At 45.2% G+C, this 57,671-nt stretch carries 45 protein-coding genes (1 of these 45 only partly in view); 25 read left to right on the forward strand and 20 right to left on the reverse strand.

The features are described 5' to 3' along the window. Positions 1-166: 166 nt before the first annotated feature. From SDE_RS01490 to SDE_RS01515, 6 genes are all read right to left on the reverse strand, one after another. Positions 167-1,405 (reverse strand): hypothetical protein, encoded by a 1,239-nt coding sequence (locus SDE_RS01490; protein WP_011466768.1) that lies wholly within the window; start codon positions 1,403-1,405, stop codon positions 167-169. A 479-nt stretch (positions 1,406-1,884) separates the two neighbouring features. Beyond that, on the reverse strand, positions 1,885-2,862 hold the full coding sequence (locus tag SDE_RS01495) for a transposase (protein ID WP_011466769.1): 978 nt from the start codon (positions 2,860-2,862) through the stop codon (positions 1,885-1,887). 502 nt (positions 2,863-3,364) lie between these two features. Continuing rightward, the gene (locus SDE_RS01500) at positions 3,365-4,342 is read right to left on the reverse strand and encodes a transposase (protein WP_011466770.1); all 978 of its coding nucleotides are present in this window, start codon (positions 4,340-4,342) and stop codon (positions 3,365-3,367) included. Between the two features lie 175 nt (positions 4,343-4,517). Further along, the gene (locus SDE_RS01505) at positions 4,518-5,606 is read right to left on the reverse strand and encodes a hypothetical protein (protein WP_011466771.1); all 1,089 of its coding nucleotides are present in this window, start codon (positions 5,604-5,606) and stop codon (positions 4,518-4,520) included. A 16-nt stretch (positions 5,607-5,622) separates the two neighbouring features. Beyond that, positions 5,623-7,977, reverse strand: coding sequence for a hypothetical protein (locus SDE_RS01510; RefSeq protein ID WP_011466772.1), 2,355 nt, complete (start codon positions 7,975-7,977; stop codon positions 5,623-5,625). 267 nt (positions 7,978-8,244) lie between these two features. Continuing rightward, positions 8,245-9,339, reverse strand: a complete 1,095-nt coding sequence (locus SDE_RS01515; protein WP_011466773.1) for an OmpA family protein — start codon at positions 9,337-9,339, stop codon at positions 8,245-8,247. Positions 9,340-9,683: 344 nt separating this feature from the next. On the opposite strand from SDE_RS01515, the gene SDE_RS01520 reads away from it, so the two are divergent. From SDE_RS01520 to SDE_RS01545, 6 genes are all read left to right on the forward strand, one after another. Next, positions 9,684-11,348 carry a hypothetical protein gene (locus tag SDE_RS01520; protein ID WP_041324014.1) on the forward strand — a complete coding sequence of 555 codons (1,665 nt, stop codon included), beginning with the start codon at positions 9,684-9,686 and terminating at the stop codon, positions 11,346-11,348. 118 nt (positions 11,349-11,466) lie between these two features. Beyond that, positions 11,467-13,611 carry a TonB-dependent receptor plug domain-containing protein gene (locus tag SDE_RS01525; protein ID WP_011466775.1) on the forward strand — a complete coding sequence of 715 codons (2,145 nt, stop codon included), beginning with the start codon at positions 11,467-11,469 and terminating at the stop codon, positions 13,609-13,611. A gap of 71 nt (positions 13,612-13,682) precedes the next feature. Next, positions 13,683-14,525 carry a MipA/OmpV family protein gene (locus SDE_RS01530; RefSeq protein ID WP_158303841.1) on the forward strand — a complete coding sequence of 281 codons (843 nt, stop codon included), beginning with the start codon at positions 13,683-13,685 and terminating at the stop codon, positions 14,523-14,525. Beyond that, the gene (locus tag SDE_RS01535; RefSeq protein ID WP_011466777.1) at positions 14,515-14,925 is read left to right on the forward strand and encodes a DUF3019 domain-containing protein; all 411 of its coding nucleotides are present in this window, start codon (positions 14,515-14,517) and stop codon (positions 14,923-14,925) included. Before SDE_RS01530 ends, SDE_RS01535 begins: the two co-directional genes overlap by 11 nt. Before the next feature lie 4 nt (positions 14,926-14,929). Beyond that, positions 14,930-15,640, forward strand: a complete 711-nt coding sequence (locus tag SDE_RS01540) for a response regulator transcription factor (RefSeq protein ID WP_011466778.1) — start codon at positions 14,930-14,932, stop codon at positions 15,638-15,640. Between the two features lie 3 nt (positions 15,641-15,643). Beyond that, complete coding sequence (locus SDE_RS01545; RefSeq protein ID WP_011466779.1) at positions 15,644-16,918, forward strand: ATP-binding protein; 1,275 nt, start codon at positions 15,644-15,646, stop codon at positions 16,916-16,918. Between the two features lie 40 nt (positions 16,919-16,958). Here SDE_RS01545 and SDE_RS01550 read toward each other — a convergent pair whose 3' ends face one another. Beyond that, positions 16,959-17,690: an SDR family oxidoreductase gene (locus SDE_RS01550; RefSeq protein WP_011466780.1), complete on the reverse strand. Its 732-nt coding sequence runs from the start codon at positions 17,688-17,690 to the stop codon at positions 16,959-16,961. A 246-nt stretch (positions 17,691-17,936) separates the two neighbouring features. Here SDE_RS01550 and SDE_RS01555 point away from each other — a divergent pair, with 246 nt between their 5' ends. Continuing rightward, entirely contained in the window at positions 17,937-18,548 is a 612-nt protein-coding gene (locus tag SDE_RS01555) for a TetR/AcrR family transcriptional regulator (protein WP_011466781.1), read from the forward strand. Between the two features lie 101 nt (positions 18,549-18,649). Here the strand turns inward: SDE_RS01555 and SDE_RS01560 are convergent, their stop codons facing one another. Next, positions 18,650-19,051, reverse strand: a complete 402-nt coding sequence (locus SDE_RS01560) for a hypothetical protein (RefSeq protein ID WP_011466782.1) — start codon at positions 19,049-19,051, stop codon at positions 18,650-18,652. Between the two features lie 380 nt (positions 19,052-19,431). On the opposite strand from SDE_RS01560, the gene SDE_RS01565 reads away from it, so the two are divergent. The 5 genes from SDE_RS01565 (at position 19,432) to SDE_RS21055 (ending at position 25,735) form a co-directional block, all read left to right on the forward strand. Further along, positions 19,432-21,486 carry a hypothetical protein gene (locus tag SDE_RS01565; protein ID WP_011466783.1) on the forward strand — a complete coding sequence of 685 codons (2,055 nt, stop codon included), beginning with the start codon at positions 19,432-19,434 and terminating at the stop codon, positions 21,484-21,486. Continuing rightward, positions 21,486-22,691 (forward strand): hypothetical protein, encoded by a 1,206-nt coding sequence (locus SDE_RS01570; RefSeq protein ID WP_011466784.1) that lies wholly within the window; start codon positions 21,486-21,488, stop codon positions 22,689-22,691. Before SDE_RS01565 ends, SDE_RS01570 begins: the two co-directional genes overlap by 1 nt. Positions 22,692-22,800: 109 nt before the next feature. Further along, a complete protein-coding gene (locus SDE_RS01575; protein WP_011466785.1) occupies positions 22,801-23,367 on the forward strand; it encodes a sigma-70 family RNA polymerase sigma factor in 567 nt (188 codons plus the stop codon). Then, positions 23,364-24,005 (forward strand): hypothetical protein, encoded by a 642-nt coding sequence (locus SDE_RS01580; protein ID WP_011466786.1) that lies wholly within the window; start codon positions 23,364-23,366, stop codon positions 24,003-24,005. Before SDE_RS01575 ends, SDE_RS01580 begins: the two co-directional genes overlap by 4 nt. Continuing rightward, positions 24,002-25,735 carry a S8 family serine peptidase gene (locus SDE_RS21055; RefSeq protein WP_011466787.1) on the forward strand — a complete coding sequence of 578 codons (1,734 nt, stop codon included), beginning with the start codon at positions 24,002-24,004 and terminating at the stop codon, positions 25,733-25,735. The genes SDE_RS01580 and SDE_RS21055 overlap by 4 nt, the downstream gene beginning before the upstream one ends. A gap of 397 nt (positions 25,736-26,132) precedes the next feature. On the opposite strand, the gene SDE_RS01590 is transcribed toward SDE_RS21055, so the two are convergent. The 3 genes from SDE_RS01590 to SDE_RS01600 all read right to left on the reverse strand — a co-directional run bounded on the left by SDE_RS01590 (position 26,133) and on the right by SDE_RS01600 (position 27,855). Further along, positions 26,133-26,570 (reverse strand): hypothetical protein, encoded by a 438-nt coding sequence (locus tag SDE_RS01590; protein WP_011466788.1) that lies wholly within the window; start codon positions 26,568-26,570, stop codon positions 26,133-26,135. A 186-nt stretch (positions 26,571-26,756) separates the two neighbouring features. After that, positions 26,757-27,116 carry a hypothetical protein gene (locus SDE_RS01595; RefSeq protein WP_011466789.1) on the reverse strand — a complete coding sequence of 120 codons (360 nt, stop codon included), beginning with the start codon at positions 27,114-27,116 and terminating at the stop codon, positions 26,757-26,759. 199 nt (positions 27,117-27,315) lie between these two features. Next, on the reverse strand, positions 27,316-27,855 hold the full coding sequence (locus tag SDE_RS01600; protein WP_011466790.1) for an NADPH-dependent FMN reductase: 540 nt from the start codon (positions 27,853-27,855) through the stop codon (positions 27,316-27,318). Between the two features lie 175 nt (positions 27,856-28,030). On the opposite strand from SDE_RS01600, the gene SDE_RS01605 reads away from it, so the two are divergent. Further along, on the forward strand, positions 28,031-28,414 hold the full coding sequence (locus SDE_RS01605; protein ID WP_011466791.1) for a hypothetical protein: 384 nt from the start codon (positions 28,031-28,033) through the stop codon (positions 28,412-28,414). Between the two features lie 103 nt (positions 28,415-28,517). On the opposite strand, the gene rlmF is transcribed toward SDE_RS01605, so the two are convergent. The 7 genes from rlmF to SDE_RS01640 form a co-directional block, all read right to left on the reverse strand. Continuing rightward, positions 28,518-29,480 carry a 23S rRNA (adenine(1618)-N(6))-methyltransferase RlmF gene (gene rlmF / locus SDE_RS01610; RefSeq protein ID WP_011466792.1) on the reverse strand — a complete coding sequence of 321 codons (963 nt, stop codon included), beginning with the start codon at positions 29,478-29,480 and terminating at the stop codon, positions 28,518-28,520. A 94-nt stretch (positions 29,481-29,574) separates the two neighbouring features. Continuing rightward, complete coding sequence (locus tag SDE_RS01615) at positions 29,575-30,921, reverse strand: sensor histidine kinase (protein WP_011466793.1); 1,347 nt, start codon at positions 30,919-30,921, stop codon at positions 29,575-29,577. Between the two features lie 12 nt (positions 30,922-30,933). After that, complete coding sequence (locus SDE_RS01620) at positions 30,934-32,307, reverse strand: sigma-54-dependent transcriptional regulator (protein ID WP_011466794.1); 1,374 nt, start codon at positions 32,305-32,307, stop codon at positions 30,934-30,936. 58 nt (positions 32,308-32,365) lie between these two features. Further along, positions 32,366-34,798, reverse strand: coding sequence for an ADOP family duplicated permease (locus tag SDE_RS01625; RefSeq protein WP_011466795.1), 2,433 nt, complete (start codon positions 34,796-34,798; stop codon positions 32,366-32,368). A 10-nt stretch (positions 34,799-34,808) separates the two neighbouring features. Continuing rightward, entirely contained in the window at positions 34,809-35,522 is a 714-nt protein-coding gene (locus SDE_RS01630; protein ID WP_011466796.1) for an ABC transporter ATP-binding protein, read from the reverse strand. Positions 35,523-35,537: 15 nt separating this feature from the next. Next, positions 35,538-36,788 (reverse strand): efflux RND transporter periplasmic adaptor subunit, encoded by a 1,251-nt coding sequence (locus tag SDE_RS01635; RefSeq protein ID WP_011466797.1) that lies wholly within the window; start codon positions 36,786-36,788, stop codon positions 35,538-35,540. Between the two features lie 250 nt (positions 36,789-37,038). Then, on the reverse strand, positions 37,039-38,271 hold the full coding sequence (locus SDE_RS01640; RefSeq protein WP_011466798.1) for a DUF418 domain-containing protein: 1,233 nt from the start codon (positions 38,269-38,271) through the stop codon (positions 37,039-37,041). Between the two features lie 331 nt (positions 38,272-38,602). Here SDE_RS01640 and SDE_RS01645 point away from each other — a divergent pair, with 331 nt between their 5' ends. The 10 genes from SDE_RS01645 (at position 38,603) to SDE_RS01690 (ending at position 52,474) form a co-directional block, all read left to right on the forward strand. After that, positions 38,603-39,127 (forward strand): retropepsin-like aspartic protease family protein, encoded by a 525-nt coding sequence (locus SDE_RS01645; RefSeq protein ID WP_011466799.1) that lies wholly within the window; start codon positions 38,603-38,605, stop codon positions 39,125-39,127. Between the two features lie 23 nt (positions 39,128-39,150). After that, entirely contained in the window at positions 39,151-40,113 is a 963-nt protein-coding gene (locus tag SDE_RS01650; protein WP_011466800.1) for a DUF6635 family protein, read from the forward strand. Between the two features lie 110 nt (positions 40,114-40,223). Next, the gene (locus tag SDE_RS01655) at positions 40,224-40,490 is read left to right on the forward strand and encodes a PilZ domain-containing protein (protein WP_011466801.1); all 267 of its coding nucleotides are present in this window, start codon (positions 40,224-40,226) and stop codon (positions 40,488-40,490) included. Between the two features lie 502 nt (positions 40,491-40,992). Continuing rightward, entirely contained in the window at positions 40,993-42,927 is a 1,935-nt protein-coding gene (locus SDE_RS01660) for a carbohydrate-binding module family 20 domain-containing protein (protein WP_011466802.1), read from the forward strand. 598 nt (positions 42,928-43,525) lie between these two features. Beyond that, entirely contained in the window at positions 43,526-45,235 is a 1,710-nt protein-coding gene (locus SDE_RS01665) for a multicopper oxidase family protein (protein ID WP_011466803.1), read from the forward strand. Between the two features lie 11 nt (positions 45,236-45,246). Beyond that, entirely contained in the window at positions 45,247-47,319 is a 2,073-nt protein-coding gene (locus SDE_RS01670; protein ID WP_011466804.1) for a tyrosinase family protein, read from the forward strand. 45 nt (positions 47,320-47,364) lie between these two features. Then, positions 47,365-49,668, forward strand: coding sequence for a LodA/GoxA family CTQ-dependent oxidase (locus tag SDE_RS01675; protein ID WP_011466805.1), 2,304 nt, complete (start codon positions 47,365-47,367; stop codon positions 49,666-49,668). Between the two features lie 6 nt (positions 49,669-49,674). After that, on the forward strand, positions 49,675-51,123 hold the full coding sequence (locus SDE_RS01680) for an NAD(P)/FAD-dependent oxidoreductase (protein WP_011466806.1): 1,449 nt from the start codon (positions 49,675-49,677) through the stop codon (positions 51,121-51,123). After that, positions 51,110-51,754, forward strand: a complete 645-nt coding sequence (locus SDE_RS01685; RefSeq protein WP_041324020.1) for a hypothetical protein — start codon at positions 51,110-51,112, stop codon at positions 51,752-51,754. The genes SDE_RS01680 and SDE_RS01685 overlap by 14 nt, the downstream gene beginning before the upstream one ends. Before the next feature lie 33 nt (positions 51,755-51,787). Further along, a complete protein-coding gene (locus SDE_RS01690; protein ID WP_011466808.1) occupies positions 51,788-52,474 on the forward strand; it encodes a DJ-1/PfpI family protein in 687 nt (228 codons plus the stop codon). Between the two features lie 71 nt (positions 52,475-52,545). Here SDE_RS01690 and SDE_RS01695 read toward each other — a convergent pair whose 3' ends face one another. Together SDE_RS01695 and SDE_RS01700 are read right to left on the reverse strand one after the other, a co-directional pair. Continuing rightward, the gene (locus SDE_RS01695) at positions 52,546-52,830 is read right to left on the reverse strand and encodes a hypothetical protein (RefSeq protein ID WP_011466809.1); all 285 of its coding nucleotides are present in this window, start codon (positions 52,828-52,830) and stop codon (positions 52,546-52,548) included. Positions 52,831-53,145: 315 nt separating this feature from the next. After that, entirely contained in the window at positions 53,146-54,600 is a 1,455-nt protein-coding gene (locus tag SDE_RS01700; RefSeq protein WP_011466810.1) for a mannan-binding lectin, read from the reverse strand. A gap of 616 nt (positions 54,601-55,216) precedes the next feature. Here SDE_RS01700 and SDE_RS01705 point away from each other — a divergent pair. Continuing rightward, positions 55,217-57,214 (forward strand): endo-1,4-beta-xylanase, encoded by a 1,998-nt coding sequence (locus tag SDE_RS01705; RefSeq protein WP_041324022.1) that lies wholly within the window; start codon positions 55,217-55,219, stop codon positions 57,212-57,214. Between the two features lie 245 nt (positions 57,215-57,459). Continuing rightward, positions 57,460-57,671: the beginning of a helix-turn-helix domain-containing protein gene (locus SDE_RS01710; RefSeq protein WP_011466812.1), read on the forward strand. Its footprint extends 940 nt past the window's final position; 212 of the gene's 1,152 nt are visible here — the first part of the coding sequence; the start codon lies at positions 57,460-57,462; its stop codon lies beyond the right edge, outside the window.

Here is a 57,671-nt window from a genome sequence, read left to right on the forward strand (position 1 = left end):
ACCTGCAAAGGTCGAAACCCGTTTTTCAAATTGCGTAGTTAAAATTAACCATTCAAAAAATAATCAAGACAGGCAGTGCGCCAGTTAGGGGACAGGTTTGATTAAATGGAGCTAAAAGAAAGGGATAAATCAAGTCTTCTGAAATATCCCTTTCTTGAATTTGACGCTAAAGCATACCAACGTGACTTTGGTAGCTCCAAATTCCTGTCGGAGATTCGCAACTCGCTACAAAGCCAAACTTAGTATCCGTTGACGAACCACATAGGCGGCCAGAACAGCTCATTTCAGTTTCAAATACGAGCCCGTTAACACTTACACGATTAAACTCAACACCACCGTAGATAGGTACGGCTGGGCCTCTCAAGCTATGCTTGTAACCAGTGATTGCCCTTGAAGCTTCGTATAGCTTCAAGCTGGTCGCCCAGTCAGGGCAATCGAATGAAGCATATGAGATTTTTTTCCAAGCACTACCGCTTTTTGAGAGGTCGAAATCAGTTTTTTCTTGATAGACCTTGAAAGCGAGCAGGTGATTACCTGTAGAATAGTAATCAACACCAACGTTTATTTCGAAGGTTACACCGTCGACATAAGTGGATAAGGCATCCCATGCCTCAGTTACAACATCAAATCCTATATAATCACCTGCTTGAAGTAGTTCATCACTGAAAATATCTTTAAAACCACCTACATACATTGATTCAGAAAACACCTCTTGTAAAAACTCGTTCACGGCCTCATCTACGAAATAATCGACAGTGTAATCTAACGCAAAGTCAAATAGCTTTCCAAATAAATTGCTGCAGTCGATATCAATAGACTCTTTAAAATCCAAATAAATGATATTGGCGAAACCTGTGTTTACATCGTATTCACCAACGGCTTTAATATCGACCCCAATCGTTCCTGTCGCACTACTACCACAAAAGATATCTGCAGCTCCTTCGGTATGTGCACTGACTTTCGCCTTGAGTTCTATGCCACTAAGCTCAAATGTTACCTTTGAGCCTCGCACACCGAGAATTATATTCATGGGCTTTTGATTGATAACCGCATAATGCAGTTTTTGGATTGCCGACTCTTCTTCAATGTCTTGTCGAAATTTATCCAACAGTTCTTGTCGAGGATTAACAAACTCTTTGATGAAATATTTATTTATTTCCGTGTTATCACTAAACGTAGCTTTCCAATCATTCAGCTGAGGTTTAAAAATATAATTGGTTTGAGTTACACCTCTAATTGTGGTCGTAGTGTGCTCGTCAAAAATATCTGAACGCTCATAAATCCTGTTCTCGATTAGTGCTGGCTTTGGGGTCTCTAACACAACAGTTGTAGTGGCGGAAAATGCATGAACAGATGTGGCGAGAATAAACCCCGAAAATAATAATGTTACTATCCAATTTTTCATTTGACACTCCTTTTCTTGTAAATAAATCAAGTAACGAAACAATTTAGTGCGCGAAAACTTCCTTGCACTACAATGTATCTACTACACAGATCATGCTCATTCATGAGATGAAACGGAATAGTATATTACATTATTTTATGTCTTTAATTCCATGTAATATTCCAAAAATGAATTTCCAAGGAAATCCAAGACATAGAGGAAATCCAAGACAGGCAATAGTTAAGAAAAAAACAAGACAGGCATGAAGAAATAACCCTATTGGACCATATTTTCCAGTGAAATTATCCAAGAAATTATCCAAGACAGGCATGAGTTAAAGAGATCTTAGCTACTGCCTGTTTTTTATCCCTGTTAGTTTGATTTTTATTTTTGTTGGAAAATGAAATGTCCAGTACGCCTAAATATTGGCATTTTTTATCGTTTTAACAAATTTTAGGCGAGCAAAATTATTGAAGTGGGTGTTTTGCACTAACGTTGGGTTATACGAACAAGCTTCTAGCTAAACTAATCCCCGGTGGCTTTTTATAACCAAGATTTTCGGCTGCTAACCGTATAGCATTTTCGGAGCCTGCAAAAGTCGAAACCCGTTTTTCAAATTGCGTAGTTAAAATTAACCATTCAGCAGGCGCTATGCCTAGCCGCGTAAGAATAGGCGGCATATGTTCGCCAATACTACCGCGTTTATCCGATCGTACTGCACGCCCAGTCCAATCTACTAGTTCTAAATAATCGTCTAGTTTAAAAGGTAGGCAATCTGGCATTGGTTGGCGTGGGTTGCGCACAAAAGGGTAGAGGGCTTTGGGTTGGTTTTGGTTGGAAGCTAATTGGTTTACACGAAGCTTAATAGAAGTGTGTACGGAATTTTCTGGCGTATCTGCCATTTTGGCTCGCACTGGATTTAAGTCTACGTATGCCATGCACGCGGCAAGTGCTTTTTCATCTAACAGTGCTTGCGAGCTAAAGCGGGATTCCCAAAAGCTGCCGGTACAGTGATCTTCTGCGTTTGCCATGCGGGCAATGGGTTCGTTCAAGGCGCGCATAAACCAACTAATATCGAATAGCTGTTCGCGCCACAGCTCAATTTTGATTGCTACTGCGTCGAGTTCTACGTCTGTTAAATTTTCGTTTTTCTCGTACTTTTGGGTAAGTAGTGTGCCTTTATATATGCGGTGCCATCTGGCGCATATTTCTTTTTCGGTAAGTGCTAGCGCTTTTTGTTGGTTGATATGAAGTACAAGGTGCAAGTGATTAGACATTACCGCATAGGCACAAACATCTATGCAAAAAACTTCGGCTAGTAGGTGGATTCTATCTTCCACCCATTGGCGGCGGTGTTCGTAATCAGTGTTTGTGAGGGCATCGTAACCACACAAAAATGCACGACGCACGCAGCGTGAAGTGCAGTGATAATAAGGCGTGGCATCTAAAGAAACCTGCATTTTTCTGGGCTTGGGCATATCTAACCTCCTGTTGGATATACAGTGGTTTATACAGGTGTGTTGGTGTGGTGTCAATTGTTGGTGTGGGTAAGTGATGCTTACTATAACTCTTCATTCAAGAGCGCCCGATGGCGGCTTTGCCTTATCGGGCCTACGAGTTATCACTTTCAAAACTGGTTAAGGTAGCTTTGTCAAAAATTAGGACACCCACACTTAAATATGACTAAAGAATAGTTAATGTGGGTGTCCGACTTTCTCCTCTCTATTACTTCTTTAATTAGTGCATGTCTCGATTATCTCCGACGATCCTATAGCTTGGTTGGAAGGGGAGGGGAAAACCAAGACAGGCAATAGTTAAAGAAATATTAGCTATAGCCTGTTTTTTATCCCTGTTAGTTTGATTTAAATTTTTGTTTAAAAATGAAATGTCCAATACCCCAAAATATCGGCATTCTTGATCGTTTTCACAAATTTTAGGCGAGTGAAACTCTTGAAGTGCTGCTGTAGGGTTAAGATTGGGTTACACAAACAAGCTTCTAGCTAAACTAATCCCCGGTGGTTTTTTATAACCAAGGTTTTCGGCAGCTAACCGAATAGCATTCTCGGAACCTGCAAAAGTCGAAACCCGTTTTTCAAATTGCGTAGTTAAAATTAACCATTCAGTTGGCGCTATACCTAGCCGGGTAAGAATTGGCGGTAGGTGCTGGCTAATGCTACCGCGTTTATCCGACCGCACTGCACGCCCAGTCCAATCTACTAGCTCTAAATAATCGGCCAGTTTAAAAGGTAGGCCATCTGGCATTGGTTGGCGTGGGTTGCCCACAAAAGGGTAGAGGGTGTTGGGTTGGTTTTGGTTGGAACCTAGTTGGTCTACACGAAGCTTAATAGAAGTGTGTATGGAATTTTCTGGCGTATCTGCCATTTTGGCTCGCACTGGATTTAAGTCTACGTATGCCATGCACGCGGCAAGTGATTTTTCATCTAACAGTGCTTGCGAGCTAAAGCGAGATTCCCAAAAGCTGCCAGTGCAGTGGTCTTCTGCGTTTGCCATGCGGGCAATGGGTTCGTTCAAGGCGCGCATAAACCAACTAATATCGAATAGTTGTTCGCGCCAAAGCTCTATTTTAATAGCTACTGCGTCTAGTTCTACATCTGTTAAATTTTCATTTCTCTCGTACTTTTGGGTAAGTAGAGTGCCTTTGTATATACGGTGCCATCTGGCGCATACTTCTTTAGCGGTAAGTGCTAGCGCTTTTTGTTGGTTGATATGAAGCACAAGGTGCAAGTGATTAGACATTACCGCATAGGCACAAACATCTATGCAAAAAACTTCGGCTAGTAGGTGGATTCTATCTTCCACCCATTGGCGGCGGTGTTCGTAATCTGTGTTTGTGAGGGCATCGTAGCCACATAAAAATGCACGGCGCACGCAGCGTGAAGTGCAGTGATAATAAGGCGTGGCATCTAAAGAAACCTGCATTTTTCTGGGCTTGGGCATATCTAACCTCCTGTTGGATATACAGTGGTTTATACAGGTGTGTTGGTGTGGTGTCAATTGTTGGTGTGGGTAATAGGTTTGGGCGGGGAATGAGGCTTATTGTAAATCTTTATTCAAAAGCGCCCGATGGCGGCTTTGCCTTATCGGGCCTACGAGCTATTACTTTCAAAACTGGCTAAGGTAGTTTTGTAACCACACCATAGCCGTTATATATTTCGGCTAGTGGGTAAGCAATTTCTTTAAAGCTTGTTTCCATTTGGTATTCAAACTGTTTAATAAAAGCTGCGCTATTGTGTGGGGTGCGTAGAGCTTGGTGTATGCACCTTATTGCCAGCAGGGCGCTTTTTAGTTGTGTGGTTAGGCCTAGGCCTGCGATTGGGTCTAGGCGGTAGTAGGTTGTGCCTATTAGCAGGTTTCTTGGTGGGTGGCGATTGGTTGTTTCTACGCAGTCAGGGCGTTTGTACCATTTGGCGTTGTAGCGGTGTTTAGTATTACCTGAGTTATTCGTGCTAGTGTGCGTGTCTGTTTTTTCAGTTTTTTCACGTGTTTTTTTATCTTTTGTATTCTCAAGTATGGCATTCCATTTGGTAACGCAAGTATTGTGTTGTGCGTCTACTGCTTGCCACTGCCAGCCGGTTGCAGTTTGGTTAAACTCGGCGGTGTTTGTTGCCTGTGAGTTTGTCTGTTTTATATATCGTTCTACCCAAATATCTTCGGTAAGGCTTTTGCTGCTCTGTTGGCTAAGTGTGCTGTGCTCGCCTTGGCCATTAATAAGCCAGTGGGATTTATAGCGGTTGTTTGCGTTGGTGGTAACTGCTACAAAAGTATCGCTAGTTGCATAGGCTGTGGCTTGTTCATTAACGATTGTTATGCAGTTGTGTAATTGAATGTTTTTAATAAGTAGCGTTTTTAATGCTTGGCTATTTAAGTGTATACCTTCGCCTAATATTGAATCGAACGGTGTGTAGTTGCCATTGCGGGTTACACCTTTAAAAGTACCTAAGGTGAGCTCTGCAATTTGGTTTGGTTGAAGTATGCCCCTTAAATAACTTACTCCCTCGGGGGATAGGGAATCGAATGGAGTGGGTTGTGGTTTGGCGCTATTGTTAGTAGCTGTTGGTAGTTGCTCGCACTCTGTTAACCAAAGTGTGCGCAGGTTTTTTTGTGCTGAAAATAATACTGCGGTGCAGGCAGCCACGCCTGCGCCGCTAACAATAACGGCGTAGGGTTGTGGCTGTTTGTTGCGTTTTAAAAAGCTAAGCATGGGGTTTGCAAAGCTATTATATTTTGTAGCGCAGTGTTTGTGGTGGCTTGCCTGCACAGGTTATAACAAATACAAATTCGTCTACCGGCTGAATACGGCGTATTGGTTCGTTTGTGGCGCTTGTGCCCTTAGAGTAAGAGGCAAAGATATAAAAGTAGCCATTGGTTATTTCTTTGGGTAGCCATTCACCCACTTTAGCTTTTGCAATAAGTGTATCGGGGGCGTTAATAAATTGGCTGGCAGTGTTGCTGGTTGTTACTTTCATATGGCTTACTAGCCAATAGCCGCTTTTATCTAGCGCGGTGCCATTTAACAGTATTTTATTTACTTCCGCTAAATCTTGCAGGCGTTGTTTACCTTCTATGCGGTTTATTTCTCGCAGTTTGGCAAAGTCGAAGCGTTCGTTGTCGTAGTTACTAATATAATCAGAGCGTTCTATAGAGGCGTAATTCACTTTAAAGGTACCGTCGCACTCCACTATAAATGGGCCGTATTCACCATCCCAACCTTTATTATTTGTGTTCAGGTTTTTGGCTAATGCACATTCAGGGGCTATGCCTATTTCTATATCTGTAAGTGGGAATGCTGTGCGTGTGGAGCGTTTAAAGGTGCGTGCAGCATCGGGGGATGCGGCTGGCCACATGCCGTTGGCTGCGGCACATAGTTTTACATCTTCTAAAAATGGCGAGCCAAGGCCAGAGGTGTGGTAGTAGGGGGTAGAGAAAAGCTCATCGCGGGTGTAGGTTACATCCCAGCCGGGGGCAAAAATATCTGACGCTTCGTCGCTAAGGTAATGGGTGTTGTTATATTCTTTTTCGCCTGCGCAGCTAGTTGTTTGTTTGCGGTTAATAGCGGTAATGGCAGTTACTGTTTGGTCGTTTTCTTCGAATACATGGGTTTTGCCGTCGCTGTGGGTTAGGCGTAGGTTTACCGCAAGGCGGCCTTCACACAATGCGCGGCTGCCGCCAACTACAAAGTTGTCGTTGTATTGGTAAATATCTATATTGCCAATACGCGGCATAAAGTCGGGGGCGGTCATTAATGAGTAAGCGGCTTTAACTGGGTGAGCCAAACTTATGCCTGCAATGTTTGCGCTAATAAACCCTTCTGCTACTGGGTCTTCGTACATTATGGCTTGATAGCCGCCTTCAGATAAATTGCTTTTAAATTGGTCGATGCTGGTAAAGTTTAAATCTACCACTTGGCCGTTGTCGTCGAGTATGTGGCGTATATTGGTAAATTCGCCGGCGTGACGCGGCGACATAAACGCGCGCTTGCTGGACCCTAGTTTTTGAAACAGTGCATTTAGGCCGTAGTCTACTACTGCCCATAACGGGTTTTGCCCCACGCGCAGGCTGGTATAGCGACGGTTGTTGTAAAAGAAGGGAATGTTTAATTTAGCGAACAGCGACTTTAGCCACAGCAAGCTTTCTTTCGGCACTTCAAAGGTAACTATTTTATTGTTTTGTTCGGCTGCGCGGCACATGGCTTGCGGTTTACGCCAAACAATAATATTACCGGCACTAGCTTCTGTACCCACTATATCGTCTTTATTGCTGTTGTAGGTAAAGGGGGCGTTGTTAATATCAAAGCTAGCATCAACCTTAAGCCCACCTTTTTTAACCATACGCGCTAGCTTGTCACTTTGGTGAAACTGATTAAACGTAATGCTTAGTGTTTCATCGCCTAGCTTTAGGCCGTTATACAATTTGTACACGGGTTTGTAAAAGATGCGATATTTATCTTTTGTTTGGCTTCGGCCCTGTATAGCCACTTCATCGCCAAGGCGTACTGCTTCGCACATAAATAAACCGTAGCGTGCGGGTTGTACGCGGGCGCCGCCGCTGTTGTCGGTGGGGGCGGTATTAAAGCAACGTCTGCTAGCGTCGTATTCTGGTTCGTGGGTGCCTACGCGGCCAACGCCCGTGCGAGAGAAGATTAAATCGGCGTGTTTTTTGTGGGGCGTGCGGCTGGTAATGCGGTACTCGTAAGCCATAACAATGGGGTAAAGTTTGGCTAGGTTGCGCTTGATTGTGGTGGCATCCGCAGAGGCAAATGCTAGGCCGTATATATAGTTTTCTAGCGCATCAATATCGCTAATATCGGGCCAATAGGTAATGTCAGCATGTTGCACGCCAGGGTGCATTAAGGCGTGATAAAGCAAGCTTAAGCTTGGGTCGCCTGGGCAAATTGCTGTATTGCCAGCAAGTGCGAACTCTTCAAACCCCGGCTGTGTTCTATCTACTGTAAGGCTGCTAGTTGCGGTTTGGGCGGTTATATCCCACCCGTGCGGGGTAAAAATGGCTGCCCACCCACCATTAGAAAGTTTAGTTAAAAAGTGATTAAGCCAATCTAGTTGTGTGTTGGGCATGGCGGTATGTCTCTGGCAAAAGGAAAATAATTATCTCGTTAAATAATATTGCAGAGGTAAATGTACAGAACCTTGGCGCATATGCCCATAAAAATATAAGCGTAGAGGTTTGGGAGGGTAAGTAAGGTGTTAATTAATGAATGCAGTATTTAAGCGGGGGAAGTAATTGAAGCGAAGCAAAGGCTGAGGTGTGCTATATGGTTGGTTAAGCCCCTTGGTGAAGCATGCTGTAATTCACCAAGGGGATGGTTTGCCAAGGGATAAGTATTAGAAAAATTTCTTAAAGCGCTTGGCTACATCTTTAACTTTTTCGGCCTTATCTACTACTTCTTCTGCCGAATCCACAATGTTACCGGAATTATCTGCGGGCGCTTCTTGCTGTGCTTCTGCTGCAGCTTCTGCGGTTGTATGGTCGGTATTGTATGTGTTGGCCGTTCCGCCGTAAATTACCTCTGGGTTAATAGCGATAATTTCTACACGACGATTCTTGGCGCGGCCCATGTCTGTGCTATTTGTATCTACAGGTTGAGTTTCGCCTTGGCCTTCGGCACTAAGGTTTGCTGCGTTAACGTTAAAGTTTTTAACGAGTGCATTTAATACTGATTTTGCACGCGCAGCAGATAGCTTTAGGTTGGCTTTGCTATCGCCTACGTTATCGGTATGGCCAACAATCTTAATTTTTAAGGCTGGGTGCTCGTTAAGTATGGTGGCTAGTTCGGCTAGTTCTGAATCGGATTCTGGCTTAAGAGCCGATTTGCCTGAGTCGAAGTGAAAGCCGTACAGGTCAATTTTACCAGTGCTAGCAAGTGCTTCGGCAATAGGTGAGATTAAATCGTCGTTAAGCGTCTCTTCTTCAATAACTAGCTGAAACACGCCGCCGTCGTTAACTATTAGCGAAAGGTAAAAGTTATCGCGCTTGGCAACTATGTATTGGTCGAAACCGTAGTTAAAGTAGAAATCTTGATGGTTGTTATATAGGTGATCTAAGTGGCCTGCATTTACATTTACGCATGTGCGCTCGCAATTAAAGAGCACGGTCATGTTCTGCTTTTTAATGGCTTTTTGATAGTTTCTGAAAACCTGTAAAGGTGACTTGGTTTTGGGTAATTTGTAGTAAATATAGGTTACTTTACCCGCTACAGGCAGGATTTTATCCGCAACCCAAGCACCGTCTTTATGGTAGGGTTTGCTTAATATAAAACTCATTTCTTCGTATTCTAGGTGCTCGTATTGGTCAATGTTAGCACCAGGAAAACGGTTAATAAGTGGGTGGTCTTTAGCATTGGCGGCTTGGGCGCTGGTAAAGGCTATTGAAAGACAAAGGCTAATAGCTAAAAGGGTGGTGGTCACTATGCGTTGCATGGGGGGTATCCTTAAAGTTTAAAATCCTAGAGTAGTTGGCAAGTAGTCGTAAAACATCGCGCAAAACTCTACTAAATTTACCTTTCTATTACTATGCGTCTTCTCTCATTTTGGTGATTTAGGCGACATATTGTTCAACCAATATTTAACGGCCAGTAAAACCTAAGGCAAGCTATAATTTAAAGGGTAGAGTAGTATTTGGGTGGGTTGGTGCATGGCTATTGGCGGTGTGCAGTGCCTGTTAGGTGCGTTTAAATATGGTTGTGTGGTTTACGTCTAGCTAAGTAATAGCTTACTAACGTAGTATCTGGGGGTATTTTGATAACGCTATTAGGCCGGTTAAGTTGAAGCTAGTTTGTTTGTGTGTAGTGGTGTGTTTATGTGCTTACGCTTCGGCGTTAGCGGCAGAAACTGCAGCTAGCGGCGAAAGCTGCTATACAGCCGATGATGTTATCGAGCAAAACGGCGCGCAGCGTTATGACAAAACTGTGTTCGAAATGTTACAGGGTAAAAAAATACTCTCGCTTAGCATTACTGTTAATAATATTTTTAACGAAGATAACCCCGACGAAGATACCTTCCTATATCGTTTAGCAAATAGGCTGCAAGTTAACACGCGCGAAAAAACTATCCGCAAGCAGTTGTTGTTTAAGCAGGGCGACGCAATAGATTTAGACCTGTTAGACGAAAGCCTTAGGCGTTTGTATCAAAAAGAATACCTGCTAGCGGTGCAGCTGCGCCCAACTCAAATATGTGCCGATGGCGTACACCTTAATTTGGTGGTGCGCGATGCTTGGACAATAGAACCGCGTATTTCGGCGGGGCAAAGCGGCGGTGAAACCAGCTCGCAAATAGGCCTGCGCGACGGTAATTTTTTAGGCAGTGGCGCCGAGCTAGAGTTGGTTTATAAAAGTAACCAAGAACGCAGCCAAGTTGATTATAAATACCGTGCCGAAAACTTTTTACACACCCGTTGGCTGGCCGAGTTTTACCATGCTGATTTATCTGATGGCGAAAATAATAGGGTTATTATCGAGCGACCTTTCTTCTCCAATAACACCCGCTGGGCCTATGGTTTTAAAGTAGAAGATTTAACTCAGGTAGACAAAATTCGCCATAACAACGAAGTTATTAATGCATTTGGCCACCGCGTAAGCCGCGATGAAGTGTATATAGGTAATGCTTTTTCTACTAATAATCAGCGCACCTACCGTATTCGAATTGGCTCTACCGAGCTTATGCGCGAATTTAAAGAGGTGGAGCTAACCGAACACCTTCCCGATGCCGAACTGCATCAATACAACTGGATAGGCTTAGAGCGGCAATCTAACGTATATAAGCAATACACCAACCTTAATTTTATTGCACGCACAGAAGATATTGCCATGGGCCATGGTTTTAGGTTGCGTTATGGCTCTGGCTTGTGGGGCAATGGCGATCAATTAAAACGTTTGATTGGCAGTTACAATAAAGCAGTTGCACTAGACGATTTTCATTTTTTACAGTTCGCTACGCATATAGATATCACCTATAACAGCGATACCCAATCTACGGCTAACTCTACCTGGGGTCTAAGCAGTAGTTATCATCATTTTATTGATCGAAAAAATCGCTGGCAGGTAGATGCCCGCTGGGACAAAGGTAATGATCTAGCTCAATACCGCGAGCTTACCCTAGGTGAAGAGTCGGGAATGCGCGGTTATCCGCTTTCGTTTCAGCGCGGTGATAATCGTTATTTAATGAATATTGAACGCCGTTATTATTCCGACCTGCATTGGTTTAATTTAATTCGTGTTGGCGCAGTCGCGTTTATGGATATTGGCCGCGCTTGGGATAGCGCCACTCAAAGCGATGCCAAATTGCTGGCTAGTACAGGTATTGGCTTGCGTTTTCAAACCAGTAAAACCGGTAACCCTGCGGTAATTCAAGTTAACCTTAGCAAGCCACTGGTTGCCACAGAAGGTATAGATTCGTATTTGCTGTCAGTTGCGGTTGGCGCTAGGTTTTAGCGCCGCCTCCTCCCTTTTAGTTACACTTTGTTACAGTTCCCCATTGCTTGTTACACCTTTTGTTAACTCTCCTGTGTAGGCTATACGCATTCGTTAGTGTTCACAAAAACAACAGGAGATGTGTGTGAAAAATGCATTATTAAGCACCGCTGCGGCAACTGTAAAAGGGGCGACCGCAACAATAGGAGCCGGTGCGTGGCTTTGTGTGGCGGGTGTAGCTATTGCGCAAGAGCCAAACGAAACTGAGGCAAAAAGCGCAGATAAAGGCGAAATAGAAACCGTATTGGTAATGGGCAAGCGCCAAGGCAGCTACACCATTATTACCGAAGATACGCTCAAGCTAGTAAAAATGCCAGGCGCCTTAGGCGATCCACTAGGGGCAATAACTGCATTACCTGGGGTAATAACACCTGCGGCAGGTGGCGAGCCCGCAGTGCGCGGCTCGTCGCCCAGCGATAACCGTTACTTTGTTGATGGCATGCCCGCGGGTTATATCTTTCACGAATTCAATACGTCGATTATTGACGAAAATATTATTCAAGATTTTCAACTCTACCCAGCAGGGTTTAGCGCACAGTATGCCAACGCAACCGGTGCCGTGTTTGATATACGTTTGCGCGACCCAGTACAGCAGGATTTTACCACTACGCTTACCGCCTCTATGTTGCGCTCGGGCGTATTGTTTGAAAGTGCGCTTAGTGAAAACAGCGCGTTTTATCTTTCTGCTCGCCACGGCATGTTACCGCTATTTTTACCCGAAGAAGATACGCCCGATGACGACGGTATTCGCATAATATCTGCGCCTACCGATAGCGATTATGTGTCTAAATTTTTGTGGTCTAACAGCGAAAAAAACAGGCTATCGGTAAACTTTATGGGGGCTACCGATAAGGGCAAAGCTGAATTTTCTGAGCTGTCTGATATGGTGGCAGAAAACCCAGACTTTGCCGGCGAAGCAGAAATACAAGATAAGTTCGATAGCCAAAGCGTGGTGTGGGATTACCAGCTAGCTTCGGGCGCAGAGCTGCACATACTTGCCGCGCATTATAAAGATGAAGAAAATTTACATTGGGGCGATAACTATTTTCAAAATATAGAAACCGAAAACGCGCTGCTAAAAACCAATGTTGCATTTGCTGTTGCTGCCAACCATATAATTAATATTGGCGCCGAAGTTGATAATATGGATTACGCTTTTAAGGTACGTCAGCCGCTATTTACCTGCACTGAATTTGATGCAGACTGCCAAGCCAATCGCCGCGATGTTATCGATGTAACCCTGCCGCTTACGGTTAAGCAACAATCGCTTTTCGCTATAGATCAATGGCAAGCCACAGACGCGTTACAATTAGAGCTGGGGTTACAGTGGCACGCAAATGATCAAACGGATCAAACATTTATTCATCCTCGCGGTTCATTTGCTTTAGCGGTTAGTGAACGTGTTACATTAAAAGGCAGTGCGGGCAGCTATAATCGCTTGCCGGATGTACAATATTCCATGCCCGAACTCGGTAACCCTAAGTTACAATCGTATCAATCTAAGCACTATAGCCTTGGATTGGAAGGAAAGGGATTAGAAGGGAAGGGTTTGGAAGGAAAGGGTTTAATTGGCAGAGCACTAAGCGATTGGAACTGGAGCCTAGAGCTTTACCATAAAACATTTAGCGAGTTACCGCGCACATTAGCCGCCGACGAACCCAATGCAGAGGATATTTATGCCAATGGTACAGAGGGTGAAGCTCGTGGTATTGATATTTTTATTAACAAAAACTTCTCCAATCGCTGGTATGGTTGGGTTGCACTAAGTTATTCCGAAAGCACGCGCACCAATACAGCAACAGATCAAACGCTAGATTACACATTAGACACACCACTGGTATTGAATGTTGTAGGTAACTATCAGTTAACGCACAATTGGAATATTGGGTTTAGGTATACCGCAAAAAGTGGTGAAGCCAACACGCAAATAGTAGGGGTAAAACAAAATCCTAATTTTGCAGGCCACTACTTACCTGTTTACGGCGAGCCATTTGCAGATAGGCTGCCCATGCAGTCGCGTTTAGATTTTCGCGCAGAGCGGCCCATAACGGTATTTGGTAAAGAGGGTGTATTTTTTGTTGATGTCATTAACTTGCTCAATCGCAAGAATGTATCAGAAATTGTACTCGACCACGAAAAAGTAAAAGAAACTGGCGAACTGCATCTGGTTAAAAATGTAGATATGGAGATATTCCCATCTATAGGTATGTCGCTTTCGTTTTAATGAAATTTAAGTGTGCGCTTAAATGGTTTAAGTAAAGTGCACATTTACATCTATTAATGATTAAAAATTGTATGCAATTACGTTCAATAAAAATTATTTATAAGCTTATCGTTACCGTTATAGCTGTATGTGCCTCCGCGTATTGTGTTGCTGCAGATATTAGCCGTTCGGTACACCAGCACTCTGGCAATAACAGTGAGAACGGTGGTTATTTCGAATTGGGCATGGCGTTAGACTACCGAGAAGGCATTGAACTCATTAATGAAGAAGATGAAGAGCTAAGTTTAAGCCTGCGCTTAAATGCAGGTTACCAATGGAATAATTTATTTATTGATCTTTACCCCAGTAGCCTTACGCCGTTTGTAATAGGTTACAACCTATACGATGGCAAAGCGCTTTCGTTGGATATAGTAACCGGCCCGCAAAACGGCGGCTTTACTCAAGAAGATATAGGTGACGCGGCCCCTATTAAAGAGCGTAATTTTGATTATTTAGCCGGGCTAAGGCTAACCCATTTCTACGGCAAAAATATTCTACAAGTAGAAGCGCGTAGCGACGTAAGCAATACCCACAATGGCAATTTCTTTTTGGCGGTTGCAGGGCGCAGTTGGGCATTTGCTAATGGTACTCAATACGCTCTGGGCGGCGTAATGTACCAATCTAAAAATACAATGGATTATTATTTTGGCGTGCGACCAGAAGAAACTAGCGAGCAGGTAAATATATACCAAGCGGATGCCGGTTTTATTTATAAATTAGAGTACGGCATTACTTACCCGCTTTCGCCCAAATGGATATTGCGCACCAGCAGTACACTCTACCATTTCGACGATACTGTAAAAAATAGCCCACTTACCGTAGCGGGCAAAAGCGTACTTGTCGAAGCCGATGTGTCTATTAACTATGTTTTCTAATATAAAGCGGCTACATGTGTTGGTGCTAGTGCTTGGCTGTTGGGCTAGTTTTTGCTGTGCGCAACCCGCAAATCACGCCAATAACATTGTATTAAAAGCTAAGCCGCAGCAGTGTGTAGTATTAAATGAAGGGCAGGCCTGTCACAAAACCATTCGTATTTATTGGCAAGCCAATAAGCCGGGTGACTACTGTTTAGTTATTTCAAAAAATAAAACACAATTGCAATGTTGGCAAGCCGCTGCCCAAGGGGTGTATCAACTGGCGTTTGATTCTAGTACTTCGCTGCCCATTTATTTAATTGAAAGTAAACAACAAGCCCCATTGGCCAGCGTAAATATTACTGTGTCGTGGGTATACGAGGCGCGTCGAGAATCGCGAGCGTCGTGGAGGCTTTTTTAGCGCTATGGAAACTAATCACGGTAAAACAACAATATTACTCGTAGAAGATGATGCCTCGCTTGCGCAATGGATAGCAGATTACTTAACCAATAATAATTACCACGTAACAACAGTAATGCGCGGCGATGAAGCGGTGAAGGTAATTTTAACCACAAAGCCAGATTTAGTATTGCTAGATATTATGTTGCCAGGTAAAGATGGTTTTGAAGTGTGTAAAGAAGTGCGCGCTTCATACCCCAACCCCATATTAATGATGACCGCCCGCGATGATGAAATAGATGAGGTGTTAGGGCTAGAGATAGGCGCCAACGATTATATAACCAAGCCGGTTCGACCGCGTGCACTTGTGGCCAGAATTAAATCGCTGTTAAAAAATACTGCAGCGGCAGATAAATCCGATGTGGCGTCCACCATTAATATAGGTGGTTTATCTATAGATAATACCGCGCGCAGCGTGCACGTTAACGGCGTGCCGCTTTCGCTTTCTTCTAGTGAATACAATGTATTTTGGGTGCTGGCAAACAATGCGGGTGAACCAATAAGCCGTGAAAATTTAATAAAAGCAATACGTAAAATACAATACAATGGCTACGATCGCTCTATAGATATTGTAGTTTCTAGGTTGCGTAAAAAAATTGGCGACGACTCCAGCGCTCCAACACGTATAGTTACCGTGTGGGGCAAAGGGTATATGCTGGCAACGAGTGTGTGGTAATTAATGAGCCGCATAGTCGTTTCGTTATTACTTATTACTTTTGCCGGCATTATTGCTTCTGGCTGGATAATAGATAACGCCTTTAGCCGCTATTCTCAACAGGCGCACAGCCAATATCAAAGTGCCGATGAGCATTACGGGCAGGGGCTGGCCAAGTTAATTAATGCTAGTGCCCAGCCGCAGCAATTGGTGCAGCAGTGGAATGCCAGCAGCGAGCGATTCATTTCTTTACTAGAACTATCCGATTTGGTACTACCGCATTCTTTAGAGCAGGTACTAAATACTACAGGGCAAATTACGCTGCAATCGCAAGCGGGCGTAACCATGTATTTTGCGGTGCCCAGACACCAACTTATATTAGCTGTTAATCGGCCCGATATTCACACAGGCATAAACGCTACCCAAGTTATTTTTACTTTGGCATTTTATGGCGCAATATTTTTGGTGCTTATGTTGTGGCTTACACCATTGCTGTTAGATTTAAAACGCTTGCGCGCCGCGGCGAATGCATTCGGTTTGGGCAACTTAAAACAGCGTATTGCGTTATCCCGCTGGTCACACACGCGCGATATTCACAGCGCGTTTAATGCTATGGCAGATAAAATAGAGCAGTTACTAACCGATAATAAATTGCTCTCTAATGCACTCTCCCATGAGCTTAAAACACCATTGGCGCGGCTGCGTTTTGGGTTCGATATGCTAGCCGAAGAGCAAGACAGCGCTCGCAAGCAACAATATACCCACCGCATAAATGAAGACTTAAACGAAATGCAAAGTATTATTAACGCTTTGCTAGATTACGCCCGTTTAGATTCGGTAGAGGCCAGTGTTAAAAAACAAGTTTTTAATGCGCAAGAGCGGCTAAATAATTGCGTGCACGCTCAATGGGTAGACGCAAAGAAAATAGACATACACAATAATCATATAGCGCATGTAGAGTGCGACCCAAAACATTTTGATTTAGTGCTAAGCAATTTAATTAAAAACGCGTTGCTGTACAGCAACTCGCACATTGCAATTCGCACAGAACTAACCGCCGCACAGTTAACCCTATACGTAGAAGACGACGGCCCAGGTGTAAGCGAGCACGAAATAAAAAATCTATTTAAACCTTTTGTGCGCGGCGAGCACACTGCAGGCCAATCTGGCCACGGTATGGGTTTAGCTATTGTGAACCGCGTGGCGCAGTGGAATAAATGGCAAGTAACCATCGGTCGCTCGCCATCTTTAGGTGGAGCTCAATTTTGCATTGCGCTGCCGTTAGGGGCACAAAACTAAATATAAGCCACTTGTATTAATGTGAAATTTTTACCAACTATTACTGGCCGTTAATAATTGCCTGCGCATAACTATCATAGGCATCGCCAAATTGTTTGGCCATGGTGTCTGGAAACAAATGAAAGTCGCCAGCTTTAAGCGCGCTAACTATACCTTCTGCCACCACATTCGCAGGTTCTGCAACTTCTGTCATGCCCACTTGATCACCCATGTCGGTAGCAATGGGGCCAGGGTGTACGCTTAGTACAGCAATGCCCAGTGGAGCCATTACATCTTTAAGGCCTTGTGTAATGGAGTAAGTTGCGGCTTTAGAGGCGCTGTAGGTGGTAAAGGGCGTGAAGTTTTTAATAGAGGCAACCGAATTAAGCTGCACAAATGCGCCGCCCCCGTTTTGTTGTAATACCGGTGCAAAAGCCTGCGCAACGCGCAATAAACCGTAGGTGTTAACGTTTAGCTCGTGCTTAAGTGCCGCAAAGGCGTCTGCGCTAAGTAAGTCGGCTGGCTGCACTACGCCGGCGTTGTTTATCACAATATTTACATCTTTCGCCGCTTGAGCCAATGCGCTAATCGATGCGTCGTCGCCAACGTTTGCCTGCAGTGTTACCACTTTATCGCCGTATTGTTTTGCCAGTTCAACGGTAGACTCGGGGTTGCGCACGGCCAAATAAACCTTGCTGGCGCCATGCTCTATTAGTGAATCGACAATGGCTTTACCAATGCCTCGGTTAGCGCCGGTAACAAGTGCAATTTTGCCGTTAATATCAATACTCATATGAAATCCCTCTGGTTTGGTTGTACTTAAAGTAAGTGGCTAAGAAATAAGTGACTAAAAAATAAAGAGCGGCAAAGTAATAAATACTCAATACTGTACCGATCGGTAGGTTTGATCTATTCTGTACCGAACGGTATATTTGTGTCAAGGGGTGTTGTATGACATTCTTTTGAATATTTGGCACCTGCAATAACTTTTGCAGGCGTGCAGTGCTAGTGAACAGTGTGAAGTAAGGTTGGCAAAGGTATGGCGGGCGGTAGGCAGCGAGAGTTCGACAAACAACAAGCATTAAGTGCAGCCATGCATGTATTCTGGCAAAAAGGGTATGTGGGCGCGTCGCTTGCCGATTTAACCAGCGCAATGGGTATTAACAAACCCAGCATGTACGCTGCATTTGGCAACAAAGAGCAGCTTTTTGTGCAGGCTACCGAGCACTACATGGCGGTGCACGCCGAGCCGCTTTTCCCTTTGTTGCACACGCCTAATCAAAGCCTTAAGCAGCGTGTTGGGGCCTATATGCGCGCGGTGGTGGCCGCTCAGTGCGCAGGCGAAACACCGCTGGGGTGTTTTGTATCCCTATGTATTAACGAGGCGGCAAGCCAAAGCATGCCGCAAAGCGCGGTTACGCTTATAGAGCAGGCCAAAGGTTATGCCGAAAATTACCTAACTCAGCTGTTTAAAGATGAAATAACAGCAGGCAACCTAAGCCCACAAACCCAACCCGCCACTTTGGCAAGCTTGCTGGTAACCCTTATGCACGGCACCGCCGCCATGGCTCGCGGTGGTAAACGCTTCGAAGAACTCGAGCCACTTCTAGAAATAACCTTGCAGCAAGTTATATCAGGCTCGAATAGTTAGTATCTAATCGTTAGCAACTAGCAACTAGCAACTAGCAACTAGCAACTAGCAACTAGCAACTAGCAACTAGCAACTAGATTCTAGATGTTAGCGACTAGCCATTAACGATTGAACCCCGGCCTATTGCCGCGTATTTCGCGGCCGCCGTTTACCAGTAATCTTTCGGCCCAATCCCCCTGTTGATCGCGTTCGCAGGCTTCTTCGCTATCTAACACCACCTGCTTACCTATGGCTTTAAACTTAATACCCGCGCGCAGTAACTTGGCTTGTATCAGCTTTTCTATTTTGCTTTTGTCACCGTTTTGCTCGGCATTGTTTTTATCTTGTTCGGTTTCGAATACGCAGGTAATTAATAAGCTAGCGGGAAAGTTAGTGTAATTAGCTTGGTGGGTAAGCCATTTAAAACCGGGAATATCTTTAAGTAATTGCTCGCAAACAGCGGTAAGCGTTACGCGAATATTGTTGTCTATTTTCTTTTCGGTTTTACTTTGTGGCTTGGCCATAATGCAGGGCTCGGGTTTGAAAGTAAGTTATTAGGTTAGGCCTAATATAGGCGCGAATTATACATGTAGTAATAATGCAGCCGCGAATTATGGCGAAGCCAGCCCGCGAAAGAAAGGCGAGTTATAACGCCCAAGGTTGTTAATTCTGCAAGGCCCGCGCAGGGCCGTTATACTCTTGTTTGTGTTATGGATAACCTATAGGCAATAATCAACAGCAAGCATAAAACACAACAATAATAATTGAACCAATATCTACACCGTTACGACACACAAGTAGTAAGCCATTATTTACACTCATTTTTCGCCGTAGTGTGCGCGTATTTGGCAGCTTAGCTAACAATGCGTAACATGCTACAAAACAGGCAACATTGACGAGCGCTATGAATAAACTTCTCGCAGCAGTAATAGTAGCAAGCAGCTTGCCCTGTGCGGCCTTAGCCCAATTGGCACCGCAGGCCAGCTTGCAATCGCCACGGGTAAGCGGCTATTACACCCCAACAGATACCCTAAACATAGCGCTGCCCAAAGAGGCAAATCTTAGTGCTGCATGGTCAAGCCTAAGTTTGTCAGGCCTAAGCTTAGAGCTAGACGGCATAGATGTTACCGCGCTGGCAACACTCGAAAATGGCCAGCTGCAATACACCCCCGCCCAGCGTTTAGCCTATGGCGAGCACAGCTTGCGCTTGGTGCAGTATAAGCAAGATGGCAGTGTTAACGAGTGGGGCTATTGGCAGTTTGATGTACGCCAGTCGGCGGCTATTCGCCAAGCCAGCGCGCAATCGCAGGTAGATGTAAGCCTCAATCAAAATGTAGCTAATCACTCATCCCCAGTTAGCCCCATACCGGTAGATAACTTTAGCGCACAGGGCAGTGGCCAGTTTTACGCAAGTGTAGAAGGTGGCGATGCTACCGATGGCTGGGCGTTAGATGGCAATGCAAATTTAGCGCTCGCCGACGATGCCAACCAATCGCTTACTGGCCGCCAGGTGGATATTCCAAGCTTTACCGTAACGGCTAAGCAGGGGCGTTACAGTGTAACAGCAGGCGATCAAGCGTTACTGCAAGCGGGCTTGCTTAGCAGTGGTTACCAAGCGCGCGGTGTATCAAGCACTGTGGCGTTAGGCGCGCTGGATTCGGCAGTAACAGTATTTAGCGTAGCGGCCAATCAACGCATAGGCATAGATGGCGGCTTGGGTATTAGTGATGGCGATAACCGCTTAACCGGCGCTCGCTGGCAGTATCAGCCTTGGCAAACTCAAAATGCCGATGTGTACCTTGCGGTAAGCTACATTAGCGGTAAAAGCAGCCAAGCTGACTTCGGCAGCGTGGACTATTACGCGCAACCGAGTGTTAATGAAGGCAGCGCGTGGAACCTAGTATTCGACAGCCAGTTTATGCAGCAACAGCTGCGCGTGCGTTTAGAGGGGGCCAATACCGAATACGACTTCGACGGTATTAATAACGGCTACGAAGCAGTAGAAGACGATGCTTGGTCGGCACTGGTGTTGTTTCAACCCGCGCCACCGCAAAGCAAAGTGGATTTAACCCTAGGCGTAGAAGCACAGCGTATAGGCAGTTACTACTACAGCTTGGCCAACGGCCAGTTGCCTGCCGATAAAAAATTCCAACGGGTATTTTTAAATGGCGCAACCGATAGCACCAAGGGCCGTTGGTACTGGGAAAGTGCCTACACCACCGAAAGTAATAACCTAAGTAAAAATGCCGCCTTTGCCATTACCGATATGTCGCAATGGGCGCTAAGCGGCGGTTACAACCAATACGAGCCAGCCACCGCATTAGCCTGGTTGGGCTTGCCCAGTTACAGCATTGCAATGCGCGGCGTGCGCTTAACCGATGACTACACGCCCATCGGCTATATTGCCAATAACCTTACCACCGAAAGTATTAACGCCAATGCCGCGTTTGCGCACCCCACGTGGAACTGGTCGCTAGGGGTAAACGAAGATAAGTTACACGACTACTCTGGCTGGCAACCCAACACCCGCACCCGCGCTTTACAGGCCAATGCCGCTAAACAGTTGGGCGATAAATATTACCTGGCTATTGGTTGGCAGTTACAGCAAACCCGTTTTATTGCCGAGCAAGTGCATACCCGCACACAACTCTATTCGCTAGATGCCAATGCTGATTTTATACCGCAGGTGCTATCTGCAAATATTAGTGTTGGCGTGAATCAAACGCGCGCAATGGATGACCCCTACTATGCATTGCGCGACCAATCCACCTACGCCAGCGCCAATATTATGTGGCAGGTGAAGCAAGCAAAAAATAACAGCGCGGGGCTTAACCTAAGTTTTAGTGTTAGCCATAACGAATACAAAGATCAGCTCTACGCGTTTAACAATTCAGAGGGCTACCAAGCCTTTATCAAGCTGAGCACCAGCTTGCCCTCCGCTTTTCCTGGAGTACTGTAATGAACACTTACCCTTTAAAAACTACACGCCTAGTGAATGCGTTTATTGTATTGGCGAGCTTGGTGTTTGCCGTTAATGCGCAGGCGCAGCTAAACCTATGCACAAGCCCATGCGTTGCGGCGCAAGCGGTTACCCCAGGTGTAGAAGCCAGTATTCAATTACAGTGGCGCGGTGAAGTAGAAGTAATAGGCGATGCGGCAACCGTAACCTCGAAAGACGGTAACTTTGCGGTAGGCAATGCAACTAACCATACACAGCTAGGCAATGTTGCCGTGCCCTTGCGTGTAACACTTAGTGGCCCCCAGCGTGGTGGTGCTGCTACGGCTTTTGCCATAAATGAACAGTTGGTTGTACCCGCGCAAGTAAGTAGGCGCGCTGCGGCACTGGGGGCTGTACAGTTACATTATGTGCGCACGTTTAGCGTGAATGGCATAAGCCAAACGGCAAATTACGCAATTGCCCTTAACCAATTTGCGCCCAATGCTAGCCGCTCGCTAAACAGCGCCAGCGACCCAAGCGCAAGCAGCGTAGGCCTAAACAGAGTGGACCTGCGCTTTAACACCGGCAAACAAGTTGAAGTAATATCAGCAGGCACAAAGCTAAACGCAATTGCCACATTAAATTTTGATCGCGCCGGTATGTTGGATGCAGTATGGGAAGTGGCCACACCCGAAACCACTATCGGCCAAGCCGTGTATAGGCCACTGCAAAATGTAAGACAGGCACTCGCAGCAGGGCGCCAAGTGGCTATTCAAAGCCCCGCGCTACCCACTGGTAATGCAGGCGTGTATCGCGTGCGCTTGCGTATAACCAGCCCAGCTAGCGACCAAAACGCAGTGCCAGTAACCCTTAGCTACCAAGTGCAGCAGGCTAATACAGCGCGTGCTATAGATTCGGCAGCGTTAATCACACTGGCTTCGCCCGTACCCAATATTACCTTAGATACCGATACCGAATTCAGCTGGACGCACACCCAAGGCGCATTGGCTTATCAAATAGAATTTTTTGATAGCGCCACCCCCGATACCTTGCGCCCCATTACGGGTTTGCAATTAAAACCTAAGCAAACACAGGCCCTGTTAACGGCTTCGGTTTTTAACCGTTTATTGCTGGGCCAAACATACTATTGGCGAGTAGTGGCGTTTGATAGCGAAGGCCGAGTGATGGCCGCGAGCGAGTTGCGGCCCATACTTACTTCGCCCTAGGGCCTAAACTAAAATTAAATAGCCCAATTAAATAACAGCACTAAAAATGACAAGCGTAAAAATAGTTAACGTAAAAACAATAAGCACATAAAAACTAGAGAGAAAGCTTATGGCAGAGGATGAAGTGCCGGATGACAAACAATTACTCGCGGCCATTGCGAGCGGCGATACAGAAGCAATAACGGTGTTTTATCAGCGCCACGAAGCGCGGGTATACCGTTATGCGCTGGCAAAGGTAGGTGATAGTTTTGCCGCGGCAGACATACTGAACGATGTAATGATGCAGGTGTGGCGCGCAGCGGCAAAATTTGAAGGCCGCGCAAAAGTAACAACATGGTTGCTGGGTATAGCCCACAACAAAGTGGTGGATCACTGGCGCAAGGTAGGCGCGCGAGAATACACCGAGCTAGACGACAGTATGGAAGATGAAAGCGCGAGCGGCGCGAACCCAGCGCAGGCAACCGAAGCCGCCAGCGATGGCAAATTGTTGCACGCGTGTTTGGCAAAACTTAAACCCGAGCACCGCGAAATTTTGCATTTGGTATTTTTCGAAGAGCTGGGCTACAGCGAAATAGCCAGCATAATTGATGTACCAGAAGGCACAGTAAAATCACGCGTTTTTCACGCGCGTAACCTAATGAAAAAACAATTGGCGAACGCCACGAGGGCGGCATGAACACAGAACTGGATGACAAACTAGCACTCTTAATAAACGGCCAGCTCGACGTAAATGAGCAAGCGGAGCTAGAAAAACAAATAGCTGCCAACGAAGAGCTTGCCGCAGAAGCAGAATTTTTAGGTGCCCTGCAAAAAGGTATTCAACAGCAGCATGCAGTGCCACCCGGTGCAATGGGGTTGGCAAGGTTAAAGCGCGATATCGCATCTGAGCAACGACGCACAAATACCGAAGCTCAGGCAACCGTGTCCAGTGGTAATGCCACCGGCAAGGTAAAAGCCGCATCTAATTTTTGGAAACCGCTATCTATTGCTGCTTGCTGCCTACTGGCTGTGCAATCGTTTTTAACCATGCAGGGGCCGTCGGGCGATGACCCAAGTGGTGTAGTGCCTTTGTCTGGCTCGGCATTACCGGCGGGGCCGCAGTTGCAAGTGGTATTTAAAGATACCGCCACCGCAGGGCAAATACGCGAAGGCTTGCTAAGCATTAATGCTGAGCTAATTAGCGGCCCTGGCGCGCTGGGTATTTACACCGTGCAGCTACCCGCCAATGCCGATATAAGCCAAGCCCAAATTTTGTTAAGCGGCTTACCCTTTATAGAGGAGGTGGAGGTCGTAACAAGGGCGAATGAATCATGAACCCAACTAACAAGCCGCGCGCACTTAAAAGGTCTGCGCAACGCACATTACAAGGCACATCACAAAGCACTTTAGTAAATACAATAGCCTGCGGTTTTCTAACCGCGGGTTTAGTTTTATATGGGCCCGTGTATGCGCAAGTGCCCGAAGCAACAGATGAAGCCAAGCAACGCAATGTGCGGGATGTTAAAGCAGAGAGCCGTCAGCGGGTAGAGAGCTTTCAGCTAAAAGAAAGTTATCAGCGGACAGAAGACAGTAAACAGGCCGAAGAAATCAACTTAAAGGCCTCTAGCGCACAGCAAATAAGCGACGCAGCTAAGCAGCAAAACGCAACGCAAGCGCGCAGCACGGCAACTAGGCAGCAGGTGCGCGAGCAACAACCCACAAGTGAGTTGGGCAGCGCACAGCAAAATACTGCTAAAGAGCGCGATATAGCGACTGGCGAAGCGCAGATAAAAGGCAGCTCCGCGCAAGATAAAGAAAACGCTGCGCAAGCAGCAGAAAATAAAGCGCAGGCGGCCGAAAGTGCTGCCGATGCCACAGTGCAGCAGCAAGCTACAGCAACTCAGCCTAGCAAGCGTCCCCTTGCGCCGCCCCGTATTCCTCCAAGCCCAATTACTGCAAACTTAACCACTAGCGCAGTGCCACCGCTGCCGGTAAAGGCCGTAATACCATCGGTAACTAACGCTAACCAAAACAGCAATTTTGAACCCAACGAACTCGTGTTGGTAAGTGCCGATATGGCCGCCGCCAAGCAAGCGGCGAGTTACCTAAACCGCTACGGCGCACAAATTAAAACCCGCTCGGCGCTGGCTAACCTAGGTTTGGTGATGAGTGTATTTCGCTTACCAGAGGGTGAAGATACGTTAGCCATTATTCGCCAAATTCAAACCGACTTGCCCAGCCTGCAAACCGATACCAACCAGCGCTACCAATTGCAAAATAGCCGTAAAACCTATGGTGCGAGTATGGTGGGCTGGCCGCAGGCGCCAAGCTGTATTACGCAAAATGCGCTGCATGTGGGGGTGATAGACACACCGGTAAACACTGCACACCCAGCCTTACTTGGGGCCAATATTCAGGCAAAAAGTTTTATAAAAGGGGAGCCAGCAAGCGCAACCCACGGCACTGCCGTTGCGAGTATTTTGGTGGGTAGAGTGCAGGCGGGTTTTAGTGGCCTGCTACCACAGGCGCAACTGACGGCAGCGGCGGTATTTCGCCAGCGCGGCGAGCAGGTAGAAGCCACAACCGATTCCCTTTTGTTAGCCCTAGATTGGCTGGTGCAGCAGCAGGTAAGTGTTATTAACCTAAGCCTTGGGGGTGAGCGCAATCGCGTATTGGCACAGGCTATAGAGCAAGTGCTAGCAAAACGTATCGCCATCGTTGCGGCAGCCGGTAATAACGGCCCACAGGCAGAGCCCGTATACCCAGCAGCGCAGGCAGGGGTAATAGCGGTAACCGCGGTGGATGCCGCTGGCCGCCTATACGACCAAGCGAATCACGGCAGCTATATTGAATTTGCAGCCCCTGGGGTAGATATTTGGGCGGCAGATAACGCGCAAGGCGGGCATTACCACACCGGCACCTCCTTCGCCGCCCCATACTTAACCGCCGCTTTGGCTGTTGCCAATATCCAACAGCTACAAAATCAAGCGCAAGATAAAGGCCCAGCAGGCAAAGACCCCCAATACGGCCACGGCCTACTCACCATGCCACCCCTTTGCCAATAACCCGTTTAGCCCAAACACGTTCCCCAAACAACAAAAAAGCCCGCAACCTATAAAGGCGCGGGCTCAGTTTATTGATAAACCCCTCTATTATTTTAGCGAAGAGCCTAATCCTTCTAAATCCGCAAATTCTAAGGTTGATAGCTCAAAAAACGTGTGAATATGTCCCTATAACTTGATCAATTCGTCCCGACAACTGCTCCTGCGTTGTTCTAACATCGCCATCCGTGGCGAAGCATGAATTGAGCATTTTTGATCTTCCAACCTTAGAATTTACTCGCTGGATTGCCTAGATCAAGTTTGTCATCAGTCTGAGCCCGCAACCTATAAAGGTGCGGGCTTCTTCTCTATAGCTAGCGATTAATTACTAGCGACTCTCGGTTGTCACTTACCGATTGCTTTAGCGTTTACCAGTAGGCAAGCCAGATGCCGCATCTCTTGGCGAAACTACCTCGGGTGAGCTAGCGCTAGATTTCATTTCAATGCGATTAACGCGAATGCGAGTTTTGCACTGGGTGGTATTTGCATCAATCTTTTTGCCGCCTACACAGCTTTTTGCGGTGCGCTCTAGCTCTGCGGTTGCTTTAACGGGGGTAGGGCCACCGCCATTACCACCAGCTAGGCCACCGTGACCTTCACACAAAGAGGGGGCTACAATGCCTATGCCACCAGGGCCGCCAGAGTAAGAGAATATTTGGCCATCGGTACACACAATGGCGTAGTAGTTGTTAGCTAGGGTATACACGGTATAGGCCGATGCAGCCGGTGCCATTAAAGTGCCTAAGCCAATAACCATGGTAAGTGCGCTTAATTTTGCTTTTAACGTTAATTTTTTCATTGTGGGCCTCCTCAGGCTTAATTCTTTTTGTTAGTTAGATACTAGTTGTTTAACTTAGCTATTTACTGCTTGCTTAAAAGGTGTGTCGTAATCAGTTTTAAAAGGGTTCAAACTATTTTTAATAGTTTTACAACTTATTTAAAAAACCGTCCGTGGCGAGTTAAATCCCTATTTGCAACCTGTGTATTAGTTACTGCTTTTATTGCTGCGGCTAGAGTTGTAATCGGTAGCTTTTAATCCGCTACTGGTACTAGAGCTACTAGTGCTACCAGTGTTTGTAACGGCGGGAGCTAAGCGATTGGTCTTTTGTGCAGTAACACCTTGTTTGGGGTAGCCCGCTGCAATACCGCCGTGATCTGCGCAAAAAGCGGTAGCTGTAATATGGTTAGGTGGCATAGAGCTGGTGTTCGTGGTGCCATCTTTGCACTTCAAAACAAACTGCGTATCCGAACTGCCGTTAATTTCGTAAGCCGAAGCGCCTGTGGCTGCAAGGGTAGTAGCAAGTGAGATAAAAGTAGCGGCGGTAAGGGTAAGTAAGCGGTTCATAACAATCTCCAACATAAGTAATGTGTATTTGCTGCAGCGAGTTTGCTCAGCGGGTTTACTTATGTGTCGGAGGTAAATTAAGAACGGTTCAAAGTTTTTTAAATCAGAGTTTTCTCAACTTTATATAGTCGCTAATCACAAGCGATTAGCGACTGTATGCTTGAGCTGATTTGAACGTGCTAGAGATGCTAAGTAAGCGCTAGAGATGAGAGGCGAGTCTTTCAAGCAGTTGTTTAAGTGTTGCATCTAGCTCGGTGTTAGTGAGTTTTCGGGCTTCAGTATCAAAGTGACTATTGAATTGGGGTATAGAAAGTTCGCCTACTACGTTTGCGCCAAAGTGCGGTAGCGATTTAACCGCTTGCGCTAATACATTGGCGGCGCCGCCTTTGCCTGGTGAAGTGGCAAGTGCGAGTACAGGCTTATTTTGAAACACCTTGGTATCAATACGCGACGTCCAGTCGTACAGGTTTTTATAGGCGGCGGTATAAGAGCCGTTGTGCTCTGCGAATGAAATAATTAAACCATCCGCTTCGCCTAACTTTTTGTAAAACCGTTGTGCTGCATCGGGGCTACCGAGTGCTTTCTCTCGGTCAACGCTAAACAGTGGCATTTCAAAATCGTTTAAATCTAAAAGCTCCACCTCTACGTTGTTTAATTGGCGCGTTGCATACGTAACTAGTCGCTTGTTGATAGATGTAGAGCTGCTACTCGCTGCGAAGGCTACTATCTTAGTCGTCATAAATAATCCTTGTGGTGGCAAAATACAGTAGCCATCATATACTGGTTAAGCATAGATTACATGTTGCCCAAAAAATGGGGGTAATCAATTCAGTGCATTAAATTGTTTATTTCGTGTGCAGTGCAGGGCTAAACAAGCAAGAAAATAGTCTTCATATATTGTGGCTGTACTGTTTATGCTGTACGCACTACTTACGAGCGTTAGTGACGACGAGCCCGATGAAGAAGATACAGTGTTAGATTGGCTGTACTACATTAATTCTTTGTTTGGCTGCGTAGCCCTTATTTGTGTATCTATATTGTTTTATCAAATATTAGATTCTGTTGTAGGTAAATGGAGCTTTATTGTTCTTGCAGCTTATGCATTAATTTTTGTTACGGTTACTATCTTTGAAGAACTATCTGATGGAATTAAAATCTTGCGTGGCGATACGGATAGCGACGAGCAAGGTGGTGTGATAGCAAACCTAATTGGGTGCGGCATAAGCTTGGCTTGTGCAGCTACAGGTGGAGCAATAGCTATTGTTGGCGTATTGCGCATACTGCCAACGTTAGGGTAGGTCGTTTCTTTTAATTGCTAGATGCCCATGCCGATGATGGCGGTGATTTGTGTAAACCTAAAAACAGCTAACTAAATTATTCTAATAAATAGATTGGCTGTTTTTAGGGTTTAAACCGCCAAGCAATAACCCTAGTTTTTTTATTACCCTGCATCATTTCAATTTCTCGCACTTCTGTTGCCCCAAGCTTTCGAATGAGCTTTAGCGCAGGCTGTACGTTTTCGCTTTTAGATACCAAGCTGGTGAACCAGCCCACTTGTTGGGCGAAAGCTTGGCTTTCTTTTATCATCTTTTTTAAAAAGAGTCGCTCACCGCCGTTGCACCATAGCTCTGCATGTTGGCCGCCGAAGTTAAGTGATGGTTGTTTGGCAGTGTGTGCTTTATTGCGGCTGCGCGCTAGGTTGTGTAATTTACGATTAGTGCCTTTACTGGCCTCTTCTTGCGAGGCGTGAAAAGGCGGGTTGCATACACTTACATCAAAGTAGTCATCGGTTTGAATAATTTGGCTAAAGAAAGCATCTTTATTGGGTTGCAAGCGCAAGCTTATGTTGGCATTTAGTGTTGGGTTATTGGCGAGTACGGCTTTTACATTTGCTAGTGATTCACTATTAATATCGCTGCCAACACAGCGCCAGCCATAAACGGCACAGGCAAGTAGGGTATAAATACCATTTGCACCTGTGCCCACGTCTAACATTTTGACTGCGTTGTTTGTGCAGGTATTGGCTGTGTTAATTTTACCAGAGGGCAAAGGGCAGCCTAATAGCTCGGCAATGTAATGAATATAATCGATTCGGCCAGGTATAGGCGGGCAAAGCGCCCCATCGGGAATACTCCAGCTTTCTATTTTATAGTGGTGTTGCAGTAACGCAGTGTTTAGCGCTTTAACGGCGGCACTGTTTGCAAAATCTATTGTGGCTGCGCCTACGGGGTTACATTTTATGTATTGTACTAGCGGTGGGTGGCAGGCTTTAAGTGCATCAAAGTCGTAGCCGTTGCGGTGAATATTTCTTGGGTGTAAGCCTTTGCTTTGCTTGCGGGTTTTACTGTTTGCACTTTTATGCATGAATTGCGCCTAGGCTTTTTATGTGGTTTATTGTTAAAGCTTTGTAAGTTGTTAATACTTTATATAAACAGATTGTGTAACGCAGTATAAATACTTAATGTGCCGGTAATTCTATAATCGCTTGGCAGCCGCTAGTGTCTTGCCTGTTAATAAGCGCAATATAGCCGCCATGCGCTTCAATTATTTGCCTGCATAAAACTAAGCCTATGCCCGAGCCACCTTTTTTGGTGCTGTAAAAAGGTACAAATAAATTGTCGTAATTCTTTATGCCGCAGCCCTCATCGGTAACGGTAATGCGAACTTGGCTATCACGCTGTTGCCAATCTATAGCTATCTGTCCGTCGGGCGCTACTTCCATTGCGTTTTTCAGTAAATTAATTATTACTTGTTCCAGTAGAGCCGGGTCTGCAGTAAGGGTGAGTTCAGGCTTGCCGCTAGTTATTATAGCGTGGGAAGAAAATAGGGCGATGCATTTGGCAATAAGGTTTTGCAGGTGGCAGATTGTAAGCTTGGGGGCGGGCAGTTTTGCCAGTGTTTGGTAGCTTTCTACAAATTGCTTTAAGCCCAGTGCGCGGTTATTAATAACGGTTAGTCCTTGCTCTAGGTCGTGTTGTAATGGGGTGGCAAAGCCAGTATGTGCCCCATCGCAATTCGTAACTAGTTTACTTAGTGTTTGGCTTATAGAGGCAATGGGCGAGAGCGAGTTATTTATTTCGTGGCTTATCACCCGCACTAAATTTTGCCAGGCCTTACGCTCTTCGCTGCGTAAAAGCATACGTACATCGGTAATAAATAATAGTTTTTGCTCTTGGCCGTCTTCTCTAAAGGTTTGCACATGTACATTAAATCGACCTTGTTCTTTACCTAGGGTTAGCTCCATTACCTTGTGGCTGCCGCTACTAAGCTGCTGAACGGTTGCTAGTTGCTGTATTAACGTTGAGGTTGCTTTATCGTTGTTAATTTGTAGTAGTTTTTGCGCAGCGGGGTTCGCAAAACGCAAAGTACTATTTTCGGTAATGGCTACAATGGCAACATCGATATGATTAATTACTGTGCGCACCAAAAATTGGCTTTCTACCGATTCTGTGCGCTGTTGGCTTAACCTTGCGGCTAAGCCATTTAAGGCGGTTATTAAATCCGATAGTGCGCCATCGTTACTGCCGCTGCGGGCGCGTAGCGAGTAATCTCCTTGAATCATGGCATCGAGTAAATTGCCCAAGGTTCTAAATTGAAATTCTGTTTTTTGATAAATACGATAGCTCGATACCAGTATGGCTAAACCACCTACTAATGCGGCGATAAGCGTTAACCATATAGAGATGTTTGCATACACCATTACCCATATAAGTAAGCCAAGCAACGGCAGGGAAACAGTTAAAGATATAAACGTTAACTGGGCTTCGAAGGATTTGCGTTTGCGATTGGCCTGTGGCGGTAGCATAGTGCGTGGGCTCTATTTGGCTTTACTTAAGCGGCGGTAAAACGTACTGCGGCTTAAACCAAGGGATTGAGCGGCTTGAATTGCATCGCCATTAAAATATTCAAACCGTTGTTCTAGTGCATCTAGCTCTATCGCTTCGAGTGTGCGCAAGTCGGTTGCGTTATTGTTAACACTGGCTGCGGAGTTATTGGGTTGGCTGTCTAAGCCTAAATTACTTGGTTGCAGTATTTGGCCTTCGCTTAAAATGTGGGCGCGCTCTATAACGTGGCCAAGCTCGCGTACATTACCAGGCCATGGGTACTGTAACAATGCGGTTTGCGCAGCGGCGCTTAGGGTGTGCTGTGGCTGGTTATATTTTTGGGCCACTGCCATTAAATAGTGTTGCGCAAGTGGGATAATATCTTCTAGGCGCTCGCGCAGAGGCGGAACAACAAGCTCTACAGTATTAATTCTGTAAAGCAAGTCTTGCCTAAATAGCCCATCGGCCACCAGTTGCGAGGGCTGGCTATTGGTTGCAGTTATTAAGCGTATATCGGCAACCTGTGTTTTAGTTGCGCCTACTTTTTCAAAGCGGCGTTCTTCTAATACTCGCAATAATTTAGCCTGCTGCGATAGTGGCGTGTTGGCTATTTCATCCAAAAATAAGGTGCCGCTTTCTGCAAGCTCGAAACGACCAATGCGAGTTTGTTTGGCATCGGTAAATGCGCCTTTTAAATGGCCAAACATTTCACTTTCAAAAAGCGTTTCAGTAATTGCGCCCATATTAACGGCTATAAAAGGTGCGCTAGCGCGATTAGAGTAGTCGTGCACGTAGCGGGCGAGCATACTTTTGCCCGTACCGTTTTCGCCGGTAAGTAAAATATTTACATCGCTTTTTGCCACCTGCTGTAATTTAGCCAATAGGCTTTTCATGATGGCAGAGTGTGCGGTAATGGGTAGGCTTATGCGCCGCTCGTTTTGTAGCAGTTGGTTGTGTTGGCTAAGCTTTTGCGTTTGCTTTTGCGCGTTAAAAAGTTTTAGCTGGTTGTGAATGGTGGCGAGTAGCTGATTGTTATCCCAGGGTTTTTGAATAAAATCGTTGGCGCCGCTTTTTATGGTATTTACTGCCAGCTCAATTGTTGCCCAACCGGTCATTACCACTACGGGTAAAAGTTCTTCTTGGTTGCGTATGCGAGTAAGTAGATGCAGGCCTTCTTCACCGGAGGTGGTATCAAATGAGTAGTTTAAATCCATTAGCACTAGGTGGTAATCGCAATGTAAGAGTTTGTCCAATACCTGTTGTGGCGACGAGGCAGTGTCTACAGTGAAGCCTTCTGACTTTAATAGCAGGCTAAGTGCAGAGATTATTCCCTCATCGTCGTCGGCTATTAATATAGACGCTGTCATGTTTATCCTAATATTCGAGTTGCGCCCTTGTTAAGGGCGCCTCGAGCTAATAATTGTATTATTCGTATCTTAGCGCGTCGCTAGGTTCCATTTTAAGGGCGTGCCGTGTGGGCACATAAATGGCCACCACCACTACAAGTGCTACGATTGTAATCATAAGGGCAGCGACAATCAAAATTAAGGTGGTAGGTACTGCCAATACTTTTGCCAGTGCATACCCCATTGCACAGCCTATAAGTGCGCCGGGCAAACCGCCTAAAAGTAACTGCTTGGTACCGCGCCATAATAATTCGTTGGTAATGCGGCTATCTAATGCACCCAGTGCACGTTTTACACCTATCTCTTGGGTTTTTTGGCTTATGGTATTGGCCATAACGCCGTATATACCACTGGCAGAAAGTGCAACGGCTGCAATGCCAAACACAAAAAATATAGAGCTTATAAAACGCAGTGGTGCCCCTAATCGTTTTATAAGGGCATCGTATGTTTGCACATAATAAGCGGGTAGTTGCGGGTCTATACTTGCAATAGCCGAGCGCAATACAGCTTCAGTTGTTTTGAAGTCGGCGCTAGAGCGTATAGCAACACTGGTAGAGAAATGAGGCATTTGGCCAAAGGGCCGATAAATAGTAGGTTGTTCGCTTTGTTTGTTTTCTGGTGCGCCCTGTAGTGTATTCGCGACTACGCCCACAATGGTTAGCCAGTCGGTTTCTTTATTGCTATTAATATGCAGTTTTACACGCTGACCAATTGCATTGCTATTGGCAAAGTACTGTTCAGCAAAGCGCTGGGAAACAATAGCGGTGTTTTTGCCAAGAGTGTCATCACCAGTATTAAAGTAGCGACCATTTTTAAGACCTATTCCCAGTTTAGATAACGAACCCGCAGTAGTTCTTACAAAATTAACCTGTGGGTAATTCAGTAAGCTATCCCGTTGATATTCTTCGCCTTCTATTTCTACAGCGTGTATTGCGCTCCACTCGCCGGGCAACGATGTAGAAAATGCAACTTGAGCAATACTGGAGTCGGCTTCTAAAAACGCCTGCAATTTTTGTACGAATTCTATGCGGTCTTCTGGTGTGTTGTAACGTGTTTGATCTAGTTCTACTTTAGCGACAGTAGTGTTGGTTATGTCTATACCAAAATCCGCATGGCTGGCATTGTAGGCACCCACAACCGCGGTAGACGCAGCAATAAGAATAACAAGCGAGATAAAAATCTCACTCACTACTAAGCATTTGTTCAACTTAGATGTGCCTTTACTTTGCGCACCGCGGGTACCGTCGCGCAACACTGCGTTAAAATCGGTGCTTGTGCTCTTCCATGCGGGCAGTACACCGGCAAATAAAAAAGTAAACAGTAAAGCAGATAAAAATAATTGAATGGTGAATGCATCAATGCTGAATATCCACCAGAAGGGGAGTGGGTCTTTAAAAAAAGTGGGTACTATTGCAGATGTTAAATCTAAACCCCAGCCCATAAGTAAGAAGCCAATAGCGCCGCCAATACAACAGATTATGGCGCTCTCCCACAGCAGTTGGCTCATTAACCGATAGCGTGGTGCGCCGAGTGCTACGCGAATGGCGGTTTCTTTATTGCGTTCCACTGCGCGTGAAAAAAGTAAATTACCCACATTGATCGAGGCGAGCAATAAAATTAATGCTGCGGCAATTTGCAATACGTAAACTACTGCTATGCCGTTATCCATATCGGCTAGTGCAAACGAGCTAACGCGTGCTGTTATGCCCGAATTCGTTTTGGGGTGGCGTAATGCAATACGCTGCATAACCGGTACTAAGGCGGCATTTACTTGCTCTGCGGTTACGCCTTTATTTAACATACCTACACCGTAAACGGCAGGGGCGTGTTCACGAGCTAGTTGTTGGTATTTATGAGTAAGCGGGTACCAGATAGAAGCATTTTCTGGAAAGGCATACCCCTTTGGCATAACACCAATTATTTGATGGTTGTAGCTGCCAAGGCGAATGGTTTTATTGAGTATATCGGGCTGGCCGCCGTATAGGTTTTGCCACAGGTCATAATTAATTACAGCTACTAGATGGTTTCCTGTTTGGGTTTCCTCTTGGGTAAATGTGCGGCCAATGAGTGGTGTGGTATTGGTAAATCCAAAAAAATCAGCCTCTGCGCTAACCGATTCAAACCTGCGCGCACCATCGCTGCTTACCACAGTAACCGAGGTATCTTGGTAGGCAGCAAATGTAACCAGGTGGCTAAGTGCGCTGCGCACCTCCTCGAAATCGTGCAGGTTTAAGCCGCCCCATACGTAGTTATTATTTTGAAACTTATTTATTTGAATTAGTCGATCGCCGTCCTTAAAGGGCAAATCTTTAAACAGTATGGTGTTAAACATCGAGAATAAAAATACGCTTAAACCAATACCTAGCGCGATGACCGTTATCGTTAATGCGCTAAAGCCTAGGTTTTTTGCTAGCATTCTAAGGGCAAACTGTATGTCTTTTAGCATAAACATTGCGTTGCTCCTAAGCTGACATAGCTTCTGGTAAGTTAAGCTGCGAATCGGCTGTAATTTTGCCATCGAGTATTTTAATTTCACGCTCTGTTTGCATGGCGGCGCGGGGGTCGTGGGTAACCATACAAATAGTGGCGCCCTCTTTGTGTAGGGTGTCTAGTAGTTGCATTACTGCGGTCGCGTTGGTTGTGTCTAGGTTGCCTGTTGGTTCATCGGCTAAAATAATTGATGGCTTGCCCGCTATGGCGCGCGCTACAGCCACCCGTTGTTGCTGGCCGCCAGAAAGCTGCGATGGGAAATGTTTAGAGCGGTGATTCATATTCACTTTTTGCAGCGCTTCTTTCACCATGCTTTTGCGCTGTGCTTTAGTTAAATCTGTTCGATAGGTAAGCGGTAGCTCTACGTTTTCTTCTACGTTTAAATCGCTAATTAAATTAAAAGATTGAAAAACAAAGCCAATTTCTTTGTTGCGTATTTTTGCGCGCTCGGCTTTAGATAGATTGGCAACTTGCTTGCCTGCTAAGCTGTATTCGCCTTCACTGGCGGTATCTAACAAACCTAAAATAGAAAGTAGGGTAGATTTACCGCAGCCAGATGGCCCAGATATAGAAATATACTCGCCCCTGTTTATACTAAGCGAAATATTGCTTAACGCATGAGATTCAACTTCTTCGGTATAGAAAATCTTTTTTACGGCTTTTAGTTCAATTAGTGGCGTGTTCATAAACTATTCCTTTAATTAGCGTAATCTAAAAATATTGTAGGTTTGAAACAGACTAGGGTCGGACACAACAATGGTATCGCCCGCGTTAAGGCCTTCGAGTATTTGAATTCGGTTGGGCGACGAGGCACCTAAGCTTACGTGTACTCGCTCAGCAAATTGGTTGTCGTCGCGCACTTTGTAAAGCGCAGCGCGGCTATTGCTTTGCGAAAGTAATGGGCGGGTAACGTAAAGCGTATTTTCGATATGGGCGGTAATAATTTCTCCGTCCACGCTTAAATCTGGGCGTGCATCGCTTGGCAGTGGTTGGGTGAAAACCACATCTACTTGTACATTGCCGTTTATTACTGTTGGATCAATACGCGCTACCTTGCCGTTAACAACGGTATTACGTGTATCAATTAAAACTTTTTGACCAACCGCTACATCGTTTATTTTTAATTCTGGTACGCTTAGTTCGGCGTACAGGGCATCTTGTTGTGCAAGCTTGGCTATATTGGCACCCGCTTGTATGCGCTGGCCTGCTTCTATAGGTACATCTAAAACAATACTGTCGAATGTGGCGCGCACCTGTAAGCCATCTACACGTTGTTGTAAGCGCTCTAATCTATTTTTCATTTGGCTTAGGCGAGCTTGGCGCGCTCTGTTTTGCGCGAGTAAATTCTGCTGCATTTTTAAATATTGCTCTTGGCTAGTGTGCCAGCGCTGTTCAAACTGGCTGGTTTCTAGTTGGGTACGCTGAAAAGCAATTTTAGAAACTGCCCCAGTTTTAATTAAATCGGTTTGGGCAACGTATTCCAATTGGCTGCGTTCAAAATTAAGTTTGGCGTTTTCTACTATCGATTTCTGGCTAAGCAGTTCTGTTTCTTGTTGAACTTGTGCGGCTTTTAGTTCTTCTTCGGTTGCGGTTAGCTCCCACTGTGTTTCTGCAAGTAATTGCACCAGTTGCGGGTTGGCTAGCTCGGCAATTAGGTCACCCTTGCTTACAATGTGGCCTGCTTTTAATACGCGTCGTATTACGGTGGCCTCTGTTTCTGCTGCCAGCCATTGAATATTCTCTGGCACGAGTACGCCATTGCCACGCACGCTAACGGTAAAGTCGCCCTGTTGCACTTGGCCAAAGGTGAGTTTAGAGCGCTCCAAACTAAAATCCGCCAACGATAAAACCCACAGCGCACGCACGCCAATTAGCAGTGCAGTTAGCACAACTACGCCTAGCGCAATGTATTTGCCGTAGGCGGGCTTTTTGCGTGCAATTGCTATATCCATAAACCTAAAACTTAATAGTGTGATTGGCGTAACTGGGTGATAGCAGGGATTGTGCCAAAGTGTAAGTTGTTGAATTTATTATAAATAATTAAGTGAGGGGTAATGGCAGTCGCAAATTTGGGACGCGCTGGTGGGGCTGTAATCCCACATTTGGGAAGCAGTTGAAGGTAAGTGAAAGCTTAACAATAAAAAGCGTTATGTAAATAGAAAATGGGCCGCATTGCGGCCCACAATAATAACTAGTTTATTTTTACTGTTGCTTTCTAAACTCCACCTTCTGACACAGGGTTAAGCTGCGCCAAACCCATTCTAACGGACCGTAGTGGAAGCGTTGCATCCAATACATACTAAAAATAATTTGAAATATGGCAACTGCTAACCCTAAGGCAAGTAAATACCTATTGGGCCACTCGCCAATAAAGCCTAAGCCCCAGCCATATAAAATAAAGGTACCTATAAGCGCTTGCATTAAGTAATTAGTAAGTGCCATACGCCCATAGGGTGCGAAGCAGCGCATAGTTTTTGTGTTGTTTTCCCTGAGGGCAAATAGAATAAAACCGCTGCAAATAGCTACGGCAAGGCTTAGGTTGGCAAGGTCGTAAAAGGTGAGTGCGAGGGTTTCTAGCCATGTATTGAATTGAGGTTCACCTACTAGCACAAAGGTACCGGCCATTAACGCTATACATATAACTGTGCTTGCAATTGCATAGCCAAGAGACCTTTTTAGCGTGCGTTTGTGTTGGCTAATTGTGTGAAAGAACCCAAACCGACCGAAACACATACCGAGTATAAATAACCCCAGGGTAATATACCCGCGCCCAAATATACCGAATTGAAACGCCAAAAGATTTTGAATGCCCACAATATTATTTATGGCGAATACATCCAATAGCGACCCATTTTTTAACTGTTCGAAATAGAATAGGTTTAATTCACTGTTTGGGTTCATATCCATACGCAGTAAATCGCCCGTGGTGGCAAAGCTTATATAGCGGCCTAAACCTAAAAATAATGCCAAAGCAATTAATAGTAATACTCGCGTGGGTAATTTATGCATGGCCAATAGGCTTATACCTAGTACGGAGTAAAGCATTAAAATATCGCCGCGATAAAACAAGTGGTGTATATAGCCAAAGCCAAACAGCAGTATTAAGCGCCATATAAACCGAGCGGCATAAGGTTGATTGTTGCGCGAGGGCTTGTCTATTTGTATAAAAAAACTTAGGCCGAACAAAAAAGAGAAAATAGCGTAAAACTTACCCGCCAAGAAAAATTGCACTAAGCCTACAATTATTTTATCTGCCAGAGTGGCCATAGCTATTTCGCCATAGCCTTCGGGGTAAGCGCCTGCTATATATTGTTCTACAAAGTGAACAAGGCCCACGCCAATCAAGGCGAAACCGCGCAGCGCGTCTACTATATCTAACCTTTGTGCTTTTATTGGGTTTGTACTGCCTGCTGCTATATTGGCTGCTCCCGTCATTGTGTGTTGCTCCATGTTGCTAGTGATTATTATGTATTCGATATATTTACTAACAGAGTAATTGCAGTTGTTATGCCATTTATTAACATGTTGATATATATGGCTTTTTTATAATAAAGCCCAAGCAGAATACCAACTATGGGACAAATTATGAGTTTCAATTCTCAGTAATAGGACAGCAGTAATAGGACAACACTGTGCCAATGTAATTCTATAAGCTGGCTACCATAGCAAACCCAAGGCGAGAGAAGGGTGTTGCTTTACTTTTTCCGCTTGCCGAAACGATGTGTATAATCGGCCCAAGTGAAGTTTTAAATAGGGTTAGATACACGTGGAAGAGAATCAACAGGCCCCCGAGCAGCGCATTGGGCGCGGTATGCTAATGATTGGCTGGGTATTAGCCATAGTAGTGGCCACCTTGCTTATTCAGCGCTGGCAAGATAAGCGCCATAACCCCAATGCTATGCCCGAGTCTAGTTCGGCAAATGGGGTGAATCAGGTTGTATTACAGCGCAACCCGCAGCACCATTACTTAACCGACGGTACTATTAATAATAAACCAGTAACGTTTTTGCTCGATACTGGCGCTACCGATGTGGCTATTCCAAGCGCCCTAGCGAAAAAGCTTGGCCTTAAACGCGGTGCAAAAGGGGCGGCACATACGGCAAATGGTGTAACAACAACTTACCGTACTAATATTGATGTATTAAAGCTGGGTAGTATTACGCTATACGATGTAGACGCGAGCATAACTATGGGCTTTACCGGCGATGAAATTCTTTTAGGTATGAGCGCCCTTAAAAGTGTCGAGTTTACCCATCGCAATGGCACGTTGGTGTTAAAGCAGTATTACTAATTGAAAGGCAACAGTAACTTATAATGCAGCAAATTAACTCGCCAGCTTTAAGTAAAGAAACTGCAGCTATACATCATGCAATAGAGGCAGGCATTGAAGATTACTTTGAACAATGCCGCGCAAATATTCCGCTTTTTATAAAAAAACATTTTTGGGTGCCAGGTTGTTGGCAAACTAACCGTCTTGCTTTTGGTGTAGACCTATTGCGCGCACCTATTAATTTATTGTGGGCGCCAATCTACCTGTGTTTACAATTACTTTTATATTGTTTTACTTTGGCGGGCTGGCAGGGTGCTAAAGGCGTGGCCAATTGGTTACCCGCAGGGCTAACCACCAAAGTACAGCGCAATATTAATGCGCTTATTCAACAAGAGCTGTTAGATGAAGCTAAACTGCACAGCAGTATAGATAAATACTTACTGCCCATTGCCGAGCAGCTAGCATCGGCCTCCGAATTACCGTCCCACAAAAAGCAAAGCCTTTATCGCGAACTAAACAATATTGTCGATGATGCTCTAAAGCAACTAATGCAAAGCCGTACGGCAGCGGCAGATATCTCGAATACAATATTTGCAGCCATGGTAGGGGCAATAGCCTTTAAAAAGTTTACCCCCGGCGGTATTGGCATTGGCTTAGTTGTGGCTGGTGTGTGGGTAAAGCTGCGTGCACAGCAGCAGTTCTTTCTTGGTGAGACGGCTGGCGGTTGGTATTACACCATGTTTCCACCGCAGGCCAATACTGGCGAAAATATGGTGGCCATTTTTAGTGTAATGCTTGTGTTGTCGGTAATTGCTACTTTTTCGGGCCTAGTAACCGACCCCCTACAGGTGCTGTTAGGTGTGCATAAGCGCAGGTTAAATAAGCTTGTTACTAAGCTTGAGCACAACCTATTGCGTCGCTCCAATGCTGGCTTTAAAACGCTAGACCCTTACGTGGCGCGCATTTTAGACCTATTTGATACCGTTAAGTCGCATATTGCGCTGTAGATTGTCTAAATAGGCACACAAAGTGAGCGGCACAATGGCTAGTTATGGGCTAAGCTAAAGTAATGATGACTATTATCTAGCTTATTACCTAGTTTGGAGATGCCTGCACTATGGATAATCGACGCGAGCACCCGCGTATACCCATGACGGTAAACATTAAAATTACCCACCCAGATATTGGCGAAAAAGTAATTAAAACCAAAGATATCTCAGACGGCGGCCTGTTTATTTTGGCAGAACCCACTGCTATGCCACCTATTGGTTCTATTGTGACGGGGCAAGTACAGGGTATTATCGAATCAGCGCCAGAGCTTAAAATGGAAATTGTTCGCACAGACTCTAACGGCGTTGGGCTGCGTTATGTTGATGTAGACTAGATGTTGCGCTTTGGTTCTAGCGGCTCTCAGTTCTCAGTTTGCAACTCTCAACTCTCAGTTATCAGCTCCCCTGTGTTTTTGTTATTTCCTACTTTTTACTTCTTAGTGCAAATACGACTATTTGGTTGGCTTGGTTAGTGTTTTTCTATTTTTAGTTTTAACCATTTCTAAAAGCACGCTACGTATATTCCTCTCTTATTAAGACTAATAAAAATAAGTTCACAAGTTACATACGTATTCAATGGTTGAATACGTATGTAGGCGGCGTCTGCGTCACAATTGTTAATCATGTTAAGCATTTATAATCTGCATCGTTAATACGAAATTAAATTTGTATTAATACCATCAAGCCCACGCAATTCTAATAATTAAATCTGCATTTTTACTCACTCATAATTCTGACTGAATAAGATATTTTATTCAGCCAAAAGTATGGGGTGGATTGCGTGCGCCTATAAAAAATACAAAACCTCACCCAATACACTAACTAAAGGATTTGGCAATGAACCGACTCATTAATTCAGTGGTTTTTTGTTTACTGTTGCTGCCAGCTTTATCCTACGGCGAGCGCAACTTGACTCTCTACACAACGAATCAATATGGCGATGCAGTTACAGACCCGTATACATCGCGCAATATGGCCATGAATGACAGTGGTCGTTATGTGTTTGCAAGTGGCCCTGGCCAAAACGTAGTGGCAACGCACGGTGCAGCTAGTTCCATGGCTATTGCTTATACCGATATGCGTTTGCAAAAAACCAATTACATTATTAGCAACGAATTTAATACGCTAATAGAAGACGAGCCAAATATAGATGCATCGGCCGATGGCAGATATTTGGCATTGCGACCTAGCCCGGGTAGAGCGAGCCTATATTCAAGCGACGCTTCGCCATTGTATTTATACGATATGGTTGCAAAGCAGCTTACGCCGGTAATTAAAAGCTACAATGGCGAACCTCTACAGGGGTGTATTGAAGAGTGGGCCTTGCACAATTGGTCGCGTTCAACCTTTGCGAGCCTACGCAACGAACTTATTTACTATTCTAGCTGTAGCAATATTGTGGCTGGTGATTCCAACGGCGTAAGTGATTTATTTGTTTACGATATAAATACCGGCACTAACCGTTTGCTAAGCCAAACGGTAAATAGCATGAATGAAGTTGTCGCCCTAGATGGCGCAAGTGCTTCCCCGCAAACCGACGACAGCGGCCGCTTTGTGGTTTTTGCCAGCCAGGCGAAAAACATAGATGCAAATGCGTGCGGCGAGTTGGGTTATCAAACCTTTGTGCTAGATCGCCTAGATGGTAGCTATACACGTATAACCGAGTGTGAAGATGCCAAAAATAGAGCGCGCGATTTAAATTATGGTATAGCTGGAGACGGCTCTGTAGTTATTGCTAGCGGCAAAGAAAAAACGCCATACGTATCACCAACAGTGCGTTACTTAAATATCTATAGCACGCAAAATAAAATCAAGCAGCATTTGCCTTCGCACTATCGTCACGGCGCCATTAGTTTATCGCACAATGGCAGTATTGTTGCGTTTACTGCAAGTGCGTTCTATAACTTTGCCGGTAACTATACCCACGATGTATCTGCGTATGGTGCCTTGTTAACTTGGAATAGAACAACCAACACTTTCGTAACTCATTCCAACAATTACTACACCCAGCAACCGGTGAGTACGTTTGTGCACGACGAAGCGGGAATATCTGGCGGCGGTGACTTTGTGTTTTTCGCAGGTAACAGCTACAAGTTTTGGATAGAAAACATTATTGGCGAAAATAGCTACCACCAATACATACGCAACCAGTATGTGCGTAATTATCGGTATGTAACTATACGCGGCGAGCACAATGGCTGGTCGTCATTTAGTAACATGCGTTTAACGGGCGATAACGAGTGGACCGCAGAAATAGTAACCGCTAACAGCAATGCGCGATTTAAATTCGATGTGTCTGGCGACTGGAGTGAAAATTACGGCGATAGCAATGGCGACTTTATTGGCGATTTTGCTGGTAACGATATTGTGATTAGTGGCCAAGCGGGTGCGTATCGCATTACCTTTAACGATTCGACAAAGGCGTACAGCATTAGCGCTATACAACAAACGGCATTAGACGCATACCTACCATCTAGCAACGAACTAGTACAATTTAATTGCGACAATGGTTTTACCCAGCTTGGTCAAAGTGTTTATGTTGTTGGTAGTAGTCCAGAGTTAGGCAGTTGGAGTGTAGAAAATGCGGTTTTGTTAGCGCCTGTTAACTACCCACTGTGGTCCACCACCATAAGCATACCTATCAATACACAAATGGAATGGAAGTGTGTAAAGCGTGACGAGCAAAACCCAGCGGTGAATGTAGAGTGGCAAGCAGGCGCTAATAATGTGTTAGATACTGGGGTAACCGCATTTACGCAAGCGTCTTTTTAGTCGGCAAATAAACAAGTTAGCTAGCTCTAACTAACCTAAAGCTGCTGTTAAACACAGTGGCAAACCTAAGGTTGAAAATACTGTGCGAGCGGGGTGAGGGAGTGTGCTTCTCTCGCATAGTTTATCAATTGCTTGTCTCGCTTCTTCAATTACTTAGCTTGTTTCTTCAGCACCTTCGTTAGCCACTTCTTAAATACGATTTCGTATTACTTCTAAACCTACTCTAATAATTATTAATGTTCGCCGCGTTGTGTGTGGTGTCAATGCGCAGCGTGTGGTGTCACTTTAAGAATATTAATTGTTATTTAGCAATCTGTGGTATTTACTCATCTATGCGTCATATTGCCGCACCGATCAGAATAGGTCTATTTCGACCTTGTGGCTCAATGTTGTGACTCAATCCTGTGGCGCATAAGTAAACCAATAATGGTGCCGCCGGAAAAAACATCAAGTGAATATCAACCCGTGGTTTCCATTACAGCATGGGCGGTGATGAAAGTTTTTGTGCCATTGCCAATAGCGCTAGCTTGTAATGCTATTTGCTTTTTCGCAATGGCGAGAGCAGTACCCACAACTAGCAATAAGAAGGAATTTTATAATGTGCGCCTACCTTACCCGAGTTCCAATCATTGTAGTGTTATTAAGCCTGTGCGCATTTGCGCATAGCGATACAGCCAACTACTACGACTTAATCGCCAAACCCGAAGCTACAGAACAAGTTGCAAAAGCGAAACCTGGTTGTGAATACAAAGACATAAACCTAAAAAAATATGGTCTGCAACCATTTCAAAACCCAGAAGTTATTAGCTCTAAAAACGGCGAATTAGTTACCACGCTAAGTGTTGAGTACGCCAACCACAACATAGGTGGCTGCGATACCCACTTGCGTACCTACAACGGCAAAATGGTGGGGCCAACTCTGCGTCTAAAACCTGGCGACACATTGCGCGTAAAGCTGCAAAATAACATGCCGCCGTGCGACCCCAAATATCCAGATCGCTGCGGTCACGGTAAAGATAATGTAATGAACACGCCTGGCAACTTTAATGTTACTAACCTGCATACCCACGGCTTTCATGTATCACCCGCTGGCAATAGCGATAACGTGCTTCTACAAATTAAACCCGGCGTAGAGTTCGACTACGAAATAAAAGTCCCGCCTAATCATCCTTCGGGTACATTTTGGTACCACGCTCATGTGCATGGCTCTACAGCGTTACAAGTGTCTAGCGGTATGGCTGGCGCGCTAATAGTAGAAGGTGGCCTAGATGACGCGCCGCGAATAAAAGATTTAGAAGAAAAGGTATTTGTGTTCCAGCAAGTGGCATACGACTGCAGTGGGGTAATTGAAAGCTACGAAAGCGAATGTGCCGATGGCATAGGCGCATTTGGCCCCGGTGAGTGGGAGAAAATGAAGCGACAAATTTTAATTAATGGTGAAATTGCTCCAACCATTACTATGCGCCCAGGCGAAATACAGCGTTGGCGTTTTATTCACGCAGGTGTGCGTGAAACTATTATGGCGCGCGTGGAAGATACGCGTGGCTACGCGCAAGAGAAATTACATGAAATTGCTGTAGATGGTTTAGCAACAGGTCGCTTAGATAGCTGGGCGAAAGTAGAGCTACAGCCTGGCTACCGCAGTGATGTGCTATTTCGCGCACCCAAAAAAGCCGGTGAATACTGGTTGATGGATACCGAAACCGCTGCATCTTTATCTTTGCATGGCATTACCGAACCAGCTAAAAAGCTTGCTCGCATTGTGGTGACTGGCAACCCAGCAACAATGGATTTACCCAAGCCCGAAGAACTTGCTCAGTTAAAAGCCATGAAAGATTTTACCGCACAAGAAATAGCCAAGCTGCCCGAAACCAAAGAGCCCATGATGTTTTACTTGGGTGACAGAAACGATATTCCCACTACACCCTGCGGCGAGTTTAAAAAAGGAAAAGGCAGCGACATTATATTTAGCGTAAACGGCAAGCCCTTTGGCGAAGCGCCGCCAAGAGAGCTTACCCTAAATACCGCAGAAAAGTGGACGCTATGCACCCGTGGTTTGGCTTCTGGGCATCCCTTTCATATTCATGTTAACCCTTTTCAATTGGCCCGCCTCGGCCCAGATGGAAAATTGCAAAATGTATGGCGCGATACCTTACTTGTGCGCGATAGCCGCAACGAAGAAATATATACACGCTACGAAGATTACATAGGCGAGTTTGTGCTGCACTGTCACATTTTGGATCACGAAGACCAAGGCATGATGGAGTTGGTAAAAATAAATTTAGAAGGTTCAAGCAACCACCACTAGGAGGGTGACCTGTGACTAGCGACGTTAAAAACAAGGCTAACGAAAGCCAGCAAAATCAATCGCGCTACCAGCAAGTAAAGCAAATTTTAGATAAAGCCTATGCTGCACAGGCTATCCCTAGCTATCAGGGTTTAGGCGCATTTTGGAATACGCTCACCTATAGCGATTTTATGCAATTTAAGTTATACGGCGAAAAGCTAATTGCAGATAAACCTCAAAAAAGTTGCTGCGGTGCCGAGCCAAAAACTACCCGCGCGCAGGCTTCGGGGCTTATTAAAGGCTTGCGCGGCGAGTTTCCGTTTAACGGCGAGCAATTTCCGGCCTTGCCTTGGGCTACCAACGCGTTAACTGAAAGCGATATTCAATTTATAGAAAGTTGGATAAATGATGATTGCCCAGAACAAGATGGCGTACTGTTAGCGGAAGCCAGTAAAAAAGAGGCTACTGCAGTTGTCGACCCGCTAAATTTAGCGCCATCGCTTAGCAATAGTGGAAATATCAACGCCTTTAAACGCAGTAATAATGAACCTAAGCAGCGCAAAAATGCGGACCATCTCACCGATGAAGAAATATGTAAGCTGCGTGAAGCCTTCCGTTGGGCGCGCAGTTTAAATGCATGGCCAAGAGACAGGCGCAGCCTAAACTCCTGGGGTAAGTTGCACGGCGATGTGTGCGCGCACGGGTTCGAACAGTTTCTTACATGGCATCGTATGTTTTTGTACGATTTTGAAAAAAACCTACAAGACTTCGACCCAGATGTAACCTTGCCCTTTTGGGATTGGACAAGCCCAGAGTACGATGAAAACAGAGATAAATCCAAACCCAGTAACGGCGGTATTATTCCAAAAATATTTCGCTGCTTTATTACCGAGCAAGCCATTGCCGAATTGGTAGACGAATACCACCTACCCGAAAGTGTGGCGCAAAAGTTAAAAGCCGTGGTGGGGCGCGATTTTAACTCCGGAGTGGAGCTATTCGATGCAGCCAAAATAGAAGGTGAAGAGTACAAAAACAACGCCGCCATTATTGTTAAAAAATTAGAAGACCTAAACCCACTTTGGTATAACGCCCGCTACCCCAATATGTTTTTTAAAACAGAAAGCGGTAACCCCAATGTATATATAAGAGATAAAGAAACAAACAAACCAATCCCTGTGGATAATGGTTTGCGCGGCTTCCATCACCACTTTCCTACCAAGCAAGATGTGGATAATTTACTAGCGCTAGAATATTGGCGAGATTTTGCCGGCGGCCCCGCTTATAACCAAGCTTTTGGCTTAGTTGATATGGAACCACACAACACCATACATATTTGGGTTGGCGGGTTTAACCCAAATTACGATGCTGAAAAAGCGCAAAACGATAACGCCAAAGACCTACTCGACACCAATATGCCCGGCGATATGCTCGATAACTTAACAGCCGGCTTCGACCCTATATTTTGGCCGCACCACGTCAATATCGATCGCATTTTTACCATGTGGCAACAGCGTCACCCCAATCAAGTGCCCTACGGTATGGATGTTGCGTTGGTAGGTTTGGGCTACAACACCCGCGATGCGTTAAATGCAGAAGCATTGGGCTACGAATATGTGGATGCAGCGGCGTTTTACGTCGTAGATAAAACGCAACCCGCAGGCACAATAAACCTAAATGCAGAGCAAATAAATAAAACCGCGCTGGCAACCTGCAGGCGTGTTGAATTGCGCTTACATCAAATAAAACAACCTACAGAGTCTATGTATATTCACGCGTTTATTAACGAACCAAGCATAGAGTTAGATACACCGGTTGTAGATAACGATAAATTCGCCGGCTATGTAAGCCTGTGGGGCCACGGCAGTTGTGTTGGTGGGCCGGGGCATTGCGCCGTGCCGGGTGATGCGGCCGACCCCTATGATTTGCGCGGGCCAAATCACAATGCCAAACGCAATATATCCCTAGACATAACCAAAGCGTTGCGCGCAGCGGTTGCGCGCGGGGAACCAAACGCGCAAATATCACTGCGCGCACTTGATGCTTCGCTCACGCGTATCGCGCAGGAGCTAGATGTAGAAGCCGTTTCTATTAACTACGTTAACTAACGGCCCAAATAGGATATTAACCCCGTGAACAAACCGGAGCGCAGCATGACTTCTTCTACTTTAGCAACATTTAAAATACACCCAGCTATTGGCATTGCCCGCGTGGGCGAAAGCGAAACAGATTTTTACTTGGCGCCAGAATCGCAAGATGCGCTACCCATAAAATGCAACATCCAAGGCACCCCAGTGGATGCCAATGGTTACCCCGTGGCACCGGGCAATGCTTTTAGTGATCGTCAATTTAGAGACGATATGGGCTATATAAAAAGGCAAGCAGCACGCTTTAAAATATACCAATACGACGACGAATACCCGCAGGGCAGACAAGTAAAAATTGGCGACCAAATTCAAGGGGTAACGGGCTACGGCAAGTTGCAAAAAATTGAGTGGTCGGTGTATCTCGCCAATAAAAAATCGAGCTGGTTCCAATTTGAGCAATTGCAAGGCGAGCATGGTTACCCAGCCGATCACCCATTGCGCAACCCCGATATTACCGATGCAGAAACCCGCCAACGTTTAATTACCAACCCTGGGCCATATATTGTCGCCAGCACTGGCGAAGCGACCGAACCAGTGCACTTTGCAAGAAACGCCAACCCCGATTTTACCCAAAACTTTCCGCCGGAAGATTTAGCCCCGTTTGCCATTAATTCCCTAGGGCGCGCAATGATAAACGATCACCAAGATTTTATTGTGCTAGGTGGTGCAGGTAAAAGTGGCAGCTTTAAAAAAGGTTTTGGCCACCCACAAATTAGCCACTATGCAAATAATGATGGCTGGTTTGATGATGTAGCAGATGGCCCTGTATCTGCCATACTGTATTACTTCGATGAAGTGAATGATGAAATACGCCAAATAGAAGTAAGCGACCCTGCTTGGGTTATTGTTGGGCCACCCGCATACGCGCCGCAAATACCCAACATGATTAACATGGACGACCTCATTTACGATTTATCGGTAAGAGAGTTTGGTTATAACCCTTACCTTTATGGCCCAGATAAATTCGATAACCCAGAGCCTGTAGACTGCGAAGACGATGCCGCGCTATTGCGTTGGCGCCAAGCTAGAAAAAAGTTTAACCCCCATTACCTGCCTTATTTTGAGAAAGAGATTCAATCTATATTAATTCGCCCGTTTATGTACCAGTGGGTAACGGATTTTCTACAAATATCTAACGATGCGCACGGCATACATAAGCGCGCCGATTTCGATCTTTCCAAAATATCCAAACCACCTAAATGGGTAAACATTTCGCAAACTAAAAAAGCGATTGCACAGCTTAAAGTAGCGCTAAGCAGTAACGAGGCGCGAACAACCACACAAAACAGCGATGAGCTAGCCCAGCAGGAGGAGTACTTAGCGGAGCTAGTAGATGCGCAACGCACAGGTAAGCACCCAACAAAACAAGAAAACGGCGACGATTTTATTTTCTACGACCCCTATAAAGACAACCGCCTATTTATATACGAAAGCCTAAGGCAAAATGGCGAAGAAAATATTCTGCGCAATCACCGGTCAGACCCCAACAGTTTGATTTACGGCCGCAGCCTAATGCCTGCACTAAGCGGCGATAACCCAATAAGCAATGTATTGCCGCGCAAGTTTTTACGCCTTACCGATACGCAATTGTTTTTACTGCACCAGTGGGCCTTGGGCAGGTTTATTAACGAAAGCGAAGAGAAAATAGACGCAAACGCATTGCAGCGGCCACTTACCCCGCAAGGCGAAGGGGTAGATTTAGATCGCGGCGTGCTTACCAATTTAACTGGTGGTGCATTCTGCCCCGGTGCCGAAGCGGGCTGGATAATGCGAAACCCCGGCATCTATACAAAACCATACCGCATTTTTGGTAACCGCGAATATTTCCCTATAGGCACGGGCAGGCTTTCTGGGCGGGCACCGTTTCAACCGCCCGCGCTTACCTTAGCGGGGGATATTTCTAACGGCTTAGAGCCAGGCGACATTACTAAGTTTTCTGCGTTGCCGTGGCAGGCAGACTTTAACGAATGCTCTACCCAAAATATTAATGTGAGCTATTCTTCGTGGAATGTAACCTATAACAACAGCACCAACGCCACCACCAGTAAAAATGATGAGATAAGTGAAACCCTATGGTGGCCGGCTTATAGGCCAATGCAAGTGTATACACTAGATGCCAGCAACAATAAAAAGCAAGTGGATTGGGCGCGAGGCATTCCGCAAACCAACGCTGGCGATTTAAAAATGGTAAGCGCTTGGCGCGATTTAGGTTTTGTGCTTGGTACTGTGCCTAAAGAAGGCGACAAGCCCTACAACCTTTCTTACTACGAAGTAGAGCGCAAGGTGTTATCTGACGATGCCAACGATTAATACCTAATGCAAGCTGCACCAAAGGCAAACTACGACGTGTGTGTAATTGGCGGTGGCCCAGCGGGTTTGGCCACCGCTTTACAATTGCGCGCAGCGAATAGCCATATAAGCATAGTGGTAATGGAGGCCAGCAATTACTCACAGCCTAGGGTGGGTGAATCTATCGCACCGGGTTTAGAAAGTGTTTTGCAAGCTATTGGCGCAGAACATTTACTCTGCGAGCACAAACATTTACCCAGTGCTGGTGTGTCGAGTTGTTGGGGTTCTAGCCAAGAACACACCAACGACTTTCTGTTGTTTCCGCGGGGTAGGGGCTGGCACCTTAATCGCAGCGTATTCGATAAAGATCTAGCCACACTGGCAAGTGAGCGCGGTATACACGTTTGTACGGGGTATCGCTTTAAACAAAGTAAATATGTGCAATTAAACTGGCAGCTTAGCTTTACTTGTGAGCAAGCTAAGGCAAACAATACAACAAACAGCGAAGTGTCTATCAGCTGTGCATTTATTGTAGATGCCAGCGGGCGCACAGCAAAGTTTGCCAAGCTGCAGGGCAGTAAGCCAATACAATTAGATTCTTTAATTTGCATCTATAGCTATATAAACCGTAACCATTTAGACAAACCCTTTGCAGAAATTAACCCCTTTGCAGATGGTTGGAGTTACAGCGCACCACTACCAAACAATAAAAAAATCGTCGCGCTAATGACCGATAGCGACATAGCAAGCGCCAAGCACTACAAACAAATTACTGTTTGGCAAAATACCCTATGCAATGTTGCAAATATTTCGCAGCACGCTTTATTGCCTAAGCAGCCATTAAACGTATGGCCAGCTTACTCGGTAGTTAACCCGCAAATAACGGGTAGCCATTGGTTAGCAGTGGGGGATGCCGCAATGTGTTACGACCCACTCTCTTCGCAGGGTATAACCAAAAGCCTTGTACAGGGCATTTATGCGGGCCACGCGTTAAGCGACTGGTTTGCCAGTAGTACAAACGAAAGTAAGCAGCAGGCCTTACGCACCTATGCCAATAGTTGCTCGAGCGGTTTTCAAAATTACTATGCCAAGTGGTGTGAATACTACAAGCTCGAAAACCGATGGCAAAGTGCCACGTTTTGGCGTCGCAGAATATTCAACCTAGCAGACCTTAACCCCAACCACTATTTAACGGTAAATACACACTTAAAAAATAAACACTGGCCGCATTTAACAAACTGGCAACAAACTGCCGTGTGTGAAACAGTGGATGCTGCACCAGACAAACCCCTATGGCACATAGTGAACCGTTTAAAAGAGCAATGGCAGAAGCCCGGCGCCTTAAAGCTGCCAGACGAATATATTATTAATGTATTGTTAGCACTAACCCGCGAAGGCTTTTTAGAGGTAAACGTAGAGAAAAGAGTGCAGCCAAACGTTTTACAAAAGGTGAGGCAGCGTTATGCACATAATTAAACTACAAGCCAAATTAAGCGGCTGGCTAATAGTGTTACCTCTATGCGCACAATGGCTAATTATGTTGTTACAGGGTGAAGTATTGATGCATCACGCAAGCCTGTTTTGCGGTGCGCTAATGTTGCTTTTACTTGCTGTAATGCATCGTTTTTATAATAGCGAAAATGTGTGTGCCGTTGTTGTTTGTATTACCTACGGTGGCTTAGGTATGTTGCTGGGCCAATATATAGATGCGCTGCTAATGGTCGATGTTATGATGGATTCAATGGCGCATCACGGCCATCATGATTTTCACCTTAATAACACGGTGCCAACTGCCGCATTTACACACAATCACGCATCGCTGTTTAATCTTGCCACGCTGTTAATGGTGGCGGGTTGTTATATTCCTTGCTTAGTAAAAAAATACCTTAATGCACCACAAGCTAATCTAATTAGCATAATATTGTCGCACCTTTATATTATTCCGCCAATGTTAATAGCGCATAGCTTGCTAGTGCCACATGCCAGCGCTTCTCCTTTACAGGCTTATAGTTATAGCCTACTGACTATGACAATAGGCTTAATCGCGGGTATGGGCCTAGTGAGTATGGTTAAGGGCGCAGCTCAACGAGGGTTAATTCAAAATTAATTTACTAGTTTGTAGATAAACAAGGAGCAAAGTATGGAAACTAGCACAGTGTACAATATTGTTATTCCCATATACGAAGGTGTAGATTTGCTGGATGTAACCGTGCCCTACGAAGTATTTAACTGGGTGCAAACACGCGATAAAACGCCAGCAACTAAGGTGTACCTAGTGGGGCAGAGTGGTGCTGCTGTTAAAACACGCGATGGTTTTACTATTATCCCAGAGTGCTCGTTCGAGCAGTTCGAAAATGCAGGTATTACTTGTAATTTGATCTGGGTGCCTGGTGGCGACCCTGCAAATCTTGAAGCGCAAATGAAAAACGCCTGCTATACCAATTTTATAATCGGCTTAAGTAAAAATGCCGACTATGTAACATCTGTATGCGAAGGCGCATTACTGCTTGCCAATGCTGGCTTGCTTACGCATTACAAAGCCACAACCCACTGGGCTTTTATTCCCTGCCTTAAATCTTACCCGGGTATATATGTTCAAGAAAATGTGCGCTTTGTTGTGGATGGTAATAGGGTAACGGGTGGTGGGGTTTCGTCTGGCTTGGATGAATGCTTCGAACTAATTATTCTAATATTTGGTCAAGAGGCTGCTGAGGCAGTACAAAAAACTATTCAATACTACCCAGACCCGCCGCTTAAAGGTAAGGTGCCAGAAGCCAGTGCTTGCCCTAGCGAAGGTTTATTGCATGGTGGTTTGTGTTCTGGTTAAGGGAGTTAAAAATAGACAATTAAACGCAGTAATTATACTGCGTTTAATAATGAGTATGTGGCGCGCTACGGTTATAGCTGTGGGCGCCTAAATGGAATGATGTTATCGCCCCTATACTGTGGTTCTATCTCTATTTCTTCATCGTGCATAGTTAAGTACATGTCTTTAACTATTTGTTTAATATCTTGCTTATGCCCACGTTGCTGAATATTTGCGGCTAAATCGGAAAGGGCGCGATTATACACCTCGGCTTCTAAGTCTAAGCAAAAGCGAACAAAGTTATCTGCGGGGTATTCAGATAACAACGCTTCGCGCAGATTCTTGCTCCAAGCCTCTATGGTTTCGTACTTATTCATTTAGTAAGTTCCTTTTAAGTATTTCTCAGTATTTTATGTTTGGAATGTCTAGATACACTCATTCCGTTAAGTGCTTTGTGGTTGGCAAGTTAAAATTTCCTTCCAACCTTATAGACCTCCTAGAGTATAGAAAGTGTCTTAAAAATATAATACTAAACGCGGCGTTTTACCAAGATTTTACAATTTTATAAGCCAATATTTTTAGTTGGCGCATTAAGTGTTATTGCGTTAAAAAAATATGGCGTCGTTGCGACGCCATATTTTTGTAAATGTAAAATATTATTTTACATTTAGGTTTTTAGGTGCTGTTCATATTTAATTCGGGCAGCAGCCGCACACGGTCATAGGCAGTTGCTTACCGGTTTTGGCGTCTTGGTTTGTCCACTGGCCATTCCATTTAAGAGCGCCGGCAGTTTTACACGTAGTGGGGCATTGCGTTTGTGCTTGAGGCTGACTATTTATTGTTACGCTGGATTGCACATCGCGGCATTGTTGCCCTGCAATAATATCGTCAAAAATGTGACTTAAACCGGCGCTGGTACTGGTGTTAGATTGGGTTGCAGAATAGTTGTGGCAGGCAAAACAGTTAGTCGCACTATTCGCTTGCCCCGCAGTGCCTTGAAATTCCGTTTCCATTACCGTGTTAGCAAGTTCTAACGAACCGCGCTGGTTAGTTGTATCGCTAGAATCTTTATTTATATCAGAAATCCACAGCGCACCGGTTACTTGGTAATGCTTCCATACAGCCAGTGATTTTGGCAGCTTGGGCTGGGTAAAAAGGTTTTGTAATTCACCGTTTAGTTTTTTAACTAGCGCTATATTTAGGCCATCTTTAGTGGTTATTGGTTGGCCCTCTAGCGTGCCGTATTTAAATTGCTGGCAAATATCGTTTGGTTGTACGGTACTTGGTAGTGTAATGGCGGTAGAATTAAGGGTTTTATTTAGGTTGTTGCAGTCGGCTGCGTTTTTAGCGCAGGCGGCGCTGGTAAAATCGTAAGCGTTTTGGCCTGCTGCTATTTTTGTGCATTCTACAGCGTTACTATTGTGGTCTAGCGTCATCCAAACCATTTCTGGGTGATTATCTGCCGCGACTACTATGTGCCAACCTACCAAGCCTAGTAAATATGGCTTGCCAGAAATTGTTGCCTCCATGTGATAAAAATCATCTTTTGAATCATTTTTTGTTAATACACGCCAAGCCATTTTAAGTTCGGCGGTTTTGCCTGGGAAATTGTTTTTCATTTGCATTTTTTTGTAGTCACACAGGTTTATAGAAAAACGAACCTCATAAAAAACTATATTGCCCTGTTGGTCGTATATGGCGTAAACATTGCGACCTGCTTGATCTATGCGTTCTGGAATAACAAAATCTTCTTTTGCATCTGTACTTTTAACCGTGCGTACATTAAATGCGTTTTTGGGCACGTCGTTATCGCACGAATCGGTACCGCTTGTTTCTAATAATGGGAATTGTTTCGGGTCTTGCCAGTTGGCTAAGTTTTTAGTTGGCGAGGGCGAAATTAAATATAAAAACCAATCTTGAGAGAACTGATAAAACTCACAAAATTCAGGGTCGCCGGTGGTGGGGTTGTTTGCTACGGCGCTGGGTAAGCTCGCATAAGTGGCTTGCCACCAATTATTGGCTTTGGCAAAGCTACAATTTTCAACTTGGTCTGCATTGCTTAACGTTTTATTGCCACTAGCTGCATGGGCTTGGTGAATACTTACTACAACTAAACACAGCGAAAGTAATAGTTTACTTAGCTTCATTTATTATTTCCTTTTATTGGTGTAGAGGCTTTGATCAAACAGAGTGGTAAGAACTATAGGTGCAGTCGCCAAGTATTTGAGTTAATCAAAGGCTCCTTATTTAGAATGCAAAAAATATTGCGTGTAGGAATTTTTGTGCGGTGTCTTGTAAGAAAATAATGCAAGATTAAATCCACTCGACAGTTTAGGTATAGCCAACTTATAGAGCTTTACCATGCCATAACCCATATTGGTGTTTAATTGTCACTCCACAGCTTTTTGTGTTGTGAGCGCCAGTAAAATGGGTTTATTTACAGGTCACTTAGTGTGATTGAAGGCCATATTCTTTCGCAAGTATTCCTGCTTGTGACGACGTTACTTTCCAGAAGAAAGGCGCGCGAAGGGGGAGGGGGGGCTGCTTTTAATTAAAGCGCTCAGCTGGGCAGGTTATTGCTGTTTACTTTACTCTCGATGTGTTATTCAAGCGTTTATGTAAGCTGTTGGTTAAATAGCCAGATAAGAGTACCGTGCTAAACGTTGGGCTGGTGGCGGCTTAATTTTATGCCGATGGGGTAGTGATTCTTGCGCCGTTATGGGGTAGTATCGTACAAAATTCAATCTTATGGTCATAATAACTATGAAAGCCGGTTTACTTCTACGCATCCTATTAACTGTACTCGCGCTCAATATGCTTGCCGCATGTGGCGGTAGTTCTAGCAATACCAAAGAACCCGTTACCCAGCCGGAACCAGAGCCAGAGCAGCAGCCAGAACCAGAACCAGAGCCAGAGCCAGAGCCAGAGCCAGAACCAGAGCCAGAACCAGAGCCAGAACCAGAGCCAGAGCCTGAAATGGAACCGCAGCCAGAGCCACAAGCGCCGCCTGCAGGTGGTGTATCTATCATTGATACCAACCCCAACAATGCATCGTTTTGGGCAGGCTCAAACAATGGTGATGTGGGCAGTAGGGCTGTTATAGATGTCGATCACCCCGAATTTAGCCAAGCGACGCGCATAACCGTAAGCAACCCCGCTAGCGACTATTGGAATGGTCAGCTCTCCTTCCCGCTTAATGCGAGTGTGGCGGCGGGGGATGTAGTATTAGTGCGTTTGTACATGCGCTCGGTGGAGAATACTTACGAATCGGGTGCTAGTTTTACTACCGTATTTATTGAAGACAACATCGACTTTACTAAATTTTTAAACCGCGAAATAACCGCCGCGCAAGATTGGGTAGAGTATTACCTACCCGCAGAAATTACCGATAACCATGCAACCGGTGAAGTGGGCTTGCGCATTGGCTTTGGCGCTGGCCCTAGGGCGCAGGTGTTTGATATTGGCGGTGTAGAGCTATTGCATTACACCAATACTGATATAAGCGCTATGCCTAGTACACGCCCAAGTTACGAAGGCCGCGAGCCAGATGCCGCATGGCGTACAGCGGCGGCAGAGCGAATTGAGCAGCACCGCAAAGGCGACTTTGAGCTAACAGTAGTGGACGATGGCAACCCTATCGCCAATGCCACCATAGATGTAGATTTTCAAAAACACGCCTATCATTTTGGCTCGGTAACTGTTGGCCATCTATTGATGGGCACCAGTGAAGATAGCGCCATTTACCGCGAAAAAGTGCTCGAGCTATTTAACCAAAGTGGCCCAGAAAACGATTTAAAGTGGGGCCCATGGGAAGGCGAGTGGGGCAACAATTTTAACCAAACTCAAACCCTAAACGGCTTGCAGTGGCTGCGCGATAACGGCCTGTACACACGTGGCCATGTAATGGTTTGGCCTTCTAAGCGCAACTTGCCAAACTTAATGCAGCAATATTTACCAGAAGGCGACCCCGCCAGCGCCAACCCAGAAGCAAAACAAGTGGTGCTGGATCACATCGATGATATAGCAACCGCAACAGCTAATTATTTAGATGAGTGGGATGTACTAAACGAGCCTTACGACAACCACTATTTAATGGATGCCTTTGGCGATAGTGTAATGGTGGATTGGTTTAATCGCGCGCGTACTAACCTGCCTGCGCACGGTTTGTACATAAACGATTACAGTATTTTATCTGCGGGCGGGCGCAATTTTGCTCACCAAGAACACTACACCAACACGATTCAATATTTGGTCGATAACAACGCACCCATCACCGGTATAGGTTTGCAAAGTCACTTTGGCGACTCGCCTACAGCCATTACGCGTATTTACGAAATTATTGATCAATACAGTACCGCGTTTCCGCAGTTAGATATTCGCGCAACGGAATTTGACGTAAGTACAACAGATGAAGACCTGCAGGCAGATTTTACCCGCGACTTCTTAACGATATTCTTTAGCCACCCTAAAACAGTGGGTGTGCAGTTGTGGGGTTTTTGGGCAAATGCACATTGGTACCCTAATGCAGCGCTTTATGATGCCGATTGGCGAGAAAAGCCCAATGCACTAGCTTGGAAAGAGCAAATTTTTAACGAGTGGTGGAACGACTTTGACGGCACGACCAACGCACAGGGTAAATTTGATGAACGCGGTTTTTACGGCGATTACCAAGTAACTGTAACCGTAGGTGAAGAGCAGCAAATTTTTACCTTTAGCCTAGTTAAAGGCGGCGAACAAAACTTTAGTTTTGAGTGGCAATAGCCCTTAAAACTGCCAGCCGCTATTAAAACAACGTGTTTTAGTAGCGGCTTTATATTTAACGTACGCATTCGGCCGTATAAACAAGCTGTTACGTCGTATTGCGCTTTAAGCCTAGGCGCTTAGTTAAAATTCCCGCCCAAATTTCTCCCTTTAAAATATTCTTATTTGTAATTGTGTGCCTCGTCGCGTTATATTCTGTTTGCTGGACTAAACTATAATATAAATCGGCCGCAAGCGTATTTTCTATGTTTAAGTTTTATCAAAAAGTGGGAGTGGTTTCTATTGCGTTGCTTTTGCTTACCTTATTGGTAGGTGGCATATGTGTAGATCGCACATTCCTAACTGCAAAATTTTTACCGGCCGACAAAAGTACGTTTAATTGGCGACCAGAAACCTGGGCCGATAAAGATATTGGCGGCGGGTCTACAGTAGTCATACACGATGCAAAATACAGTTT

It is taken from the genome of Saccharophagus degradans 2-40, assembly GCF_000013665.1.
Taxonomy (GTDB): Bacteria; Pseudomonadota; Gammaproteobacteria; order Pseudomonadales; family Cellvibrionaceae; genus Saccharophagus; species Saccharophagus degradans.

Coding starts and splice junctions, on each gene's coding strand:
- SDE_RS01560 (WP_011466782.1), bottom strand. CDS start 19,051: ATGGCCAAGCCACAAAGTAAAACCGAAAAGAAAATAGACAACAATATT.
- SDE_RS01500 (WP_011466770.1), bottom strand. CDS start 4,342: ATGCCCAAGCCCAGAAAAATGCAGGTTTCTTTAGATGCCACGCCTTAT.
- SDE_RS01540 (WP_011466778.1), top strand. CDS start 14,930: ATGGAAACTAATCACGGTAAAACAACAATATTACTCGTAGAAGATGAT.
- SDE_RS01535 (WP_011466777.1), top strand. CDS start 14,515: ATGTTTTCTAATATAAAGCGGCTACATGTGTTGGTGCTAGTGCTTGGC.
- SDE_RS01530 (WP_158303841.1), top strand. CDS start 13,683: ATGCAATTACGTTCAATAAAAATTATTTATAAGCTTATCGTTACCGTT.
- SDE_RS01495 (WP_011466769.1), bottom strand. CDS start 2,862: ATGCCCAAGCCCAGAAAAATGCAGGTTTCTTTAGATGCCACGCCTTAT.
- SDE_RS01655 (WP_011466801.1), top strand. CDS start 40,224: ATGGATAATCGACGCGAGCACCCGCGTATACCCATGACGGTAAACATT.
- SDE_RS01510 (WP_011466772.1), bottom strand. CDS start 7,977: ATGCCCAACACACAACTAGATTGGCTTAATCACTTTTTAACTAAACTT.
- SDE_RS01630 (WP_011466796.1), bottom strand. CDS start 35,522: ATGAACACGCCACTAATTGAACTAAAAGCCGTAAAAAAGATTTTCTAT.
- rlmF (WP_011466792.1), bottom strand. CDS start 29,480: ATGCATAAAAGTGCAAACAGTAAAACCCGCAAGCAAAGCAAAGGCTTA.
- SDE_RS01700 (WP_011466810.1), bottom strand. CDS start 54,600: ATGAAGCTAAGTAAACTATTACTTTCGCTGTGTTTAGTTGTAGTAAGT.
- SDE_RS01640 (WP_011466798.1), bottom strand. CDS start 38,271: ATGACGGGAGCAGCCAATATAGCAGCAGGCAGTACAAACCCAATAAAA.
- SDE_RS01550 (WP_011466780.1), bottom strand. CDS start 17,690: ATGAGTATTGATATTAACGGCAAAATTGCACTTGTTACCGGCGCTAAC.
- SDE_RS01615 (WP_011466793.1), bottom strand. CDS start 30,921: ATGCTACCGCCACAGGCCAATCGCAAACGCAAATCCTTCGAAGCCCAG.
- SDE_RS01695 (WP_011466809.1), bottom strand. CDS start 52,830: ATGAATAAGTACGAAACCATAGAGGCTTGGAGCAAGAATCTGCGCGAA.
- SDE_RS01565 (WP_011466783.1), top strand. CDS start 19,432: ATGAATAAACTTCTCGCAGCAGTAATAGTAGCAAGCAGCTTGCCCTGT.
- SDE_RS01575 (WP_011466785.1), top strand. CDS start 22,801: ATGGCAGAGGATGAAGTGCCGGATGACAAACAATTACTCGCGGCCATT.
- SDE_RS01505 (WP_011466771.1), bottom strand. CDS start 5,606: ATGCTTAGCTTTTTAAAACGCAACAAACAGCCACAACCCTACGCCGTT.
- SDE_RS01635 (WP_011466797.1), bottom strand. CDS start 36,788: ATGGATATAGCAATTGCACGCAAAAAGCCCGCCTACGGCAAATACATT.
- SDE_RS01685 (WP_041324020.1), top strand. CDS start 51,110: ATGCACATAATTAAACTACAAGCCAAATTAAGCGGCTGGCTAATAGTG.
- SDE_RS01650 (WP_011466800.1), top strand. CDS start 39,151: ATGCAGCAAATTAACTCGCCAGCTTTAAGTAAAGAAACTGCAGCTATA.
- SDE_RS01545 (WP_011466779.1), top strand. CDS start 15,644: ATGAGCCGCATAGTCGTTTCGTTATTACTTATTACTTTTGCCGGCATT.
- SDE_RS01570 (WP_011466784.1), top strand. CDS start 21,486: ATGAACACTTACCCTTTAAAAACTACACGCCTAGTGAATGCGTTTATT.
- SDE_RS01490 (WP_011466768.1), bottom strand. CDS start 1,405: ATGAAAAATTGGATAGTAACATTATTATTTTCGGGGTTTATTCTCGCC.
- SDE_RS01590 (WP_011466788.1), bottom strand. CDS start 26,570: ATGAAAAAATTAACGTTAAAAGCAAAATTAAGCGCACTTACCATGGTT.
- SDE_RS01525 (WP_011466775.1), top strand. CDS start 11,467: ATGTGTGTGAAAAATGCATTATTAAGCACCGCTGCGGCAACTGTAAAA.
- SDE_RS01660 (WP_011466802.1), top strand. CDS start 40,993: ATGAACCGACTCATTAATTCAGTGGTTTTTTGTTTACTGTTGCTGCCA.
- SDE_RS01690 (WP_011466808.1), top strand. CDS start 51,788: ATGGAAACTAGCACAGTGTACAATATTGTTATTCCCATATACGAAGGT.
- SDE_RS01620 (WP_011466794.1), bottom strand. CDS start 32,307: ATGACAGCGTCTATATTAATAGCCGACGACGATGAGGGAATAATCTCT.
- SDE_RS01595 (WP_011466789.1), bottom strand. CDS start 27,116: ATGAACCGCTTACTTACCCTTACCGCCGCTACTTTTATCTCACTTGCT.
- SDE_RS01665 (WP_011466803.1), top strand. CDS start 43,526: ATGTGCGCCTACCTTACCCGAGTTCCAATCATTGTAGTGTTATTAAGC.
- SDE_RS01625 (WP_011466795.1), bottom strand. CDS start 34,798: ATGTTTATGCTAAAAGACATACAGTTTGCCCTTAGAATGCTAGCAAAA.
- SDE_RS21055 (WP_011466787.1), top strand. CDS start 24,002: ATGAACCCAACTAACAAGCCGCGCGCACTTAAAAGGTCTGCGCAACGC.
- SDE_RS01705 (WP_041324022.1), top strand. CDS start 55,217: ATGAAAGCCGGTTTACTTCTACGCATCCTATTAACTGTACTCGCGCTC.
- SDE_RS01680 (WP_011466806.1), top strand. CDS start 49,675: ATGCAAGCTGCACCAAAGGCAAACTACGACGTGTGTGTAATTGGCGGT.
- SDE_RS01580 (WP_011466786.1), top strand. CDS start 23,364: ATGAACACAGAACTGGATGACAAACTAGCACTCTTAATAAACGGCCAG.
- SDE_RS01515 (WP_011466773.1), bottom strand. CDS start 9,339: ATGCAACGCATAGTGACCACCACCCTTTTAGCTATTAGCCTTTGTCTT.
- SDE_RS01675 (WP_011466805.1), top strand. CDS start 47,365: ATGACTTCTTCTACTTTAGCAACATTTAAAATACACCCAGCTATTGGC.
- SDE_RS01605 (WP_011466791.1), top strand. CDS start 28,031: ATGCTGTACGCACTACTTACGAGCGTTAGTGACGACGAGCCCGATGAA.
- SDE_RS01555 (WP_011466781.1), top strand. CDS start 17,937: ATGGCGGGCGGTAGGCAGCGAGAGTTCGACAAACAACAAGCATTAAGT.
- SDE_RS01600 (WP_011466790.1), bottom strand. CDS start 27,855: ATGACGACTAAGATAGTAGCCTTCGCAGCGAGTAGCAGCTCTACATCT.